The sequence below is a fragment of the Undibacterium sp. 5I2 genome, assembly GCF_035019605.1.
Lineage (GTDB): Bacteria > Pseudomonadota > Gammaproteobacteria > Burkholderiales > Burkholderiaceae_D > Undibacterium.
On record NZ_JASJVS010000006.1, the window covers coordinates 57,672 to 115,342 of the forward strand.

The 57,671-nt window shown below is 54.3% G+C and carries 47 protein-coding genes and 1 other RNA gene (2 of these 48 cut by a window edge); 17 read left to right on the plus strand and 31 right to left on the minus strand.

Annotated elements, in window-relative coordinates:
• The 11 genes from murG to QN359_RS04045 form a co-directional block, all read right to left on the minus strand.
• Window positions 1-1,057: the 5' portion of an undecaprenyldiphospho-muramoylpentapeptide beta-N-acetylglucosaminyltransferase gene (murG, locus tag QN359_RS03995; protein ID WP_322249692.1), read on the minus strand. It extends 20 nt beyond the left edge of the window; 1,057 of the gene's 1,077 nt are visible here — the first part of the coding sequence; it begins with the start codon at window positions 1,055-1,057; its stop codon lies off the left edge, out of view.
• On the minus strand, window positions 1,054-2,262 hold the full coding sequence (ftsW, locus tag QN359_RS04000; protein WP_322251029.1) for a putative lipid II flippase FtsW: 1,209 nt from the start codon (window positions 2,260-2,262) through the stop codon (window positions 1,054-1,056). Before ftsW ends, murG begins: the two co-directional genes overlap by 4 nt.
• A gap of 8 nt (window positions 2,263-2,270) precedes the next feature.
• Window positions 2,271-3,785 carry a UDP-N-acetylmuramoyl-L-alanine--D-glutamate ligase gene (gene murD / locus QN359_RS04005; RefSeq protein ID WP_322249693.1) on the minus strand — a complete coding sequence of 505 codons (1,515 nt, stop codon included), beginning with the start codon at window positions 3,783-3,785 and terminating at the stop codon, window positions 2,271-2,273.
• 48 nt (window positions 3,786-3,833) lie between these two features.
• Window positions 3,834-5,003 carry a phospho-N-acetylmuramoyl-pentapeptide-transferase gene (gene mraY / locus QN359_RS04010; protein WP_322249694.1) on the minus strand — a complete coding sequence of 390 codons (1,170 nt, stop codon included), beginning with the start codon at window positions 5,001-5,003 and terminating at the stop codon, window positions 3,834-3,836.
• Between the two features lies 1 nt (window position 5,004).
• The gene (locus QN359_RS04015) at window positions 5,005-6,399 is read right to left on the minus strand and encodes a UDP-N-acetylmuramoyl-tripeptide--D-alanyl-D-alanine ligase (RefSeq protein ID WP_322249695.1); all 1,395 of its coding nucleotides are present in this window, start codon (window positions 6,397-6,399) and stop codon (window positions 5,005-5,007) included.
• Entirely contained in the window at window positions 6,399-7,988 is a 1,590-nt protein-coding gene (locus QN359_RS04020) for a UDP-N-acetylmuramoyl-L-alanyl-D-glutamate--2,6-diaminopimelate ligase (protein WP_322249696.1), read from the minus strand. The genes QN359_RS04015 and QN359_RS04020 overlap by 1 nt, the downstream gene beginning before the upstream one ends.
• Window positions 7,988-9,751, minus strand: coding sequence for a penicillin-binding protein 2 (locus tag QN359_RS04025; protein ID WP_322249697.1), 1,764 nt, complete (start codon window positions 9,749-9,751; stop codon window positions 7,988-7,990). The genes QN359_RS04020 and QN359_RS04025 overlap by 1 nt, the downstream gene beginning before the upstream one ends.
• A complete protein-coding gene (ftsL, locus tag QN359_RS04030) occupies window positions 9,748-10,023 on the minus strand; it encodes a cell division protein FtsL (protein ID WP_322249699.1) in 276 nt (91 codons plus the stop codon). Before ftsL ends, QN359_RS04025 begins: the two co-directional genes overlap by 4 nt.
• A 1-nt stretch (window position 10,024) precedes the next feature.
• On the minus strand, window positions 10,025-10,978 hold the full coding sequence (rsmH, locus tag QN359_RS04035) for a 16S rRNA (cytosine(1402)-N(4))-methyltransferase RsmH (protein ID WP_322249700.1): 954 nt from the start codon (window positions 10,976-10,978) through the stop codon (window positions 10,025-10,027).
• A gap of 9 nt (window positions 10,979-10,987) precedes the next feature.
• Window positions 10,988-11,416 (minus strand): division/cell wall cluster transcriptional repressor MraZ, encoded by a 429-nt coding sequence (gene mraZ, locus QN359_RS04040; RefSeq protein WP_322251030.1) that lies wholly within the window; start codon window positions 11,414-11,416, stop codon window positions 10,988-10,990.
• A 426-nt stretch (window positions 11,417-11,842) separates the two neighbouring features.
• Window positions 11,843-15,025, minus strand: coding sequence for an EAL domain-containing protein (locus QN359_RS04045; protein WP_322249701.1), 3,183 nt, complete (start codon window positions 15,023-15,025; stop codon window positions 11,843-11,845).
• A gap of 833 nt (window positions 15,026-15,858) precedes the next feature.
• Between QN359_RS04045 and QN359_RS04050 the strand changes: the two genes are divergently transcribed.
• Window positions 15,859-17,340 (plus strand): M23 family metallopeptidase, encoded by a 1,482-nt coding sequence (locus tag QN359_RS04050; RefSeq protein WP_322249702.1) that lies wholly within the window; start codon window positions 15,859-15,861, stop codon window positions 17,338-17,340.
• Between the two features lie 207 nt (window positions 17,341-17,547).
• Here the strand turns inward: QN359_RS04050 and rnpB are convergent.
• An RNA gene (rnpB, locus tag QN359_RS04055) (RNase P RNA component class A) lies at window positions 17,548-17,899 on the minus strand.
• A gap of 111 nt (window positions 17,900-18,010) precedes the next feature.
• Between rnpB and QN359_RS04060 the strand changes: the two genes are divergently transcribed.
• From QN359_RS04060 to QN359_RS04070, 3 genes are all read left to right on the plus strand, one after another.
• Window positions 18,011-19,711, plus strand: a complete 1,701-nt coding sequence (locus tag QN359_RS04060; protein ID WP_322249703.1) for a thiamine pyrophosphate-binding protein — start codon at window positions 18,011-18,013, stop codon at window positions 19,709-19,711.
• A 284-nt stretch (window positions 19,712-19,995) separates the two neighbouring features.
• Window positions 19,996-20,718: a DNA/RNA non-specific endonuclease gene (locus tag QN359_RS04065; RefSeq protein WP_322249704.1), complete on the plus strand. Its 723-nt coding sequence runs from the start codon at window positions 19,996-19,998 to the stop codon at window positions 20,716-20,718.
• Between the two features lie 268 nt (window positions 20,719-20,986).
• Window positions 20,987-21,742: an Ig-like domain-containing protein gene (locus QN359_RS04070; protein WP_322249705.1), complete on the plus strand. Its 756-nt coding sequence runs from the start codon at window positions 20,987-20,989 to the stop codon at window positions 21,740-21,742.
• Window positions 21,743-21,747: 5 nt separating this feature from the next.
• On the opposite strand, the gene QN359_RS04075 is transcribed toward QN359_RS04070, so the two are convergent.
• From QN359_RS04075 to QN359_RS04105, 7 genes are all read right to left on the minus strand, one after another.
• Complete coding sequence (locus QN359_RS04075) at window positions 21,748-22,296, minus strand: glutaredoxin family protein (protein WP_323493224.1); 549 nt, start codon at window positions 22,294-22,296, stop codon at window positions 21,748-21,750.
• Window positions 22,297-22,489: 193 nt separating this feature from the next.
• Window positions 22,490-23,266: an enoyl-CoA hydratase gene (locus QN359_RS04080; protein ID WP_322249707.1), complete on the minus strand. Its 777-nt coding sequence runs from the start codon at window positions 23,264-23,266 to the stop codon at window positions 22,490-22,492.
• A 245-nt stretch (window positions 23,267-23,511) separates the two neighbouring features.
• Window positions 23,512-24,708, minus strand: a complete 1,197-nt coding sequence (locus tag QN359_RS04085) for an acetyl-CoA C-acyltransferase (RefSeq protein ID WP_322251031.1) — start codon at window positions 24,706-24,708, stop codon at window positions 23,512-23,514.
• Between the two features lie 76 nt (window positions 24,709-24,784).
• Window positions 24,785-27,184, minus strand: a complete 2,400-nt coding sequence (locus tag QN359_RS04090) for a 3-hydroxyacyl-CoA dehydrogenase/enoyl-CoA hydratase family protein (protein WP_322249708.1) — start codon at window positions 27,182-27,184, stop codon at window positions 24,785-24,787.
• Window positions 27,185-27,275: 91 nt separating this feature from the next.
• Window positions 27,276-29,066, minus strand: coding sequence for an acyl-CoA dehydrogenase C-terminal domain-containing protein (locus tag QN359_RS04095; RefSeq protein WP_322249710.1), 1,791 nt, complete (start codon window positions 29,064-29,066; stop codon window positions 27,276-27,278).
• 64 nt (window positions 29,067-29,130) lie between these two features.
• A complete protein-coding gene (locus tag QN359_RS04100; RefSeq protein ID WP_322251032.1) occupies window positions 29,131-29,733 on the minus strand; it encodes a TetR/AcrR family transcriptional regulator in 603 nt (200 codons plus the stop codon).
• A 221-nt stretch (window positions 29,734-29,954) separates the two neighbouring features.
• Entirely contained in the window at window positions 29,955-30,341 is a 387-nt protein-coding gene (locus tag QN359_RS04105; protein WP_322249711.1) for an RNA-binding S4 domain-containing protein, read from the minus strand.
• Window positions 30,342-30,569: 228 nt separating this feature from the next.
• Here QN359_RS04105 and QN359_RS04110 point away from each other — a divergent pair, with 228 nt between their 5' ends.
• On the plus strand, window positions 30,570-31,172 hold the full coding sequence (locus tag QN359_RS04110) for a TetR/AcrR family transcriptional regulator (protein ID WP_322249712.1): 603 nt from the start codon (window positions 30,570-30,572) through the stop codon (window positions 31,170-31,172).
• 5 nt (window positions 31,173-31,177) lie between these two features.
• Here QN359_RS04110 and QN359_RS04115 read toward each other — a convergent pair whose 3' ends face one another.
• The 8 genes from QN359_RS04115 to QN359_RS04150 form a co-directional block, all read right to left on the minus strand.
• On the minus strand, window positions 31,178-32,335 hold the full coding sequence (locus QN359_RS04115; RefSeq protein ID WP_322249713.1) for a phospholipase D-like domain-containing protein: 1,158 nt from the start codon (window positions 32,333-32,335) through the stop codon (window positions 31,178-31,180).
• Window positions 32,335-33,144, minus strand: a complete 810-nt coding sequence (locus QN359_RS04120; protein WP_322249714.1) for an endonuclease/exonuclease/phosphatase family protein — start codon at window positions 33,142-33,144, stop codon at window positions 32,335-32,337. The genes QN359_RS04115 and QN359_RS04120 overlap by 1 nt, the downstream gene beginning before the upstream one ends.
• Before the next feature lie 10 nt (window positions 33,145-33,154).
• Window positions 33,155-33,613, minus strand: a complete 459-nt coding sequence (gene nudB, locus QN359_RS04125) for a dihydroneopterin triphosphate diphosphatase (protein ID WP_322249715.1) — start codon at window positions 33,611-33,613, stop codon at window positions 33,155-33,157.
• Window positions 33,614-33,741: 128 nt separating this feature from the next.
• The gene (locus QN359_RS04130) at window positions 33,742-34,215 is read right to left on the minus strand and encodes a cache domain-containing protein (protein ID WP_322249716.1); all 474 of its coding nucleotides are present in this window, start codon (window positions 34,213-34,215) and stop codon (window positions 33,742-33,744) included.
• A gap of 330 nt (window positions 34,216-34,545) precedes the next feature.
• Window positions 34,546-36,351 carry an aspartate--tRNA ligase gene (aspS, locus tag QN359_RS04135; RefSeq protein ID WP_322249717.1) on the minus strand — a complete coding sequence of 602 codons (1,806 nt, stop codon included), beginning with the start codon at window positions 36,349-36,351 and terminating at the stop codon, window positions 34,546-34,548.
• 67 nt (window positions 36,352-36,418) lie between these two features.
• Window positions 36,419-37,024, minus strand: a complete 606-nt coding sequence (locus QN359_RS04140; protein WP_322249718.1) for a DUF502 domain-containing protein — start codon at window positions 37,022-37,024, stop codon at window positions 36,419-36,421.
• Between the two features lie 36 nt (window positions 37,025-37,060).
• The gene (locus QN359_RS04145) at window positions 37,061-37,354 is read right to left on the minus strand and encodes an FmdB family zinc ribbon protein (RefSeq protein WP_322249719.1); all 294 of its coding nucleotides are present in this window, start codon (window positions 37,352-37,354) and stop codon (window positions 37,061-37,063) included.
• A 93-nt stretch (window positions 37,355-37,447) separates the two neighbouring features.
• Window positions 37,448-38,872 carry a sodium:solute symporter family protein gene (locus QN359_RS04150; protein ID WP_322249720.1) on the minus strand — a complete coding sequence of 475 codons (1,425 nt, stop codon included), beginning with the start codon at window positions 38,870-38,872 and terminating at the stop codon, window positions 37,448-37,450.
• On the opposite strand from QN359_RS04150, the gene QN359_RS04155 reads away from it, so the two are divergent.
• A complete protein-coding gene (locus QN359_RS04155) occupies window positions 38,871-39,014 on the plus strand; it encodes a hypothetical protein (protein ID WP_322249721.1) in 144 nt (47 codons plus the stop codon). The two genes, QN359_RS04150 and QN359_RS04155, sit on opposite strands and share 2 nt — an antisense overlap.
• Before the next feature lie 83 nt (window positions 39,015-39,097).
• Here QN359_RS04155 and QN359_RS04160 read toward each other — a convergent pair whose 3' ends face one another.
• Entirely contained in the window at window positions 39,098-39,412 is a 315-nt protein-coding gene (locus QN359_RS04160) for a hypothetical protein (protein WP_322249722.1), read from the minus strand.
• A 143-nt stretch (window positions 39,413-39,555) separates the two neighbouring features.
• Window positions 39,556-39,909, minus strand: coding sequence for a FlxA-like family protein (locus QN359_RS04165; protein WP_322249723.1), 354 nt, complete (start codon window positions 39,907-39,909; stop codon window positions 39,556-39,558).
• Window positions 39,910-40,085: 176 nt separating this feature from the next.
• Between QN359_RS04165 and QN359_RS04170 the strand changes: the two genes are divergently transcribed.
• The 9 genes from QN359_RS04170 (at window position 40,086) to QN359_RS04210 (ending at window position 56,347) form a co-directional block, all read left to right on the plus strand.
• Entirely contained in the window at window positions 40,086-41,357 is a 1,272-nt protein-coding gene (locus QN359_RS04170; RefSeq protein WP_322249724.1) for an exonuclease SbcCD subunit D, read from the plus strand.
• On the plus strand, window positions 41,354-45,088 hold the full coding sequence (locus QN359_RS04175; protein WP_322249725.1) for an AAA family ATPase: 3,735 nt from the start codon (window positions 41,354-41,356) through the stop codon (window positions 45,086-45,088). Before QN359_RS04170 ends, QN359_RS04175 begins: the two co-directional genes overlap by 4 nt.
• A 195-nt stretch (window positions 45,089-45,283) precedes the next feature.
• The gene (locus tag QN359_RS04180) at window positions 45,284-46,663 is read left to right on the plus strand and encodes a CheR family methyltransferase (RefSeq protein ID WP_322249726.1); all 1,380 of its coding nucleotides are present in this window, start codon (window positions 45,284-45,286) and stop codon (window positions 46,661-46,663) included.
• Window positions 46,663-47,694, plus strand: coding sequence for a chemotaxis protein CheW (locus QN359_RS04185; protein ID WP_322249727.1), 1,032 nt, complete (start codon window positions 46,663-46,665; stop codon window positions 47,692-47,694). Before QN359_RS04180 ends, QN359_RS04185 begins: the two co-directional genes overlap by 1 nt.
• A gap of 45 nt (window positions 47,695-47,739) precedes the next feature.
• Window positions 47,740-49,209 carry a methyl-accepting chemotaxis protein gene (locus QN359_RS04190; RefSeq protein WP_322249728.1) on the plus strand — a complete coding sequence of 490 codons (1,470 nt, stop codon included), beginning with the start codon at window positions 47,740-47,742 and terminating at the stop codon, window positions 49,207-49,209.
• Between the two features lie 34 nt (window positions 49,210-49,243).
• A complete protein-coding gene (locus QN359_RS04195; RefSeq protein ID WP_322249729.1) occupies window positions 49,244-51,475 on the plus strand; it encodes a hybrid sensor histidine kinase/response regulator in 2,232 nt (743 codons plus the stop codon).
• 7 nt (window positions 51,476-51,482) lie between these two features.
• The gene (locus QN359_RS04200) at window positions 51,483-52,532 is read left to right on the plus strand and encodes a chemotaxis protein CheB (RefSeq protein WP_322249730.1); all 1,050 of its coding nucleotides are present in this window, start codon (window positions 51,483-51,485) and stop codon (window positions 52,530-52,532) included.
• Window positions 52,519-55,254 carry a response regulator gene (locus QN359_RS04205; RefSeq protein ID WP_322249731.1) on the plus strand — a complete coding sequence of 912 codons (2,736 nt, stop codon included), beginning with the start codon at window positions 52,519-52,521 and terminating at the stop codon, window positions 55,252-55,254. The genes QN359_RS04200 and QN359_RS04205 overlap by 14 nt, the downstream gene beginning before the upstream one ends.
• 28 nt (window positions 55,255-55,282) lie before the next feature.
• Window positions 55,283-56,347: an HD-GYP domain-containing protein gene (locus tag QN359_RS04210; protein ID WP_322249732.1), complete on the plus strand. Its 1,065-nt coding sequence runs from the start codon at window positions 55,283-55,285 to the stop codon at window positions 56,345-56,347.
• Window positions 56,348-56,479: 132 nt separating this feature from the next.
• On the opposite strand, the gene QN359_RS04215 is transcribed toward QN359_RS04210, so the two are convergent.
• Window positions 56,480-56,785: a PepSY domain-containing protein gene (locus tag QN359_RS04215; RefSeq protein WP_322249733.1), complete on the minus strand. Its 306-nt coding sequence runs from the start codon at window positions 56,783-56,785 to the stop codon at window positions 56,480-56,482.
• Between the two features lie 171 nt (window positions 56,786-56,956).
• Here QN359_RS04215 and QN359_RS04220 point away from each other — a divergent pair, with 171 nt between their 5' ends.
• On the plus strand, window positions 56,957-57,274 hold the full coding sequence (locus tag QN359_RS04220; RefSeq protein WP_322249734.1) for a single-stranded DNA-binding protein: 318 nt from the start codon (window positions 56,957-56,959) through the stop codon (window positions 57,272-57,274).
• Here the strand turns inward: QN359_RS04220 and QN359_RS04225 are convergent, their stop codons facing one another.
• The gene (locus QN359_RS04225) at window positions 57,275-57,403 is read right to left on the minus strand and encodes a DUF3149 domain-containing protein (RefSeq protein WP_322249735.1); all 129 of its coding nucleotides are present in this window, start codon (window positions 57,401-57,403) and stop codon (window positions 57,275-57,277) included.
• 115 nt (window positions 57,404-57,518) lie between these two features.
• Here QN359_RS04225 and QN359_RS04230 point away from each other — a divergent pair, with 115 nt between their 5' ends.
• A protein-coding gene (locus tag QN359_RS04230) for an ethanolamine ammonia-lyase subunit EutB (protein WP_322249736.1) crosses the window boundary here: on the plus strand, window positions 57,519-57,671 show its beginning. Its footprint extends 1,293 nt past the window's final position; the window shows 153 of its 1,446 coding nt (coding positions 1-153); it begins with the start codon at window positions 57,519-57,521; its stop codon lies off the right edge, out of view.

Sequence of the window (57,671 nt, forward strand, 5' to 3'; positions counted from 1 at the left end):
TTTTCGCAATGTTCTCACTCGCCGCCCGCTCACCGAGTGCATGCGCCGCTTGCGCCAACTGCAGACAGTCGGCGCGGCTGAGCGCAGTAAGGCGCGCGGCCAACACGGCCGGCGTGAGCTCGGACTGCGGCAGGCAGAGCGCGGCCTGATGCTGTGCCATCCAAGCAGCGTTTTGTTTTTGATGTGAGGTACTCGAGGCCATGAACGGCACCAAAATACTGGCTACCCCAGCGGCCGTCAACTCCGACACCGTGATCGCACCGGCGCGGCACACCACCAGATCGGCAGCGCCATAACACTGTGCCATATCATCGATGAAGTCGACCACATTGGCCGTCACACCGGCACGCGCATAATTGTCGCGCAAGGCGGCGATATGCTGCTTACCCGATTGATGCGTGACCTGCGGACGCTGTTCCGGTGCCAGCAACGCCAAGGCTTGCGGCAGCATATCGTTGAGTACTTTGGCACCCAAACTGCCACCGACCACCAAGATGCGCAAGGGCCCGCTACGCTCGGCGTAACGCTGCTGCGGTGGCGGCAATTGACAAATCTCGCTACGGATCGGATTCCCACTGACCAAGGCTTTGGCATCCTTGACGGCCGTTGGCAAACCAAACAGCAATTTGCTGGCAAACGGTCGCAAGGCCCGATTCGATAACAGTAACACCGCATCGGCATTCATCAGCACCAAGGGTTTGCCGCACAAACTGGCGACCAAGCCACCCGGCACCGTGACATAACCGCCCATGCCGAGTACCACATCCGGGCGGCGTTTCAGCATGATGCGCACACAAGTGAAGAAACTGCCGACCAGCTTGACGGCACCGCTCACTGTGTGCTGCCAACCCTTACCACGCAAACCGCTGAAGCTCAAACTATCGAGTACTATGCCGTGGGCTGGCACAATCTGCGCTTCCATGCCAGTGCGCGTGCCGAGCCAACTGACTTCCCAGCCGCGCGCGCGCATCAGATCGGCAATCGCCAAGCCGGGGAAAATATGGCCGCCGGTACCGGCTGCCATGATCAATAATTTTTTGTGTCGCAGCGGGCTCATGCTCGGCCTCCACGCATCAACACACGGTTTTCATAATCGACTCTGAGCAAAATCGCCAATCCTATACAATTAATCATCACACCCGAACCACCGTAACTCATCAACGGCAAGGTCAAACCTTTGGTCGGCAACAAACCGAGATTGACGCCCATATTAATGAAAGCCTGTACACCGATCCAGATGCCTATGCCTTTGGCAGTGAGGCCGGCAAAAGTTTGATCGAGCGCGATCGCTTGACGACCAATTTCAAAAGCACGTTTGAGTATCCAGTAAAATAATAAAATCACCACCATCACACCGACAAAGCCGAGCTCCTCACCGATCACGGCGAGTAGAAAATCGGTATGTGCTTCTGGCAGATAATGTAATTTTTCCACACTCGCACCGAGTCCGACGCCGAACAATTCACCGCGACCGAAGGCGATCAGCGAATGCGACAACTGGTAAGCCTTGCCGAGCGCATTATCTTCCTGCCAAGGGTTAAGGTAAGCGAAAATCCGTTCGCGCCGCCAGGGCGAAAGCACGATCACCATGGTAAAAATGCCGACCAAGGTGGCAGCGATACCGCCGAACCAAACGCCGTTAATCCCGCCTAAAAACAGAATACCCATGGCGATGCAAACGATCACGCCGAAGGCACCCAAATCCGGTTCCAACAGCAACAGCAAACCGACCACAGCGACGGCCGCCATCATGGGGAAAAAACCCTTGGTCAGTTTGTGCATGTATTCCTGTTTGCGCACCGTGTAATCGGCGGCGTACAAGACCATGAACAATTTCATGAATTCGGACGGTTGCAAATTAAATACCTTGAACGATAACCAACGTTTCGCCCCATTGACGCCCTTGCCCAGACCGGGAATCAGCACCGCCACCAGCAAGAGCAGGACAAACACAAACAAGTAAGGCGCCGCTTTTTGCCAAGTCGCGACCGGCACCCGAAACACCAAGGCGGCAGTGATCACCGAAACCAGCACGAACAGCGCTTGGCGCGTCAAAAAATGGGTGTTTTTGTAATTCGCATACTTGGGCGAATCGGGCAGTGAAATCGAGGCCGAATACACCATCACCACGCCCATCAACATCAGGATCATGGTGACCCAAATCAGGGGCTGGTCATAACTCATCATTTTCGAACGATGGACCAACTGCGTCTCCGGCCCGGGGGCAGAAAACGGTGACCATTTACGCAGCGGTAGCAGCATCTGACGCATCAGCAAATCTCCCCGCTGGCTAAAGCTTGTTCGCGTACCGCTTCGGCAAACACCTCGGCACGATGGGCGTAATTACGAAACATATCAAAACTGGCACAAGCTGGCGACAACAACACGGTGTCGCCACTCTGGGCTTGCGCCGCCGCCGCCGCTACCGCCTGTTCCAAACTGAGGCAATCGTGCAGCGGCACCGCTTGGGCGACGCCGCCGCTGAGCACAGCATGCAAGGCGGCGCGGTCTTGACCGATTAAGAACACTGCTTTGGCATAACGCGCCACGACATCGGCCAGCGGCGTGAAGTCCTGCCCCTTGCCGACACCACCGGCGATGAGGAGAATAGTTTTTTCGTTACTGCCCGAACTCTGACCCAAGCCACGCAGGGCAGCCACGGTGGCGCCGACATTAGTGCCTTTACTGTCGTCAATGTAGTCAACACCGATAATCGTATGGATCAGTTCTACCCGGTGCGGTTCGCCTTTGTATTCGCGCAAACCATGCAGCAAGGGTGCCAAGGGCAAACCGATGGCGCGACACAAAGCCAGTGCCGCCAAGGCGTTGGCGGCATTGTGCGCACCCCGAATTTGTAAGGCTTCGCTGGGCATGAGGCGATTGATCAGCACCGCTACCAAGTCGACCGGCGCGTCTTTCTTACGCCGGCGGCCGCTGGCCGGGGCATCTTCGGCCGCTACGGCACTGACCAGCCAAGCCATGCCGCTCTCATGTTGTAAACCAAGATCGTCGACCAGATCGGGCACATCGGTGCCGAATGTCACCACGCTGCCCGTGGGTTTGGCCATCGCCATCACCAGCGCTTCGTCACGATTGAGCACCTGTACCGTTTGTGGGCCGAAAATACGCGCTTTGTCGGCGCAATAGGCGGCCATACTGCCATGCCAGTCCAGATGATCCTGACTGATATTAAGCACCACCGCGGCATCGGCGGCCAAGCTGAAACAAGTATGTAATTGAAAACTCGACAATTCCAACACCCACACCTGCGGTAAATCTTCTTGCTCCAGACTCAAGCGTAAAACATCCAGCACGGCTGGACTGATATTACCAGCCACACGCGTCGACAAGCCGGCACGCTGGCACAGCAAACCAACCATACTGGTCACGGTGGTTTTACCGTTGGTACCGGTAATGGCAATCACTTTCGGTGCGTAGCCGCGCTGTTCGCGCAATTCGGCCAAGGCCAGCGCAAATAATTCCATCTCACCCCACACAGGAATGGCCAGCGCCGCTGCGGCCGGCACGATCAACGCCAATTCTTTTTGTGGTGCCAGGCCCGGGCTGACCAGCACGACATCGATATCCGTGAGCAGCTCAGCTTCGAATGCGCCGGCAATGAATTGTGCCGCTGGACAGTGTTCCTGCAAAGCGGCCAGAGACGGCGGTGCGCTGCGCGTATCGGCCACGCGCAGCACGGCACCGGCGCGCGCCAACCACTGCGCCATCGCCAAACCGGACTCACCGAGACCGAGCACCAAGACCTGTTTTCCAGACAAATTCATACGCACATTTTCCAACGACAGTGAAACCAACAGCAGTGTTAACGTAAATCAGCGTAACTTCAGCGAAGACAAACCGACCAAGACCAACAGCATGGTGATAATCCAGAAGCGCACCACTACCTGGGTTTCTTTCCATCCTTTTTTTTCAAAATGATGATGCAAGGGTGCCATCAGAAACAAACGCCGGCCGACGCCGAAGCGCTTTTTCGTCAGTTTGAAATACCCGACCTGCAAAATAATCGACACGGTTTCAGCCACGAAGATGCCACCCATGATGAACAATACGATTTCCTGACGCACGATCACTGCCACCGTACCGAGCGCCCCGCCCAAAGCCAGCGCCCCGACGTCGCCCATGAAAACTTGGGCCGGATGGGCATTGAACCAAAGGAAGGCCAGCCCGGCACCGACAATCGCACCGCAAAAAATCAGTAATTCGCCGGCCCCCGGTATATGCGGAATGAGTAAATACTTGGAATAGCCGACGTGACCGGATAAATAAGCAAACAGACCGAGCGCGGCACCGACCATGATGATGGGCATGATCGCCAAACCATCGAGACCGTCAGTAAAATTGACGGCATTACTGGTGCCGACGATGACGCAGTAAGTCAGGGCAATGAAACCCCACACGCCGAGCGGATAGCTGATAGTTTTGAAAAATGGTACGATCAAATCTGCTTTCGGTGGCAAATCCATGCTGAAGCCCGACTGTACCCAGGCAAACAGCAATTCCAAGATCTTGGAACTGCTCGGTGCCGACACCGAAAACGCCAGATAAAACGCAGCGGCCAAACCGATCAAGGATTGCCAAAAATATTTTTCGCGCGAACGCATGCCTTCCGGATCTTTATGCACTACCTTGCGGTAATCATCGGCCCAGCCGACGGCACCATAACCGAAGGTGACGATCATCACCACCCAGATGAAACGGTTGCTGAGGTCCGCCCACAGCAAAGTCGAGATGGCGATGGAAATCAAAACCAGCACGCCACCCATGGTCGGCGTACCCGATTTCACCAGATGCGTTTCCATTCCATAAGCGCGTACCGCCTGCCCGACTTTCAAACGAGTCAGCATGCGAATCACCGCCGGGCCGGCAAACAAGCCTATCGATAAGGCCGTCATGGTGGCAAACACTGCGCGGAACGTGATGAAACCAAAGACGCGCAAGAGTCCCAGATCCTGTTTGAAATATTCGGCTAACCAAAGCAACATGCTAGTGCATCCCTGTAATTTTTTGTTGTGAGTCTTTTACTGCCAGCAAATGCGCCACCACGCGTTCCATGCGCATGAAACGCGAGCCCTTGACCAATACCGTACTGTGCTCGGTGAGTCGCGCGTCGAGCGCGGCCAATAAGCTGCTCAAGTCGGAAAAATGCTGTGCGCCGGCACCGAATGAAGAGACGCTGTGGCTGACTAATTCACCGAATAAAAACAGCGTGCCGACACCGCGTGCGCGCGCATAATCACCGATTTCGGCATGGAATAATGCGCCTTGCTGGCCGACTTCACCCATATCACCCAGTACCAGTATCGTGTCGCCACCCAGCTGTGCCAGCACATCGATGGCGGCACGAACAGAATCGGGATTAGCGTTATACGTGTCGTCGATCACGGTGGCACCACCGGCGGCGCTATGGCGCTGCAAGCGTCCCTGTACCGGACGAAAATTTTCCAAACCGCTGACGATCAGCGCGGCAGCGATACCGATCGCCTGCGCGCAGGCGGCGGCGGCCAAGGCATTCAAAACATTGTGCTCGCCAGCGGCCTGTAATTGCACTTGCTGCGCGCTGCCGTCGATAAATAATTCCAGCGTGCTGCCAAAACCCTGCTCAACATAGGTAGCATGTACATCGGCACCAGGCGTAAGACCGAAACTGAGCACTCGGCGTTGCCCGCCTTCGTTGGCATAAGCACGCCACAGTGCACTGAATTCATCATCGTGCGGGAACACGGCGACGCCGTGCAAAGGCAAGGCGCGGATAGCGGCACCGTTTTCTTCAGCCACGGCGCGCACGCTTTGCATAAATTCCTGGTGTTCGCGCTGGGCATTATTGACCAGCACCACGGTCGGCTTGGCACAGTCGGCCAACACGGCGATTTCACCGGGATGATTCATACCCATCTCGATCACCGCTGCCTGATGCCGACTCTGCAAGTCCAGCAAAGTCATGGGCACGCCGATTTCATTATTGAGGTTGCCGCGCGTGGCCAAATAATGCTCAGACCCGCACGCTGCAGTGAGTATCGCAGCCAACATTTCTTTGACGGTGGTTTTACCATTGCTGCCGGTAACGCCTATCAACGGCAAATCGAAGCGACTGCGCCAATAGTGACCGATTTCCAGCAGCGCTTGCTTGGTATCGGGAACCAGTAAAGCCGGCAAGCCAAAGCCATCCGGCAGCGCCTCGGCCACCACCGCAGCGGCACCGGTGGCGGCAGCTTGCGGCAGAAAATCATGGGCATCGAAGTGTTCGCCTCGTAAAGCCACGAACAAATTGCCGGCCGCGATACGGCGACTGTCGGTGCTGACGCCGTGCAGCGGCGTGTCAGTACCGCGGAGTTCACCTTGGCTCAGCGCTGCGAGTAATGCTTGTAGCGTACATTCCATCAGTTGCCCCGCTTCATATTGCCATTGGTGGCGATGGTCGCCAGCGCCAACGCGGCATGTTCTTCATCCGAAAACGGCGACTTCTTGCCAGCGATTTCCTGATACGTTTCATGCCCTTTGCCGGCCAACAGCACCACATCATGGTCACCCGCATGTTTGATAGCATACAAAATCGCGTTCGCACGGTCTTCGACGATGTGCGCTTTCAGGTCCATGCCGGCGACGATCTCGGCGATGATGCTGCTCGGTGCTTCGCTGCGCGGATTATCATTGGTCAGCACCACCTGCGCTGCCAGTTGTGCCACCTTACCCATTTGCGGGCGCTTGCCGGGATCGCGGTCGCCACCACAGCCAAACACACACCACAATTGTCCACCACGTTCCTGCGCCACCGACTGCAAAGCCAGCAAAGTTTTTTCCAGCGCATCGGGGGTATGGGCGTAATCGATGACAACCATCACATGGCCAGCAGTGCCGAGCAATTGCATGCGCCCGGCGACGGGCGGTAATTTTTCTACGATCGCCAAGGCTTTGCTAAAGCTGACACCTTTGTCCAGCAAGACCGCCAACACGGCCAGAATATTGCTGACATTGAAGCGCCCGATCAACTGGGTTTTCACCAAGCCAGTGCCAAATGGAGAATCCAGATGAAAACTGGTACCGCCATGACTGGCCTTGAGGTGACTGGCGCGCAGCAAGCTGATGTGGCTTTCAGCCGGCAGCGTCGCCGCGCCTTCGATTCGATAACCAAGCAAGCGCAGTTGCGGATTACGCGCCTGCAGATACGGCACCAAGCCAGCGCCGAAGGGATCGTCGAGATTGAGCACGGCCGCTGCCAGCTCAGGTGCATCGAACAACTGTCGTTTGGCCGCGCCATACGCGACCATATCGCCGTGATAATCGAGATGATCGCGAGTCAGATTGGTGAAGACGGCGACATCGATATGTAAGCCGGCCAAGCGCGCTTCGGCCAAACCGATGGAAGAAGCCTCGATCGCCAGCGCTTCTGCACCTTGTGCGCGCAAACTGACCAAGCTGCGTTGCAAGCTGATCGCGTCCGGGGTGGTGTAACCGGTTTCAGTAAAACTGCCGGCCAAGCCGTTTTTATACAGCCCATGACCGAGCGTACCGATGACGGCGCTGTCGCATTTCGCCAGCGACAAGGCTTTCGCCAACCATTGCGTGCATGAGGTTTTACCATTGGTACCGGTCACCGCGACGCTGTACAGCGGCGCAGCGGGCGCAGCGTACCAAGTGCTGGCGATGGTGCCGGCTTGCGCCAGCAAACCCGACACCGCTAAATGCGGCAGCGTGAGGCGACCATCCCACTCGAAATCTTCGGCTTCATACACCACGGCAGCAGCACCAGCGATGATGGCCGCCTCAATGTAAGCGCGACCATCGCCGTGCGGCGTGCGCAGTGCGAAAAACACATCGCCGCGAGCGATCTGGCGAGAATTGGCGCTCAGTTGTGCGGCCGGAGCACGCTCCCTGAGCCAATTGATAATTGCATCCATGCTTGGTGTTCCTGCTGCCAGGGCGGCGCTTGCGCGCTCGGCGATATGGCGAATTGGGTTTGCTCGGTTCATCACATACTCTCCTGGACACTGTTGTCAGGAATGATGCTGGTGACGGAGGAATCGGGGGCGACGTTCATCGAACGCAGTACATTGGCGGTAATGGCGGCAAACACCGGGGCGGCGACGATACCGCCGTAATAACCACCGGCGCTAGGCTCATCAATCATCACCGCGACAATCACGCGTGGGTGAGAAACCGGGGCAAAGCCGACAAAGTCACCGATATATTTATTCACATAGCGGCCGCCTTCAATCTTGTGTGCGGTACCGGTTTTACCGGCGACACGATAGCCGGCCACCCGCGCTTGCGTGGCCGTGCCGCCTGGCTCCGTGACGGACTCCATCATGCTGCGCAATTGCAGTGCGGTTTTTTCGGAAATCACGCGCTGACCTTTCGGCGCTTCGTGGGCTTTGCGAAAAGTCAGCGGAATGATGTCACCGTTACGGGCAAAAATCATATACGCGCGGGCAATTTGCAACAGCGATACCGAAATACCGTGGCCATAACTCATGGTGGCTTGCTCGATGGGACGCCAGTTTTTATAATTTCGTAAACGCCCGGCGACAGCACCGGGGAAACCGAATTTCGGCTGCTGACCGAAGCCGACATTGGTAAACATTTCCCACATTTCTTGCGGCGGCATTTGCATGGCAATTTTCACGGTGCCGATGTTCGATGACTTCTGTATTACTTGGGCCACAGTCAATGCCGCCATCTTGTGCGCATCATGAATCACGGCCGGACCGATCGACATATACCCTGGCGCAGTTTGAAACACCGTCTCCGGCGTGACGCGCCCGGTTTCAAGTGCGAGTGCGACCGTAAACGGCTTCATCGTCGAGCCCGGCTCAAAGGTATCGGTCAGCACGCGGTTGCGTAATTGTGCGCCGGTCAGCACCGAGCGGTCATTCGGGTTATATGCCGGCAAGTTCACCAGCGCCAGCACTTCACCGGTCTGCACATCGAGCACCACGGCAGCACCGGCCTTGGCTTTGTGTTTTTCCACTGCATCTTTGAGGTGGGTAAACGCGATATATTGTATTTTGCTGTCGATCGACAGATCCAGATCATGGCCGTCATGCGGCTCTTTCACGGCCCGAATATCTTCGACGATGCGCCCGAGCCGGTCTTTGATCACGCGCCGACTGCCAGTTTTACCGGCCAAATCTTTTTCCGAAGCCAGCTCTATACCTTCTTGGCCGACATCTTCGACATTGGTAAATCCGACCACATGGGCCATGATTTCCCCTTCGGGATAAAAGCGCTTGTATTCCTTGCGCGTATCGATGCCGACGATGCCGAGCGCCTGAATTTTATCGGAAATTTCCGGCTCAACCTGGCGTTTCAAGTAAACGAATTGACGATCAGAATCCAATTTTTTGCGCAATTCGGCTTCAGTCATCGACAACAAAACGGCCAATTGTTGCAGCTTTTCTTTGGGCGCATCGAGCACATCGTCGGGAATCGCCCAGATCGCTTTCACCGGCACCGAGGAAGCCAACACCTCGCCATTGCGATCGGTAATTTTGCCGCGCGTAGCCGGCAATTCCAGTGTGCGCGCGTAGCGACTGGCACCCTGCTTTTGTAAGAATTCGGTGGTAATGCCCTGCAAATACAGTGCGCGTGCGATCAGCGCCAAAAAGGCACCGAATAATAAAAACAGTACCAAGCGCGAACGCCAGCTTGGCAATTTCACATCCAGCACCGGACTGCTGGAAAACGCCACACCACGTGAGGCAGCATTGCGGGAACCCTTGGTGGTGCGACTCATTTCAACTCCACCGCTTTAAGGTATTGAGTGCGGTCGGGACTGACCACCACCATATTCAAGTGTTTACTGGCAGTTTCTTCGATACGCGCATGCTTGCCGTAAGTCGATTGATCGAGCCGTAATTGCGTCCACTGCAATTCATATTGTTTGCTCAAACTTTGCTCGCGTTCGAGTTCGATAAACAGGCGACGTGCCTGATACTGTGCGTTTATCAAAGACAAAGCACAGGCAATCAAACATATCGCGAGAAAGATATTGATGCGGTTAGTCATGTCATCCCTCGGGCAGACGCTCGGCCACACGCAAAATCGCGGAACGAGCACGCGGATTGCCTGCCACTTCCTGCTCTGAGGGTTTGACCCGATTAATCAGACGCATCTCCGGCTGCGGCAAATCGGCATGACGGATAGGCAGACGTCGATCGGGCTGCTCAAGCTTCACCTTGGAAGCAAAAAACTGTTTGACGATACGGTCTTCGAGCGAATGAAAGCTGATCACCGACATGCGGCCATGCGCAGATAAGGCCGCATACGCTCCCGCCAGACCTACTTCGAGATCTTCCAACTCTTTATTGACGAAAATCCGTATAGCTTGAAAGGTACGCGTTGCCGGGTCCTTGCCCTTCTCGCGAGTTTTGACGGCGTGTGCGATGAGTTCTGCAAGCTGTCGGGTTCCAATGATGGCATCCGTCGCCCTGCGAGCAACAATCGCCTTTGCAATCTGAAAAGCAAACCGTTCTTCCCCATAATTCTTGATAACCTCCTTAATTTTTTCTTCCTCCTCGTGTGCCAACCATTCGGCTGCCGAGATGCCGCGCGTGGTGTCCATACGCATGTCGAGCGGACCATCGCCGCGAAAACTGAAACCGCGGGCGGCGTCATCGACTTGAGGCGAAGAAATACCTAAATCCATTAAAACCCCATCCACCTGAGTTACGCCGAGTTCTTCGAGCGCTGCCGTAATCGTGGCAAAACTATCATGCACGATATGAAACCGTGGATCGCTGATCTCACGGGCACTGGCGATGGCTTGGGTATCCTTGTCAAACGCAATCAAACGCCCCTTGGGGCCGAGTTGCTGCAAAATCAGGCGGCTATGGCCGCCGCGGCCGAACGTGCCATCGATATACACGCCATCGGCGCGCACACCGGCAATACCGAGCGCATCGACGGCTTCGTGCAAGAGCACGGTGGTGTGCGTATATTCTGTCGCTACTGGGTTAGTCATTACTCGCGATCAGAAAGAAAAATTGTTTAACACATCGGGGGCACCGGCGGCCTTGGCATTGGCTTCGTTCTCTGCCAAGCGGGCGATGTCCCAGATTTCGAAATGGCTGCCCATGCCTAAAAGCATAATGTCGCGCGCAATCCCGGCGGCGGCACGCAATTCTGGAGCAAGCAAAATGCGGCCCGCGCTGTCGAGCTCTACATCAAAGGCATTGCCTAGAAAAATACGTTTCCAGTCGCGCGCTTGAATCGGCCAAGCGGCGATCTGCTCACGATGGGATTCCCAAGTCGGGCGCGGAAACAGCAACAGGCAACCATCCGGATGTCTGGTGACAGTGAGCCGGCCCTGGAACTGTTCGCTCAGGGCATCACGATGACGGGCAGGAACAGACATCCTGCCTTTCGCATCGAGATTGAGTGCGGATGGACCCTGAAACACGCTTGTACCTTTAACTTGGATTGAATGGAAATGAAGACAGTGGTGACAATAAACTAAAATCAGCGTTTCATCCCACAAAATTACACTTTTTCACACTGTTTCCCACTTTAGAGGATCACTTGCGCATGGTCAAGTTAAATTACCAGCAAAAAAAGAATTTCTTTAATGAAGTCAATGACTTAGCGCAACTGTTCAAAATCGAAGCTTGTAAAATAGTCCAATAAATGAACGACTTACGAAACTCTGTGAATGTGGCTTATCAGATTAATGCATGTAAAGTGGGCATAGTGGGCGCAAAAAAAATATGCAACATCGTGCAACCGTGCTCATATCAGTAGCAAGATGTATTTAAGTGCGCGCAAGCTAGCGGAAGCAAGGCAACAGCCGAAGCTTTCCATAAGGAAGCATGGCAGGCGGCCGAAAGACTCACCCGACCGCGATGGTCTGAGCGATCAGCAATTGTTGAAATTCTTTGGCAGGAATGGCTTTGCTAAAATAAAAGCCTTGGTATTCATCGCAGTTAAATTTCTGCAAAGTTTCCAATTGAGCAATATCATCAACCCCTTCGGCAATGACTTTCAAGCCCAAGGTGTGGGCCATCGCCACAATCGCCAGCACGATGGCCGTGTCATTCGGGTCGTGCGGAATATCTTTGATGAACGAGCGATCCACTTTGACGCTGTCGACCGGAAAGCGTTTCAGATACGCCAAGGAAGAATACCCAGTGCCAAAATCATCGATGGATAAGGTGAAACCGGCCGCCTTGAAGCCATCCATGAGCACGATCGCCTGTTCGCGATTATGCATGACCATGCTTTCGGTAATTTCAAATTCTATGGCATTGGCCGGCACGCGCCAAAAATCGACCACGCCTTGAATTTCTTCGAGTAACTGTATGTCATTGAACTGCGAACCGGATAAGTTGATGGCAATCCGGCCGAAACGCTTATCAAGTTGCCGAAAACTCAAGACATCGCGACAGGCGATATCGAGCACCAGCATGCCCAAACGTGCAATCAGGCCGGCTTCTTCGGCCAGCATGATGAAATCATTCGGATACAAAATGCCACGCTCAGGGTGATTCCAACGCACCAGCGCTTCGGCTCCAACGATCAAACCGCTGGCCACATCCACCTTGGGTTGGTAATAAACAAGGAATTCGCGCCGCTCCAAGGCTTTACGCAGACGCGCCTCGAACGCCAAGCGCTCGACGGTATGCGTATTCATTTCCGAAGCATAGAACTGATAATTGTCCTTGCCCTTATTTTTCGCGCGGTACATCGCGATATCCGCATTCTTAAGCAAGGTCTGAGCATCGCGACCGTCATTCGGAAACGTGGCAATACCGATACTGGCACTGAGCTGGCACTCTTGCCCGTAAATTTCAAACGGTTGCGCCGCTTCGAACAGCAATTTATCGGCGATGTCGCCGAGATCACGCGGCTCATTGAATTGATCAATCAACAAGATGAATTCATCACCGCCAACCCGCGCGATGATGTCCGATTCGCGCAAAGTGCGGCGGAAGCGCTGTGCCACGCTGGCGAGCACCTTGTCGCCTTCATCATGACCAAAGGTATCGTTGATATTCTTAAAACGATCAAGATCAAGAAACAATACCGCCAGACGACTGCGCTTGCGCTCGGCCAAGGACAAGGCCTTGGCCAGATGTTGATGGTATAAAAACCGATTTGGCAAGCCAGTCAGTTCGTCATAATGTGCCAATTGCAGAATTTTCTTTTCCGAGCGCCGCCCCTCGATGGCAATGCTGGCAATCTCTATCATTATCCCGACCAAGCTCATATCCTCATCATTGAGCTCAGCGGTGTCGGGTTGCAAAACCGTGAAACTGCCCAAGACTTGGCCATGTTTATCCATCAAAGGCCAGGCCACACCGGCAGGGAAATGTGCCAACTGCTCCAAACCGTTAACAAACTGCATGCAAGGCGCTTGCTGCAACTGGTCGATTTTGACCGGACACGCAACCAATACCGCCTCGCTCCAAATCCCACTGCCATGCGTGACCGGCAAGCCGTTAAATTGTGCCAACAAAGAAGGCGGGAAGCGGTGACCCGTGCCTTGCACGAAGGTACGTTGATCATCAGCTAATAATTGTATCCCGACACACCAAGACGGCCGCAAGTCTTCGACAAAATCGCTCACGGCATTGAGGATGTAGATAGGATCTTCATTTCCACCAATCAACTGCAGCAAACGATTCTGCCCTTCCAGCAAGCGATCGGTGTATTTACGCGCATTGATATCGCGCTCGAGGCAAAACAACAATAAGTCGCCATTGAGTTCGACCGGGCTGAGCGAAATTTCTATGAAAAACGGCCGACCATCTTTTTCCAAGCGCCACTCAAAACATTGCGGCTCACCGGCGAAAGCCAGATCGATCAACTCTATGAGCATGTGGTTTCTATCCGAACTCACCAAGCCCGGCACCACTTGAATGTGCGATGAAAAACTGCCTACGCGCCGGCCGATGATGTCTGATTCTCTGCTCATCCCATACATCCGCACCGCCGCCAGATTACAGTCGACATAGTGATAATCACGGCCGATCAAAAAAATTGCGTCAAGTGCACCGGTAAACAAGAGGCGGTAACGGTCTTCGCTGGCATCAAATTTCGCCTTGGAAATTTGCAGTCGCTTGACTTGCCATGACAATATCCACGCCAGCGCCAGAATGAACAGCACGGTCAAGACGGTGATCCATCTTTTCTGCTGCGCGCGCTCTTGCCAATCACTTAATATAATAGGAATACTTTTGGCGTACACCAAGGTCAGCGGCGTACCACTGATTTTTCGGTAGGTATATTGAAAATTGCCACTGCCATCGAGCAGTGAGCCGCTTTCGAGCACACCTTCATTGGCCGTGCCGGTGATGGCAGCGAGTAAATCGAGCGTAACCAGCGGACGCGCAAGAAAGGCCGGATCAAACGGCGCACGCGCCAAAATATCGCCCTGTCTGTCGTGTAAAGAAACCGCCGCGGCACTGCCGCGCGCCACCATTTCATAAAATTCTTGAAAATAACTGAGTTTGACCTCCGCCTCCAAGATTCCCAGCCACTGTCCGCGCGCATCATAGACATTGCGTGCAATCGGCAATATCCATAGCTCAGATGCCGGCAACAGCCGCGCGGCTCCGGCAACGAGCTCGCGTGACGCCGTTTGGCTGCGCAAACTGGCGATAGGTGCCAGCGCTGGCTGAAAGTTTTCGGTAAAGGCGCGGCTCGAAGCGCGCTGCCGGCCTTCGGTATCAAAGTAATTGAGTGCGAATAGAAATTGTGATCGTGCCAACTCGGTGCGCAGCATGGCGTCGATACCGGAATGACTCATCGCTTCGGCAGCATGGCCGTGCTCAAGCTGCGCCGTCACCGCGTCCATAGTTTGCACAGCTTGCACAAAACCGCGACTGGCATGTTCTTCCAAAATGCGGACAGTGAAATAACTGTGCTGTTCAGCATCGGATCGGGTCAAATTGCGATCGACCCGAATCGACCACCAACATTGCGCCACAATCACCAGCACGATCAAGCCTATGCACAGCGCAAACGCCAGCATGGGTAGATCGCGCTGCTTTCTGATGCTTTGTGTCTCCATGCGTCGGTTTGCTTTAATTTAGTTTGGCATTAACGCAATAATAGACCATACAGTTGCGCTGTGGTCATTTGCCCAGAAGAATGGGATTATAACACCAGTATTTTGACAACAATTTAGTGCTTAAAAGAAAACCTTGGTTTTGCACCGAAGATGGCAGTCGCAAGCGCAATGAGGCGATGGTCGAGCCTGCGGCCGATACCAGTACGAAATTGCACATCCCCAACAAACACGGTCTTGTTGAGGAAAAATATTGCTACATCAGAGTACAGAATCTATCCCTCTGAAAAACCCGCCAGGCCACCCTTGCCTCAGGTACCGAGCAGCCCTCACACGCTGGCTACGCTAAATGAAAACGCACACGCCAGCGTTTTTTTGCCATGCAAAAAAGAAGCATGATTAGCCTGTACTCAATAGCAATGAGCACAATCACAGTTTAAGTTTAGCGCAACTTAATATCAAATAAATAACATTATTACTATTTTTCACAAAATATTTTTAGTATTAGTACCTGTTATTTACTAAGCAAAACTAGTACCAGTCTCATTGTTTCAAGTTATTTTTATCCTCAGAATAAGCGACAGGAAGAATCGTTGTCGCAAAGCCACCCAATTGCGCACGACTCCGCGCATGCCGTAATCGGCTATCCGCTGAGCTGGCATGGCTGAGGTGAACACCCTCTTCATTGCGCGACATCGATGACGCCATGCGCTCAATCAACAGAAACAATCCGACTGTTTGATTGCTGCGAAACCGTAGATGTATTCGAAAATTTTTTGTTTGTTTTATTTGTTTGCGTAACTCAATTTATACGCAGCACCTTAGAAAAGAATTCCATGAAATTATCAACACTGACCATCCTCATCGCCGCCTTATTTTCTGCGCCACATGCCTTTGCCGACTCGGCAGCAAGGCCTTCAGGGCCAAGCATGAACATGGACGTAGCCAAAACGACCACGCAGGAAGTCCAAGACGATGCCCTTAAACAGCTCGCCAGCAGTGAGTTTTTTGCCAAGCGCCCGGGCGCTTCAGCCAGAAGCGCCCAAGCCGTGGCAGACAGCAATACACTGGTGGAGGCGCTAAAAAGCAATGCAGAAAAAACCTGGATCTTGGGTTCAGTGACGCAAATGCTCAGTAACACGAGCCACGCCACGCCGGCGGCACAAATTTTCATCGCGCAAAAAGTAAATGGTCAATGGCAATTGGGGCTGTTCGGCAGTGCCAGCTTCCGTACTCTGCTGGAACAAATCCCCACCAACATCGTGAGCAAGGAAGAAAAAGAAAATTTTTCTTTTTCCATGTCGAATCAAAGATCGAACATGGGTAGCGGCGATACCGGATTATCGCTGCCATGGCAGGACAATGTCGGCTGGATGTGGTCGGGCATACACGGTAGCGGTGGCGAAACACGTCCCTATAATTCGCTCGATTTCTATACCTTGGACGGTCGGGGCCAAGTATTGGCACCGGGTGCAGGTCGCATTTACAAGAGTTGCGAACGCAACGGCAGCGGACTCGTCACACTGGTCCACGAGAATGGCTTTACCACCTCGTATTATCACATGGTTAATTTGACATCATTAACAAATGGCATGCCTATACAGAAAGGCACCTATCTAGGCCAAATCGGGAATGGCTTGCCTTGCGGAGGATCTACAACGGGCCCGCATGTGCACATGGAAATAATTAAAAATAACGCCCAGTACCCAGTCAACGGTCTCCTGCTAGGAGGTTGGCGGTTTTATGACGGTGCCAGCGCGTATCGTGGCACAGCGATCAACAATGGCAGAAGTGTTAGCGCTCCGGGATATCTGATCAATTACGGCGCATCGAATCAAAGTCCCCCAAATCCTGGTATTAATCCTGGTATTAATCCTGGTATCAACCAGGCTGCGCCCATTACGAATGCAGGAATTACAGCCCTCATCCGAGTACCGGTGAATGTGCGAATGAGTCCGAACGTCAATTCCCATTCGTTCGGTACGCTGCAAGCTGGCTATGCCGTGGGACTGCTCTGTTACGGTTACGGTGGCTATGTCAATGGCCAGAATCAAGTATCGAACCGTTGGTACAAAATAATGGGGACGAGTGAGAGCTGGATCAGCGAGATAGGATTGGGTGGGCAGGCTCCAGCGGTGGCTGCATGTGCGACCAATAACGACAACAACAATCACCCTTACAACAACAATAATCCTTACAACAACAACCCTTACAACAACCCTTACACCAATAACTCTTACTATGCCAGCGTGCCCGGCATGTCCCCGGGCACATCCCTAGGCCCTACCCCCGGTACTTACCTCCCAAGCACTTACTAGTGCTGACCACACAATTAATTACAATAATAGTTACTATAAATCGGTGATGCTCAAGGCAGGTAACAAGCCATGTCAGTGAGCGTAGCAGTGAAGTGATCGTCATCCCCGTAGAGCTTGAGAAAGCATGCTGCGCGCCTGGTCCGGGCGCAGCCGGGCTGACGGTCTGCTGAAGAGCCAGCAATCAGAATGATACGCGGCAGAAATATAAATTGAAGCAGGCCGATAGGCCGGATTTTGTTACGGCATCGTGCATTGCTGCCTTCTGCTATGACAATCATTCCTCTAGGCGACGGATTACTCCGCCGCTCAAGCTTTCTACCCGCACGCTCCGCGAGCCGCCTCAACGCGTGCCTATTTGAAATTGCTCCGGGTGGAGGTTACCGCGTTTCACCGTAACTAAATACGCTCGTCTCTGTGGCCCTATTCCTCGTCTTATACCTAGGCTTGCGCTTTGGCTTTCAACGTACGGCCGTTAGCCGTCACCCTGCTCTATGGAGTCCGGACCTTCCTCCCGTCACCGTGCCTGAACACGGCAACCAGCGATTGTCTGGCCTGCTTCGGCCGCTATTTTACCCTAATCACCACAAATTCGTCGATTATCTATACAAGCGCTGCAAATTCGGTCGGCTTTCTGATAGTTTAGTGTTTTTCCTTTTCAGCAATTTCTATTATGACAAAGCTACGTAGCGGTGGGCAATTGATTGTCGATGCACTCGAACTACATGGTGTCGACACCATTTTCGGCGTCCCCGGCGAAAGTTACCTGCCGGTGCTCGATGCCCTGCACGACAGCCCGATACGCTTCATCATCAATCGCCAAGAAGGCGGTGCCGCCTTCATGGCCGATGCCTATGGAAAAATGACGGGCCGCCCCGGCATCTGCTTCGTCACCCGTGGACCAGGCGCGACCAATGCCGCCATCGGCGTGCACACCGCCTACCAAGACTCAACCCCGCTGATACTCTTCATCGGCCAAGTCGGCAATGACTTCGTCGAACGCGAAGCGTTTCAAGAAATCGATTATCGTCGCATGTATGGCCCAATGGCCAAATGGGTGGCACAAATCGACCGGGCCGACCGTATCCCAGAATATCTGGCGCGCGCCTTTCAAGTCGCCACCAGCGGCCGCCCCGGCCCGGTTGTGCTGGCCCTGCCGGAAGACATGCTCGACCAACGTGCACAAGCCAGCACCATGCGCCGCTACCACCCAGTACAAGCCCACGCAGCACCACAGCAACTGGCGCAATTCCATAATATGCTGGCAGTCGCCCAGCGACCGCTGCTGTTGATCGGTGGCAGTGGCTGGGATGAAACTGCATGCCAGCAAATCCGCGACTTCGCCGCCGCCAATCACTTGCCCTTGGCCTGCGCCTTCCGCTTCCAAGATTTGATCGACAATGCCCATCCGAATTACATCGGCGATGTTGGCATAGGTATCAATCCGAAACTGGCGCAACGAATCAAAGATGCCGACCTGCTCATTGCCATCGGCCCACGCCTAGGCGAGATGACCACGGGTGGCTACACGCTGCTACAAGCACCGCAAGCGCAACAGAAGCTGATTCATATTCACAGCGATGCCCTCGAACTCGGGCGCGTTTATCAAGCCGATTTAATGATTAACAGCGGCATGCGTGAAATAGCCGCAGCCTTGGCCAACATGAATACGCTCGAGGCAGCGCAAAAATGGCAACATACGGTAGCGCAAGCCAAGGCTGAATTACTGGCTTGGCAAACCGAACCGGCCTTGTTCGCCCAAGAACAGGCACCGCTTAATCTGTGGCAAGTAGTGCAAGACCTGATGCGGGCAACGCCGGCCGATACCATCCTCACCAACGGTGCCGGCAATTACGCCACCTGGGCGCACCGTTACTTTAATTATGGTGGCTTCCGTACCCAGTTGGCACCGACCTCGGGCGCCATGGGTTACAGCGTGCCTTCGGCCGTGGCTGCGAAGATCATCGATCCGGCACGCACCGTGATCAGCTTTGCCGGCGATGGCGAATTCATGATGAATGGCCAGGAATTGGCCACGGCCGTGCAATACCGCGCCGGTATCGTGATCATCGTCTTCAATAACAATATGTTCGGCACCATACGCATGCATCAAGAACGCACTTTTCCAGCGCGCGTATCGGGCACCGAATTACACAATCCCGATTTTGCCGCACTCGCACGTGCCTATGGTGCCCATGGTGAAGTGGTCAACAGCACCGCCGAATTCGCGCCGGCTTTGGCGCGCGCGTTGGCACATACGCAGCAACAACAATTGCCGGCGCTGATAGAACTGCGCTACGACGGCAATCTCATCACGCCCGGTGCCAGTTTGGCTACTCTACGACGGCAAGCGCTGGAAGCCAGCCAGCACTGAATACGGTCACGCCTACTCTTCCGAGTCAGGTATTTTCTTAAGTGTACGCAACAATCGCTGCTTATCGAGCCGTCGCGCAGTGCGCGACGGGTGCGTTTGCCCTTGCACCCCATGTATCCCAGCATTACGCTGACGCGCCAACAAGGCTAAGCGATTGCGTGGTTTCGTTAAGGGAATTTTCAGTTTCATCAGATTTGCTCCCACACGACAAGGCCACATCTCGTTAAAATACAGCCGGCCGGAAATATTGCCGGCAGAATATTATTCTATCGAAATGCGCCTCCATGTTTAAAAAAATACTGCTCTTGCTGACCCTGTTGTCGGCACTTCAGGCTGCCGCGGCAGCCCAATTCTCTGACTGCAGACAATTTTTTGCTGCACAACAAATTCCCGTCATCGCCGACGAAGCCGCCCTGTCCACGCGCGCACTGTGCTTCTCCGCATTCGCCGTACTGCACTCAGGCAAAAGTCATACGCCCGTATACGTGGCAGAAAGATTAAGCCGCGCCTCGGTACTGGCGGCCAAGAACAATCAGCGTACCGATCACTTTTATGCCGACGCCCGCTTGCCGCAAGCCGAGCGCGCCGAACTGGCCGATTACCAAGGCTCGGGCTATGATCGTGGCCACATGGCACCAGCCGGTGATATGCCGGACGCGCAAGCGATGGCACAAAGTTTTTCCTTAGCCAATATGGTACCGCAAGCACCGCAAAACAATCGGCAAACCTGGGCGGCGATAGAAAAAGCCACACGCAAGTATGTGCTGCGTGCTCGCGGTGATGTGTATGTGCTCAGCGGCCCGGTCTTTGATCCACTCCCGCAACACATCGGTGCCGGCCAAGTCTGGGTGCCGCGCTACCTGTTTAAACTCGTGTACGACGCCGAACAACACAAAGCCTGGGCATATTGGGTAGAAAACCGCGACGGTGCCCAAGCCGGCGCACCGATCAGCTATCAAGAATTGGTCAAACGCAGCGGTACGCGCTTTTTACCTGGAGTGATGTAGGAAATCAGCGCACCTGAGCTACACCCCAAAAAAATACTTGGAAAGTTTAGTACTAATCCTAAATATCCAAGTAAATATTCGTACCAGTCCCATCGCGGGACGGCACTACGCTCAATACAATGATGCGTGTATTCAATCTCTGGTTTTGACCAGTGAAGCAATGCACTTTTGCAGCGTCAATTTGTATTTAGTGGAGCAATCTGTTTTGAAACCGAAACGCATAAGCAAGCCAAGCACATCTGAACACACTAGCCCTGCGGCAGCACCAATGCCGTCGCAGTTGATCAATTTGCCGGCGCTAAGCAGGCAAAAACGTTGCGCACTCACCAAACCGCCGGTGCCAGCCGCCCTTAGTGCGCGCGTGACGGTAGCAGCGGCGGCCGAGCAAAGCAACGCCCTCGCCGCGCCGAACTGCAAGTTGCTCAACGAGAAAGGCGATACCATCAGCGCCAACGGCTACATCAATACCACCCAACCACAATTGCGCGGAGCTGAGCCTGCCTTGGCAAGCCATCGCATCGATATTTATCTCGACGGCGAGTTGATCGGCACGAGCAAGGTCGATGAGCACGGTAACTGGTTCTACGCGCCGGACTTCGAACTCAGCGAAGGTCAGCATACGCTTATCCTCGGGGTCGATACCTGCTTGGCCAAGCTGCGCGTCTACAGCGCCCCATTCAAATTTACAGTGAAGACCACGGCACCGCAGCGACCGTGTTTCAGCATCCTCAACAAATCTGGCAAGCTCATCGGTGATGGCGATTACAGCGTCGAACGACGCCCGCGCTTTTCCGGTAAACGCTGCCAAGTCGGTGACCTCGTGACCATCTTTCACAACGAAAATGTATTTGCCTCATTCAAGGTGCAAGGCGATGGCAATTGGTTGTATACCGTGCAATCCGATCTGTCCGACGGTGACTATCACTTTGATATCAATGTCATCGATTTAGCTGGGAACGTCAGCGAATTCAGCGACATGCGCTCTTACACTGTCATCGCTCAAGCGGCATTAAAACCAGCCTGACTATCTCAGTCTATTTTCAGCCAAGGCCGCAATGCCGTGCGCAAGCCGTGCGCATCGAAACCGTTCAAGCTACGCTCGCCAATGCGGATCAGCGGCACGCTGCCGGCACCGGCATGGCGATAGGCGGTAAAGTGGTGCGCGCTGTTTTCGATATCGAGTTCGGTGTAGCGCAAGCCGTGCGCTGCAAAAAATTCGCGCGCCTGATGGCAGTACGCGCAGGCCGTCGGCGCATACATGACAATAGCTGGCTGCACGTTCACCGCGGCGAGCAAACCAGCGCGCTCGGCACGTTGTGCCGCTTGCTTCATATGCCCCAGCGACACCAAGGGAAACGCTACACACACCGCCAGCGCTAACGCACCGAGCCACTGCCAGTGCAGTTTTTGCCGATTGAAACGCGCCTGCAAGGTGACCGATCCCGCCCCCACCGTATAGTTATATCGAGGCCGGCAAGCCTTATGGTCGGAATTTCTGCGCTGGCAATGCAGGCAGTCCCGCGCCGCGCTGTTGTGCTTGGCTGAGTCAGAATGTGGGCAAGGAGTCGGTGTGTGCATGAGAATCAAGGTGCTGCGCGAAAAAGAACAGGCGCATTGTAAAGCGCACTATCGAGATGATCGATGTGAGGAATACTAAAAATTCTGTAGCCTTGTCGTACAGATACGAAATTAAAAAAGTAGCCTGGCATTTTCCCTTTGAAGACAAAGGGCACCTTCCGGTGCCCTCCTGGTTCCCTAGGGAGACGCGGATTTAATCAAACTTAGTAAAATCAGGCTTGCGTTTCTGGAAGAATGCCATGAAAGCTTCTTTCGCTTCCGGCGCATTGAGCATGGCGGCGAAATAGCGGTTTTCTTCATCCATCTTGGTGGCGATGGCAGCCGGTTGCGTACCCTTCATCAAGCGCTTGGTGGCGCGTACCGAGGCGGCTGGCAGTGCGACAAATTTTGCTGCCTGTTGCAAGGCATACGGCAGCAATTCCGCCAAGGGCAGAACTTTATTGACAAAGCCCATCTGGAATGCTTCTTCGGCGTTGAAGGCTTCACCGAGCATGAGTTTTTCAGCAGCGCGCTGATAGCCGACGATTTGTTGAAACACCAAACTGGACCCAAATTCAGGGCACAAACCAAGCTGTGTGAATGGCATGGAGAGGCGCGCATTATCAGCCAGATAAATCAAATCGCAATGCATGAGCAGTGTCGTACCGATACCGACGGCGGCACCGGAAACGGCGGCGATGACCGGTTTACCCGCATCATTCAAGGCTTGCATGAATTGGTACACCGGTGGCAAAGCATGGGGATCAGCCAACGTGCCGGCATTTTTCACAAAATCTTCGAGATCATTCCCAGCGGTAAAAATTTCCGGCTTACCGGTAATCAAAATCACCCGCACCGCCACATCCGTTTCCGCCGCACGCAAAGCATCGGCCATCGACTGATACATCGCCGCAGTAATCGCGTTTTTCTTTTCAGGACGATTGAAATTGATCGTCAGTATGCCGTTTTCTGTCTGTGTCAGAATATCCATCTTCGTCTCCGATAAGTTGTACCGACCGAGCGAGCGCAGCGCAGTAGCTCCATCTCGTCTCCTATAAGTTACGCCGACGGAGCGAGCGCAGCGACGCTCCGCCCCCATAAAAAACAAAAGTCCGTCAATGCTGAGGGAGCGTAGCGAGCCCCGCAAGGTTCAGTCGAGAAGCGCAGCCATACTCTCGTATGGCGAGCATCGCAGACTGAAGATTGCGGGGCGCAGTAGCTCCATCAGTATTGACATTACATGCGTTCAAAAATTCCTGCGGCCCCCATGCCGGTACCGACACACATGGTGACCATCCCATACTTGAGATTATTACGATGCAAAGCATGAATCGTAGTCGCCGAGCGTATCGCGCCAGTCGCACCGAGCGGATGACCGAGCGCGATCGCGCCGCCCATAGGGTTGACCTTGGCCGGATCGAGACCGAGATCCTGCACCACCGCCAGTGATTGCGCAGCAAACGCTTCATTCAATTCAAACCAGTCAATCTGATCCTGCGTGATGCCGGCGGCACGGCATGCTGCCGGGATCGCTTCTTTCGGACCGATGCCCATGATTTCCGGTGGCACGCCGCGCACCGCGAAGGCAGCGAAACGCGCCAGCGGTGTGAGATTGAATTGCTTGAGAATTTTTTCGCTGACCAGTATCAGTACGCCGGCACCATCCGAGGTTTGCGAGCTGTTACCCGCAGTGACGCTGCCCTTGGCCGCGAACACGGCTTTGAGTTTGGCCAAGCCTTCAAGCGACGTATCGGGACGCGCGCCTTCGTCGCGGCTGACGGTGCGCAATTTGAGTTCGATTTCACCGGTGAGCAAATTCGGCACACGGTCGATGATGTCGACCGAAGTCGTTTCCGCATCGAAGAACCCGGCATTTTGCGCGGCGATGGCACGCTGATGCGATTGCAAGGCAAACGCATCCTGCGCTTCGCGCGAAATTTTCCATTGCTGGGCAACTTTTTCTGCCGTCAATCCCATGCCGTAAGCCATGCCGACATTTTCATCGTTGAGGATGGCCATGTTCATCGACGGATTACTCCCCATCATCGGCACCATGGACATCGATTCGACGCCGCCGGCGATCATCACATCGGCTTGACCGACGCGAATACGGTCTGCCGCCATGGCCACAGCAGTAATGCCGGAAGCGCAGTAACGGTTGACGGTGACGCCACCTATGGTGTTGGGCAAACCGGCCAGCAGCACGCCCATACGCGCCAGATTCAAGCCTTGCGCGCCTTCGGGGAAGGAACAGCCGATGATGGCATCTTCGGCCAGTTTCGGATCGAGTCCCGGCACTTGTGCGAAGGCCGATTGCATCACACGTACCAGCAGGTCATCCGGACGGGTATTACGGAACATGCCGCGACCGGATTTACCGATAGGCGTGCGGGTAGCGGCGACGATGTAAGCGTCTTGAAGTTGTTTCATCAGATCTCTCCTTGCGCTTCCTTCAAGGAAGCGCAGATAAATGTAATCGCAGGTGCGTTCTGAGAACGCACGGTCAATATCAGTTACGTACTGGTTTACCGGTTTGCATCATCCCCATGATGCGTTCTTGGGTTTTCGGATGATTGAGCAATTCCATAAAGGCTTTGCGCTCCATATCGAGCAACCATTGTTCGCTGACCAGACTACCGTTATCAACATCACCGCCGCACACTACTTCGGCGATCATTTTACCGAGTTTGAAATCGTGCGCAGAGATAAAGCCGCCGTCACGCATATTGATCAATTGCGCAGCGATAGTAGCGATGCCATGACGACCGGTGACCGGTACCAATTTTTTCATTGGTGCACGATAGCCGGCGTCGAACATGGCACGCGCCTCTACTTTGGCAACGTACAGCAATTCGTAAGGATTGAAAACGATGACATCATTGGCCGACAAGTAGCCCATCTTCTGCGCTTCGAGTGCCGATTTCGACACCGCTGCGGTGGCCGCATTGGTGAAATAATTTTTCAAGAACTGCAGCAAATCAGTGCCTTTGGCATCGGCTGCAGCGCGAACTGCCGCTTCTTTCAAACCGCCACCACCCGGTACCAAACCGACGCCGACTTCCACCAAGCCGATATACGACTCTATCGATGCCACGCGTTTGGCCGCATGCATCATCAATTCGCAACCACCGCCGAGGGCCAGACCCGATACCGCTGCCACCACCGGAATGTTGGCATACTTCAGCGCTTGATGCGCATTTTGCAAACGCGCGATCGCCGGTTCGATGGCTTTCACACCGCCCGACATAAACAAGGGCAGCATGGCCTGCAAATCGGCACCGGCCGAGAAGGCCCCGCCATCGGCAGCATCGGCACTCCAGATGACCAAGCCTTTGAAATTTTTCTCCGCTTCGGCAATCGCTTTTTCCATACCTTCGATCACGCCGGGGCCAATCACGTGCATCTTGGTTTTCATCGATAAAATCAGCACATCATCGTTTTGATGCCAGATCCGCACCGACTCATCTTCGAAGAAAGTCACGCCGGCATTGGCACCGCTCGTTGCGCCGCTACCCAATACTGGCGCACGGAAAGCTTGACGATCATAGACGGCCAAGCGAGAACGCGGCACGAACCGGCTGTCAGCGGCCGACCAGGAACCGTCCGCGCTGTGCACGCCAGCGTTATCGGCCACGGCACCGGCAAACACCCAGGCTGGCAAAGCGGCATCGCACAAGGCTTTACCGGCGTCGATATCTTCTTTCACCCAGTTAGCCACTTGCAACCAACCCGACGCTTGCCAAGTTTCGAACGGGCCGACATTCCAACCGAAACCCCAACGCATGGCGAAATCGATGTCCCGCGCATTGTCGGCGATGCTGGCACTGTGCACGGCGATGTAATGGAAGGCATCGCGGAAAATCGCCCACAAAAACTGCGCTTGCACATTGCTCGATTCGCGCAAGCTCTTCATCTTCTTGACCGGATCTTTTTCTTTCAACAGGCGCGCGACCAAATCATCGGCCTTGCCGCCGCCGCTGACATATTGGGCGCTGGCGAAATCGAGTCGTTGAATATCCTTGCCGACTTTTTTGTAAAAACCGGCACCGCTCTTCTGGCCCAAAGCACCGGCAGCAACCAATTTGGCCAGCACTTCCGGGGTTTTGTAGACGGCAAAGAACGGATCATCGGCCAGATTATCCTGCATGGTCTTGATCACATGGCCCATGGTATCGAGGCCGACCACATCGGCGGTACGGAAAGTACCGGAGGAGGCGCGGCCGAGTTTTTTACCGGTCAAATCATCGACGACATCGACGCTCAAGCCGAATTTTTCGGCTTCATGGATGGTCGCCAGCATGCCGAAAATACCGACGCGGTTGGCGATGAAGTTAGGCGTATCTTTGGCGCGGACCACGCCTTTGCCCAAGCTGGTGGTCAGGAAGGCTTCGAGTTGGTCGATGATTTCCGGGCGCGTCGCCACGGTCGGGATCAATTCTACCAAATGCATGTAGCGCGGTGGATTGAAGAAATGTACGCCGCAAAAGCGCGCCTTGAGTTCGGCATCGAAGCCTTCGGCCAAGGCCGTGATCGACAGACCCGAAGTATTGGAAGCAAAAATCGCATTCGGAGCAATGTGCGCCGACACTTTTTTATACAGATCGTGTTTCCAATCCATGCGCTCGGCAATCGCTTCGATAATCAAATCGCAACCGGCCAGCAGATCGAGATTGTCTTCGTAATTGGCAACTTCGATCAGGGCGGCATCGTCTTTATTTCCGAACGGTGCAGGATTGAGTTTTTTCAGATTCTCAATGGCGCGCAGCACGATGCCATTTTTCGGGCCTTCTTTGGCCGGCAAATCGAACAACACGACCGCTACTTTGGCATTGATACAGTGTGCGGCGATTTGCGCGCCCATCACACCGGCACCGAGGACGGCGACTTTTTTAACGATAAAATTGCTCATGGATAACCTCATTGGAATTCGTGGAACAAGGACTGCATGCCTGGAAATGCACGCAACAAAGCCTCCCCCGTCAACGGGAGAGGCTTTGGCATCAGAACAGGTCGGCGTCGAGAGCCAACAGATTGGCACTGCCGGAACGCGCTTGACGGGTCAGCATCGCGGTTTCCGGATACAGGCGGGCAAAGTAGAAACGCGCCGTCGCCAGTTTGGCAATATAGAAGCTGTCGCCACCGGCTTGCTTGCTCAAGGCGATTTTCGCCATTTGCGCAAAGAAGTAGCTGTACACCAGATGACCGACCACGCGCAGGTAAGGCACGGCAGCAGCACCGACTTCATCCGGATTCTGGAAGGCTTTCATGCCGATTTCCATGGTCAGCTTGGTGACTTTGTCGCCCAGCTCAGCCAACGGTGTCACGAATTCAGACATCGCTTCATCACTGCCATTGGCTTCGACGAAGGCTTGTACCTTGGCGCCGAATTTACGCAGCTTGGCCCCGTTGTCCATGAGAATCTTGCGGCCCAACAGATCGAGCGATTGCACGGTGTTGGTGCCTTCGTAAATCATATTGATACGCGAATCACGCACATACTGCTCCATGCCCCATTCAGCGATGAAACCGTGCCCACCGTATACCTGCAAACATTCCGAAGTGGCAGCCCAAGCATTGTCGGTAATGAAGGCTTTGATAACGGGCGTGAGCAAAGCGACTTCATCGGCACAATCTTTGCGCACTTGTTCATCCGGGTGATTCAATTCTTTATCGAGCTGCAAAGCGACATACGAACAGAAGGCACGCGCGCCTTCGGCATAGGCTTTAGCGGTCAACAACATGCGCCGCACATCGGCATGCACGATGATAGGGTCAGCCGGTTTGTCCGGTGCTTTCGGTCCCGACAGGCTGCGCATCTGGATGCGATCTTTGGCATAGACCACGGCATTTTGATAGGCCACTTCGGTCAAACCCAAGCCTTGCATACCGACGCCGAGACGGGCCGCATTCATGAACACGAACATCGCGTTCAAACCTTTGTGCGGTCCGCCGATGAGCCAAGCGGTAGCACCATCGAGATTCATTTGGCAAGTCGAATTGCCATGGATGCCCATTTTTTCTTCGATCGCGCCGCAGAAAATCGGATTGCGCGCGCCGTTGGAGCCATCCGCATTCGGTAAAAATTTCGGTACGATGAAGAGCGAAATACCCTTCGAGCCTTCCGGTGCACCAGGCAAACGCGCCAGCACCAGATGAACGATGTTATCAGCCATATCGTGCTCACCGGCCGAGATGAAAATCTTGGCGCCGCTGATGCGGTACGAACCATCGTCTTGTGGTTCGGCTTTCGAACGCAGCATGCCCAAGTCAGTGCCGCAATGCGGTTCGGTCAGGCACATGGTGCCGGTCCATTCGCCGGAAATCAGTTTCGGCAAGTACAGATCTTTTTGTTCTTGCGTGCCGTGTTCGTGGATGCATTCGTAGGCACCATGCGAGAGACCCGGGTACATGGTCCAGGCTTGATTAGCCGAATTCATCATTTCATAGAAGGAATTATTGACTACCAAAGGCAAGCCTTGGCCGCCGAATTCCGGATCGCACGACAACGCCGGCCAGCCGGCTTGCACATATTGTTTGTAGGCTTCTTTAAAACCTTTCGGGGTAGTAACGGCATGCGTGCTTTTGTCGTGATGACAGCCTTCGCGGTCGCCCGAATGATTGATAGGAAACAGCACCTCAGAAGTGAATTTGCCGCCTTCTTCCAAAATCTGGTTGATGATATCGGTATCGACTTCAGCATGCTTAGGCAATTGCTTGAGTTCAGATTCCACATTCAATAATTCATGCAACACAAACTGCATATCACGCAATGGTGCGATATATTGACCCATGATTTTCTCCTGACGACAAAGTTAAACTAAATTTAGAAACACTTTTCAAGGCCGCTGCCAGTACTTATACAGTGCTGTGGCGCGGCGCATAACATTCAATCAATCTCTCAAACCCGGCTTGCGCCCTATCCACACTGCCCGGTTTGCGCAAAAACCGCGCATCATGGTGCAGCGCCAGGATGAGGCCATACATGTCATACACAATCTGATCGGCATCGACCTCGCTACTGAGATGACCGAGCGTGATCGCCTGACTGGCAGCGCGCTGTAAGGCCCCCTGCCAAGCCCGCACCATGCCGACTAATTCATCGCGGATCGGACCGGGACGGTCATCGTATTCGGCCGCACCACTGATGTAGATACAACCGGAAGCGATTTCAACCGTGACGCGCTTGATCCACAGTGCAAACATCGACTGCAGACGCGGCAAACCGCGCTCTTCTTTCATGCTCGGATAAAATACTTCCTGCTCGAAATGGTGGTGATACAACTTCAACACTTCGATTTGCAAATCTTCCCGCGAACCGAAATGGGCGAACACGCCAGACTTGCTCATGTTCATCTTGTCGGCCAACAAACCGATCGTCAGTCCTTCTATACCGTCCCGACTGGCAGCGTCGAGCGCTACGTCGAGAATGGCGGCGCGGGTCAATTCACCCTTGCGCATGAATTTCGATGTCATATTCATATTACATTGCTTATTTGAGATGCTTTTGCTTACATAATGCTATGCAAACAGAAAATTAATCGAACGCTCGTACTATTAGCCAGAGCGCAGTAAATGTCAAACCCGATTCGTAGAGGAGAGTATCTATTTGTTTTATCAGAGGGGTAGCGCAGCAAGGCTTGCGCGCCGCCGTCATTGACGCAACAAGAGCTGGCACAGGCTCAGTAATCATCACGCACTGCCGTCAATGCACGCCGCTCACGTTTGCTTGGTCGCCCGGGCAGCACGGCGGCCGGTTCGCGGGAATACTTGCGTTCCTCGCTGCGTTGCTGGCGTTGCTCCAGGCTGGCGGCAGTTTCTTCATACATGGTTTGCGCCACCACAGCGCTGCCGCGTAACGCCAACAAGCGCAGTACGCGTAATTCGGTACGCTGCTCGCCATGCTCGACCACGAGTACATCGCCGATGTGCAGCTCCTGTGCCGGCTTGACGCGCGCTTGATTGCGTTGCACGCGGCCGAGATCGACGGCGTGGGTGGCCAGACTGCGGGTTTTGAAAAAACGCGCGGCCCACAGCCATTTATCGATGCGCAAGGTGGAATTCGTCATGATGGACCGTTTACATAAATTTTGGTACGTGCATACTATTTTGATGCAATGTAGCGCAGCGCAAGACCAAACGCCAGCCATTTATCGAATCTGTTAAGAGCAAAGCAAATTTTCCCATGTTGCAGCGCGCATAGACAGCCAGCCACAGGCCCGTACAATCGAGTCGATAAACATTTCATGCAATAACGGCAAGGCCCATAAATAACCGGTCTGGGGAAGGCAAAACGGATGAACTCAGTCGATGAGTTGAGCGGTAAAAAGCGTTCGATTTTGATTGCTGCGGAAAAATGCTTTGCCGCGCAAAGCTATGAAGGCGTCTCGATCCGCGATATTGCGCATGAAGCGAATGTGCCGGTAGCACTGGTCGGTTACTACTTTGGCGCAAAAAATCAGTTGTACCACGCCATCTTCGAATACCACAGCGCCTACCTCAATGAGCGCTTACTGGCATTGCGCGCCACCCGTCACGGCCACACTGTCGAACTCGACGCAGTCTTGGCCGCTTTCGTGCGACCACTACTGCAACTGCGCGAACAGACAGAAAGCGCCGATTTCGCCCGTATGGTCATGCGTGGTGTAATCGACCGCCACGAAGCCAGCGAGCGCATCCGCGCCGACTTTTATGCGCCGATGGCCGATGAACTCATCGCCGCACTGCAAGACGCCCTGCCGCTGGCCACCCAGACCAGCCTGTGCCGCAGCTATCAATGGGCGCTTGGTGCCTTGCTACATCATGTGCTGGCGGCCGACCCGGGCGGCGACGAGGCCGCCGACGATGCGGCCTTGCTGCGCTTTCTCAGCCATGGCATCCGTGCCGCGAATGCCATCTAGCAGTCCTAACCATAATTGCCGAACGTCAAAATCCGCATCATGCCGCGATACACCAGATATGCAAAGCCATACCAAGCGCGGCGCTGCCATGGTTGATTGGCGTAATCTGCCAATAACACTTCCACCCCATCGGCCACGCCTTTTTCCAGTTCGCCGGCCAGACGATTGGTAAACGCCAGATCGCGGATGACAAGATTGGCTTCGTGATTCAAAAACAAGCTAAGCCCGTCGACATTGCTCGAACCGACCGTGGACCAATCATCATCGACCACGGCGACCTTGGCATGCAGCTGGGTTTTACGGTATTCGACGATACGTATGCCATTACGCAACAATTTCGGATAATACGAATGGGTAACGGCATCTTGCAGGGCAAACTGGCCTACCCCGATCAACAAGGTAACCGAGACTCCGCGCGCTGCCGCGCTGCTCAGAGCGCGCCGGAATTTACGCCCGGGAGCAAAATACGGCGTCACCAAAATCGCCCGTGTATGCGCTTTGCCGAGCGCATGCAAGTAAGCTTTTTGTATCGTCACGCGGTTACGCAAATTATCGCGCACCACCAGCGCCGCGCTGCTTTGCGCCGCGACCGTGGCATCTTTGCTCAAATCGCGCATGAGCTCAATGCGCGTCAGCCAGCCCAAGCGACCGGTGCGACGCCATTGCGACTCGACTTCAAAATGCACATGCGGCACCAAGGGGCCGACCAGCTTCACGGCAAAATCCCAGCGTGGAAACGGTAACAGTTGCTCGCGCCCGTCGTCGGAAATATGGTCGTCGATAATATTCAGACCGCCGACGAAGGCCAAACCCATATCGACCACACAGATTTTTCTGTGGGTGCGCGCCAGCCCGTGTCCGAACCAAGGATTAAAGCAACGGCAAGCAACCCCGCCGTCGTGCAAGACGCGCGCCAGCCGTTCGGCAGCGACACGACCGCTGCCCAGCCAATCAATCACCACGCGCACCATCACGCCACGCTGTACCGCCGCAATCAAGGCATTGCGTACGCGTGCAGCGGTTTCATCGTGGGCAAAGATATACGTTTCCAGATACACCTGACGATGCGCACCATCAATTGCTGCCAGCAAGGCTGTAAAATATTCACCGCCACAATGCAGCAATTGCACATCATTACCGTCGATGTAATGAAACTTGCTCATCAGCGCACGGTCGACAACAACTCGAGATGGGCGGTAATCGGTACGTGGTCGGACAAACTGTCCCACGGCGCACCTTTGAGCACTTGTGCATCGCGGACTTGAAAACCGCGCAGATACATCCGGTCCAAACACAGCCAAGGCAAACCGGCAGGGAAGGTGCGCGCATGGGGGGCACTGGCAGCGGAAAAAAATTGACTGATACTTTTGCGTGAAAACGGTGCCTGCGCCAGCTTACCACCAACATCGAAGGCTTCCACCACACCGAGCTGTTCATACAAGGCCGCGCTCAGACTCTGGCTCCAATCATTGAAATCACCGGCGATGATCAGCGGTGCATCGGCCGGGGTATCGCGCGCAATAGTGGCGATCAGCGCCTGCACTTGGCGGCGCCGACTGGCGGCAAACAGGCCCAGATGGACGACAAAGCAATGGACCTCGGCGGCACCGGCCTGCACCACCGCATGCAAGATACCACGCTGCTCATAGGCATGATCGGAAACGTCATGATTGACTTGTGAAGCAATAGGAAAACGACTGAGCAGCGCATTACCATGGTGGCCATGCTCATAAATGGCATTCATTCCATAGGCAAAATGGTGCGAATCGCCAGCCAGATACTCATGCTGCCCCGCTTGCGGCCACAAGGCATGACGCCGCGCATGGTGATCATGCTGGCCTTGCACTTCCTGTAAGAACACCAAATCGGCATCGAGCGCCATCACCGCCTCTTTGATATTGTGAATTCGCGTCTGTCGCCCGAATGCGCTGACGCCCTTATGAATATTATAGGTCGCGATTCGCAGTTGCATGCCGTCCTTGTCAAATTATCTTGTGCTCGTTTCGCTGTGGCAATTGTAAAATCGCTTCTGCATTCGATGCCGAAAAACACTTATCGGCCGCCTCTTTCCAACTCAGCCACTGATATTGCAAATGCTCGCGTGGGGCCAGTTGCACCGCAACTTGGGTCGGAACGCATAAGCCGAACACATGCTCGGTATTATGCGTGATCCCGCTGGCATAACGATGCCGCCAACGCGGATAGATCTCGTAGACATGAGAAAGCTGCCAATCGTTCAATTGGAATTGATCTGCATCAATACCCGTCTCTTCGCCAACTTCGCGTACCGCGGTCAGACGCAATGCTTCGTCTTCCATATCTTTGGAACCGGTGACCGATTGCCAGAAACCGGGATGATCTGCGCGTTCGAGCAGTAATACATCGTATTGTGGGGTATAAATGACAACGAGAACCGATTCGGGAATTTTGTGTTGCGGCATAGTTAACATGAGTGAATAAATGGCAAAACCCTATTCTAGTCTCTTTCTGGAAAGCACTGGTTCAGGCAAAAAAAAAGCCGGTACGCGCCGCAAGGGGCGCACACCGGCAGGCTCGACGGACGGGAAAATTATTTTTCGAAATAAGTTCCGACGCACAACATGGTGTCACCGGCACCGCGCTCACAGTAAGACTTTTTCAATTCATACGTCTGGGTGGCTGGATTATTGAATTTGTAGGGTCCGTACCACCCCTTGCCTGAGGCTTTGACCAAATCAATCATGCCCTTGACGAAGGCATTGCCATCGACATCTTTAATAGAAAGCAAATTCTTGCCGACCATTTTAGGGTTTGCCCCTTGCGCAATGCACTCGCCATTGAAATCATAAGCGAAGACATACAGATCTTTGTGTTTAAAGGCCCCATCAGGATGCTCAGTAAACGCCTTATAAGCCTTTTCTGGCCCAACTGACTTCACCAAGGCGACCGCCTTCTTCACCATCTCCTGTACTTCGGCTTCGCTGCCATGGTCGGCGGCTGACACAGCCGAACTGGCCAGGCACGCGATGGCGGCCAGCAGTGTAATGCGTGAGAACGATGTCATGTTACTTCCTTGCTGTAGGGTAAATACAAAAAAACCATGCTTGCTAATTGCTTATAGCATGCCCAGCAAACCAACAAGACCAAGGACACAAGAGTTGACATTGCTGCTTCGCAATGTATCAGTGCGCTATTTTTTTGCGTTTTGTTTCATGCTCAAAGCGCTTGATGCCTTATCGTCACACTTAAGGAAGGGCAGATTTGGTAAAGAACGCGCGACCATGGCAATTGCCCTATGCAATATTGGAAAAAGCTTGTTGAAGCTTTACTTCGTTGAACTTAGTCAAAAAAAAAGCGCCGCCAGGCGTCGCTTTTTTAGATCGAGCAAGCAAACTCAGCCTTTAATGACCGGCTCCGCAGCGCGCAAACGAATATGCAGTTCGCGCAATTGTTTTTCATCCACAGCCGATGGCGCTTGCGTGAGCAAGCACTGCGCGCGCTGGGTTTTCGGGAAAGCGATCACGTCGCGGATCGATTCGGCACCGGTCATCATGGTAACGATACGATCGAGACCGAAGGCCAGACCACCGTGCGGTGGCGCGCCGTATTGCAAGGCGTCAAGCAGGAAGCCGAATTTCAATTGCGCTTCGTCATCACTGATATTAAGCGCGCGGAACACTTTGCTCTGCACGTCGGCACGATGGATACGCACCGAACCGCCGCCGAGTTCCCAACCGTTCAAGACCATGTCGTAAGCCTTGGCGATGCACTTGCCCGGATCGGTTTCCATCAAATCTTCATGGCCATCTTTCGGTGCCGTGAACGGATGATGCGTGGCCGACCAGCGGTTATTGGCTTCGTCATGTTCAAACATCGGGAAGTCGACTACCCACAGCGGACGCCAAGCATCTTCGAACAAGCCATTGGCCTTGCCGAACACGCTGTGACCGATTTTGACGCGCAAGGCACCGATGGCATCGTTAACCACTTTGGCTTTGTCGGCACCGAAGAAAATCAGATCGCCATCTTGGGCACCGGTTTTTTCCAGTATCGCGGTCAAAGCAGCATCGTGCAAGTTTTTGACGATAGGTGATTGCAAGCCATCGCGCCCCAAGGCTTTTTCATTGACCTTGATGTAAGCCAGACCGCGCGCGCCGTAGATGGCAACGAATTGGGTGTAAGCGTCGATTTCGGAACGCGGCATGTTGGCACCACCCGGTACGCGCAAACCGACCACGCGGCCGTTGGGCAAGTTAGCGGCAGCAGAAAAGACTTTGAAGTCGACATCTTGCATCACTTCGGTCAATTCGGTGAATTGCAACTTGACGCGCATGTCCGGCTTGTCGGAACCATACAGGCCCATCGCTTCGGCGAATTCCATCACTGGAAATGGATCAGGCAAGTCGATGTCGAGGGTGTTTTTGAACACCAGGCGTATCATGCCTTCAAACATATCGCGAATTTCTTGTTCAGACATGAACGAAGTTTCGCAATCAATCTGGGTAAATTCAGGTTGACGATCGGCGCGCAAATCTTCATCGCGGAAGCATTTGGTGATTTGGTAATAGCGGTCGAAGTTGGCCACCATCAGCAATTGTTTAAACAATTGCGGCGACTGTGGCAGAGCAAAAAATTCACCGGCATTCACGCGTGACGGTACCAGATAATCGCGCGCACCTTCTGGGGTCGATTTGGTCAACATCGGTGTTTCGATATCGATGAAGCCATTGGCGTCGAGGAATTTGCGAACTTCCATGGCGACCTTGTAACGCAGGCGCAGGTTGTTTTGCATTTGCGGACGGCGCAGATCGAGCACGCGGTGCGTTAAGCGAGTGGTTTCCGACAAATTGTCGTCGTCGAGCTGGAACGGCGGCGTCACGGAAGGATTGAGGATTTCCACATTGTGCGCCAGCACTTCGATCTTGCCTGATTTCAGGTTGGCATTGGTAGTGCCATCCGGACGTGCGCGCACGATGCCGGTAATGCGCAGACAGAATTCATTGCGTACCGATTCCGCAGCGGCAAACACGTCGGCACGGTCGGGGTCGCAGACCACTTGTACCAAACCTTCGCGATCGCGCAGATCGATGAAGATCACGCCGCCGTGATCGCGGCGACGATGCACCCAGCCGCACAGGCTGACGGTTTGGCCGAGTAAGTCCTCAGTAGTGAGGCCGCAGTAATGGGTACGCATGGACATATTCTTACCTGTATTGAAAATTAATAATGTTTTTTTGGGGATGCCGGTGTGCTGCACCGGCACACACTTATTTGCTTGGTGGTGCAAGATCGGGCGCCACCACACCCATGGACACGATGTATTTCAGGGCGGCATCAACACTCATGTCGAGTTCGATAGCCTCGGCTTTCGGCAACATCAGGAAAAAACCTGAGGTTGGGTTAGGCGTGGTTGGAACATACACGCTGACATAGTCGCCCTGCAAATAATTGGCCACATCGCCACCCGGCACGCCGGTCAAGAAGGCGATAGTCCAGCAACCGGCACGCGGGTATTCGATCAAGACCGCTTTACGAAACGCGTTGCCAGACGAAGAAAACAAGGTGTCCGAGACTTGCTTGACGCTGGAATAAATTGAATTGACGATGGGTATGCGATTGAGCAAGGCTTCCCAGCCTTTGACCACATAATTACCGATGAAGTTCTGCGCCAACAAGCCGGTAACGAAAATGATCAGTAAGGTCAGGATAGAGCCGATGCCGAGCACTTGGAAGCCAACCAGTTTCTCAGGGCGCCATTCTGGTGGCAGCAGCAACAAGGATTGGTCCATCGTGCTGATGATGGCATGCAGTACCCACAGCGTGATAGCCAAGGGAACAAGAATCAGCAAGCCGGTGATGAAGTATTTACGCATAGGTTCAATGGATGGATCAGAAAAAGCGCGCCGGGCTCAGCTCGGCTCGCTGCTCTTGGTAACAGCCGGCGTGGCGACAGCCGCGGCGGGCGCAGCAGCGGCATCGCCGGCAGTTGCCGGTGCGGAGGTAGCGCCAGCACCGCCGGTGCCACCGCGAAAATCGGTGACATACCAGCCCGAACCTTTGAGCTGGAAGCCGGCGGCAGTAACTTGTTTCTGAAATGTGGCTTTGCCACAAGTTGGACATTCAGTGAGTGGGTCGTCAGATATTTTTTGCAATACATCTTTGGCAAAACCACACTCGGTGCAACGATAAGCGTAAATCGGCATACTCTCGCCTTAAAAAATCGGATGAAAACCCTTGATTATAAAGGTTTTTGGGCAGAATTTGCGCATCGCATCATGCGGGCCGATTGCAACTGCTCAGATCAGCGCCGCTTTGCGCGAAAATTGTGGCAATAAAGAACCCACCAGCATACCGGCCATGCTCATGACTACACCGACTAACTGCGGTGGCCAAAAGCCTTCGGGATAGAGCATCTCCAGCGCCACCCAAGAAACGAGACCACAGACGATGGAAGCCAAGCCGCCTTGCGCGGTTGCCGGCTTCCAGTACAGACCGAAGGCCAGCGGCACGAAAGCAGCCACTAAAGTGACCTTATAAGCATTTTCTACCATTTTATAGATGCTCGACTCGGTATGCATAGCAAAGATGGTCACGATCACCGTAAAAAGCAATACCACGATGCGCATCATGCGCAAAAATTGGCGGTCGCTTTGCTCGGGGAAGAACGGTTTGAGGATGTTTTCGGTGAAGGTGACGGATGGTGCCAACAATGTTGCGCTTGCACAACTTTTAATCGCTGACAGCAAGGCCCCGAAGAACATCACCTGTGCCAGCATTGGTACTTTGTTCATGATTAAGGTAGGCAAAATCAGTTGGCTGTCTTTGTCGATCAGGCGATTGACCATCTCAGGGTCGATCAAGGTGGCCGAGTAGGCGAGAAACATGGGAATAAAGGCGAAGCAGAAATACAAGACACCGCCCAAGATCGAGGCATGGCCGGCGATGGTTTCGTTTTTCGATGAGGCAACACGCTGGAATACGTCTTGCTGCGGAATTGAACCGAGCATCATGGTAATCCAGGCGGCAAAAAACCACAGCATGTCACGCGCATTCGGGGCTGGCCAGAATTCAAATTTACCGGCATTGGCGGCATGCGCAATCACCGTACCGGCACCGCCGACCATCCCGGACACTTCCCAACCTATGTAAATCATACCCACGACAATGATGATCATTTGCAAAAAATCAGTGATCGCCACCGACCACATGCCGCCCTTCAAGGTGTAAATGAGCACACTGGCCGCGCCGATCACCATGCCGACGTTCATTTCTATATAACCATCCGACACCACGTTAAAGACCAAGCCCAGCGCCTTGATCTGTGCCGCAACCCAACCCAAATACGAAACGACGATGCACAGGGTGACCAATACTTCCACCGAGCGGCCGAATTTATTGCGGTAGTAATCGCCTATCGTCAACAGATTCATGCGGTATAGCGGCTTGGCAAAAAACAAACCGACCAACACCAGACACAGGGACGAGCCGAAGGGGTCAGCCACCACGCCGCGCAAACCTTCCTTCAGAAAGGTCGAGGAAATACCGAGCACGGCTTCGGAACCAAACCAAGTGGCAAACACCGTCGCGGTAACAACATACATCGGCAAGGAGCGGCCGGCCACGGCGTAATCTTTGCTATTCTTCACGAAACGAGCGGCATACAGACCTATGCCTACCGAAATGACCCAATACAGAATGACGAAGCCAATGAGAGTATTCATGGAAATGATTAGCAATGGTGTCAATAAAAAACCCGCATCAAAACTGCTGCGGGCATGCCAAACGCAAGGCTGGTGGGTCGGGAACGGTGCGACAAGCGCCGCCTTGATGACCAAGCACCCTGCAATAATTGCAGGAGTTTGAAGGAGAAATCGAGCTGTTGCAAGAAAATTTAAGGGCAATTCGCGCGCCAGTCGCGTGCCGACGACAAGCTGTTAATCTGTTAATCAGGCACCATGGACATAGTTTTCACACATCCGTAACAGCGGTGAAAATACCGTCGCGTCCGGCCGCTTCAGCAGTATTTCAATGACTTGTGCAATCTGCATGCGGCTTGGAATCAATTCCATGACGCTGTTGCACATCCAGCCGGTCAGCATGGGGGCTAATTGTTCAAATTTTAAGGTAGCAACTTCTTTACGCGTAGGTACATAGCTGTACCACATTTGCTTTTGTCGTTTGGCAGCTTGTTGCGCAGTTTTTTTTGCGGCTAACAAATGCGTTTGTGCAAAACCAAATCGGTCTTGATCGAATGACTTCATGAAACTCCCATCCTCCAATGAAAAAATAGGATGCGCGGCGTGCAATCTCTGCATGCGACACTATTTCATTTTAGCCTTGAAGTAGAGATTTTTGTTAAATACTGTTACTTTGATACAAAATATTACAGTTTGATGACATGCCCTCAGGAATATAAATCGATATGCACGCCGACCGTCAAGTTAGCCGCCAGCGGCGGCTTGACGGCGGCAGCGGTTTGCGTGTTGGCCACGACATGAGCCGGATTGACTGACTGCGCTGCACTGCTTGCCGCGCTCTCAAGACTGCGCTTGACAGCGGCAATCTTGGCGGAAATTTCAGCAATCTGTGCCTTACCCTCGGTAGTACTGGCCGAATCGCAATTGACACAATCGGACAGTTGATGTTGATATTGAGACAACTGTGCGCGTAAACTGGCCCCGCCGCCCGCTGCGGCAGTCGCACTCTTACTGGTATCAGCGGCGGCACTGGCCGAGGTATTGGTGATCGCATCGACCATGATTTTCTCCGGAAAAATGAGGCAGCGCATACCGCTGTCAGTCTTGGTCGTGATGGTCGGCGAAAGCTTACACTTATCAACAACGCACTTGTGCGTTATATTCAGCGAGCTTTTTGAGGAAGGCGCGGATTTCAGCTGCGCAGCCTTCGCTCTCCGTTTGACTCCAAGGATACTCTGTGCGCTTCATTCATACCTCTGACTGGCATATCGGTCAAACCCTGCATCAATTCGAACGTGCCGCCGAACACCAGGCGTTTCTGGACTGGCTGGTGCTAACGCTGGTGCGCGAGCGCGTCGACGCCTTACTGATCGCCGGTGATATTTTTGATACCGCCAACCCTTCAGCTTCGGCGCAAAAGCAATTTTATCGTTTCTTACAGCAAGCCAAGGCGGCCCTGCCGCAGCTCGATATCGTCATCATCGCCGGCAATCACGACTCGCCGGGGCGACTGGAAGCGCCGCTGCCCCTGCTCGAAGGCATGCAGATCCATGTGATCGGTGCAGTGCCGCGCGATGCCGCTGGCGCAATCGAGCTCGCACGCTTGGTCGTGCCACTGCATGAGGCAGATGGCAGTATTGCTGCCTGGTGCATTGCCATGCCGTTTCTGCGTCCCGGCGATGTACCGCGTCTGCCCGCGCCAACAGCTGAGGCTGAGGCGCAGGCTGCCGCAGCGCCTGACCCTTACTTGGCCGGCATCGCCTTGCTTTACCAACAGGCAACGGCCCATGCGCGCGGCCTGCGCAGCGCTGCGCAGCCTTTGATCGCGATGGGTCACTGCCACATGGTGGGCGGGGAAATTTCTGCTGAATCGGAACGCAGTATTGTCATCGGCGGCAGCGAGGCCTTATCGGCAGCCTTGTTCGACAGCGATATCGCCTATGCCGCGCTCGGCCACCTGCATCTGTCGCAACAAGTCGCGCGGCAAGCGCATCTGCGCTATTGCGGCAGTCCGCTACCCTTATCATTTGCCGAAATCGATTATCCACACCAAGTACTACGGGTCGATTTGGCCAGTGACGGCACGAGCGTGGTGACGCCCTTGCCGGTGCCGCGCGCGGTCGCCTTGTTGCGCGTACCGCGGCAACCGGCCCCGCTGGCACAGGTATTGGTGGCCTTGACCGCGCTCGATGTGCCGTCAGACATAGCGCTCGAATTACAGCCGTATTTAGAAGTGCGGGTCAAGTTGACAGCACCGGAACCGGGCTTACGCAGTGCGATAGAAACTGCACTCGAAGGCAAAGCAGTGCGGCTGGCCAAAATCGATATCAGCTTTGTACAACAACAGGCTGACGGCGCGCCAGCGGTGCTGCTGGAAGATCTGGCGCAATTGCAACCTGAACATATTTTTGAACGTTTGTATCAGCAACACTATGCAGCGGAAACGCCAGCAGCATTGCACGCAGCGTTTGCCGAATTATTGCTCACCACCGAACGGAGCACGCTATGAAAATTCTGGCACTACGCGGAAAAAATCTGGCCTCGCTGGCCGGTGAGTTTGCCGTCGATTTCGAGCAAGAGCCCTTGCGTTCGGCCGGATTGTTCGCCATCAGCGGCCCTACCGGTGCCGGCAAGAGCACCCTGCTCGATGCCTTGTGCATGGCCTTGTATGAAAATACCCCACGGCTGTTCAAAGCGGGCAATAGCAAGCTACCCGATGGCAAAGAATTAGTCACCCAGCAAGATACCGGTAACCTGTTACGGCGCGGCTGTGGTGATGGCTATGCCGAGGTCGATTTCGTTGGTAACGACAGCCTGCATTACCGTGCCCGTTGGAGTGTGCGTCGCTCACGCAACAAGGCCAGCGGCAGTCTGCAACCGACGACCATGCAATTGCATCAGTTACCGCAGATGCAAGCCATAGGTGGCACCAAGACCGAAATCAAGGCAGCCATAGAGAAACGCATCGGCCTCAGTTTCACCCAGTTCACACGCGCCGTATTACTGGCGCAAAATGAATTTTCCAGTTTTTTGAAAGCTGACGAGGATGAGCGTGGCTTGCTGCTGGAAACCTTAACCGGTACCGCCCTCTATGCCAGCTTGTCAATCAATGCCTTTGCCCGTGCCAAAGAAGAGCGCGCGGCACTGGAACGTTTCCATACTCGTCTGGCCGATAATGCCCCCTTGCCGCCGACCGAGCGCGCCAGCATCGACGCGGCGCGCGAAACGGCACAACAAGAATTGCAGCAGCTCGATTTACAGAGGCAAAGCTTGCTGTCACAACAAAGCTGGCATCATGATGGTGTGCGCTTGGCCAGCCACGAGCATAGTGCCGCTCTGACTTTGCAGCAGTGCGAGCAAGCATGTAGCGATGCAGCACCACGACAGCAGCAACTCGACGCCATTGATGCGGTGGAAAGTGCCCGCCCGGTGTTGACAGAGTGCGAACGCTTGCGACAAGAATTGCTGCGCGACCAGCAAACAATCAGCCTTGGCCACGCTCTCTTATTGCAAGCAGAAGCAGAGGAAGCGGTGCACACCAGGGCAAGCGATGCGTCACAGCAAGCGCTACAAGCGGCAGAACAACAACAGCATGCCGCCGCCGGTGCACTTGATGAAGCCAAAGCATTGGATGCCCGCATTGCCACTTTGCTACCGGTCCATGCAACGCTTGAGCAAGCAGAAGCCATATCGACCGAGGCACACAAAAAAGTACGCCAAGACTTACAAGGCCACGAACAGGAATCAGCCTTACTCGCCAAGCGTTTGCTCGCCGTCAGCGCGTGGCGCGAACAGCATGCCAACCTGGCGATTCTGGCCCGCCAATGGCCGGTTGCCGACAGCGAGCTCAAGCAAGCTGCCAGCCTTTCTCGTGAATTACAACAACAGCTTGCCAGCCTCAGCGGTGCGCGCATACAAGCTGCGGCGCAACACAGTGCCTTACAGCAAACACAACAACAAGTGGCGCTGGCCAGCGCCGCAGTGCGTACCGCCACCGAGCAACGCACGGCGCAGGCCCACGCTTTACAGGCGTATGATTTCGCGGCATTGCAAGCGCAACGCGCCGACGATGAACAACAGCGCGAACAATTGCACAGCGCCATCCAGTTGGTGCAAGGAATCAATCACCTCGGTGTGCAAGTCGGCGCGCTGCAGCGCCGTCTGACTGAGAGTGAGCAAGCGGCGCAAGCGGCCAGCTTGGCTGCGACAACAGCACAAGCACGTCTGCCCGACTTGCAGGCGGCGGTGGAACAAGCCGAACGCGCACTGCGCAGCGCCGAAACGGCAGCAGCGGCTGATGTACGGCAACTGCGTGCCGACTTGTGCGACGATGCCCCCTGCCCGGTCTGCGGCGCAACGGCGCATCCATATCGCGACAGTGCCCCGGCCTTGGATGAATTGCTCCTGCTCTTGCGTGAGCAATTAAAATCATGTCGGCAGCAACAGCAAAGTGCCCATACTGCGCAAGGACAAAATCAAAGCGCGTATCAGCAACAAACTGAATTGGCCAGCAACTTGCGTCAAGAGTTACTCGGTCTACATACGAGCTTGCAAGCACAACAGCAAACTTGGCTCAGGCATCCAGGCTTTTGCAGCCTCGATGCAGCAGCGGCAATTCCAGCCTTGCAGCAACAAAACCAAGCACTCTCTGAAAAGCAGCAAAACCACCGGCAAATCGAAGCCGCCTACCACCAAACTTCGCAAGCGCATTTAGCCGCACAAGGGCAAGAACAACAAGCCTTGCAACAGCAACTCGATGCCGCTGCGGCCCAGCATGCTGCCACCACAGAGTTGCAAAAAACCCAGAGTTTGATCGAACACCTCGAGCAGCAACAGCATGCGCAACACGCGCGCGTGGAATACTTGCTCAGCAATTTGGCAACGCTTTTCGAGCACGAGGGCTTAGGTCCGGACGATGGCGATTGGCGTGCGCTGTGGCAAGCCGAGCCGCAGGCATTTCATGCACGTTGCCTGGAACAGGTTTCCAATTGGCAAAGACAACTGCAATTGGAACAAGAATTGCGAGCACAAATCGACAGCTTGCGCCATGCCTTGGCCCAGCTTGTCGTGCAGCAGGAAAATACTGCCGACGCGGAACAAAGCGCCCGCGCCGCCGTACTAAGCAGCGCGACATCGTTACAAGCCTTACGTGGGCAACGCACGACCTTGTTTGATGGCGTGTCGATAGCGACCGTCAGCGCAGGCTTGCAGCAAGCGGTACAACATGCCGCCGCCGGATTGGCGAGCGCCGTCGCCACTCGCGATACCAGCCGCTTGCAATTGAGCCGTCAGCGCGAAGCACAGGCGCAACAGACGGCTTTATTGCTTGCGCATCAAATGCAAGCCGAGCAGGCAGCGAGCGCGCTCACCGACTGGCTCGCGGCACAGCCAAGCCCAATTGATGAAACACAGTTACGCAACTTACTGAGCCAAGACAAAGCCGAACTGGCGCAACAACGCGCGGCTTTACAAGCGATCAAACAAGCGCGCCTGCAAGCTCATACCATCTGGCAAGAACGTCGCAATCTCTGGCTTACGCAGCAGGCGGCACGCCCCTTGAATGCCGACGGTGGCACGAGTGAAGTGGCCGAAGTGGAAGCCGCGCTGCTTACTTTGGCACAAGAACGTGAGTTGGTTTGGCAGCAGTTGAATCGCCATCAACTGGCGGCGGCACAAGATGATGCGCGACGCTTGCAGGCGGCAGACTTACTCGAAGCCATGCAATTGCAACAGGACCGTTGCCATGTGTGGAATCAGCTCAATGAACTCATCGGTTCCGGCGATGGGAAAAAATTCCGAAATTACGCCCAGCAAATCACGCTCGATATTTTGCTCGCCTATGCAAATTCTCACTTGCAGCAACTGGCACGCCGTTACCGCTTGCAACGCATTGTGCATAGCTTGTCCTTGATGGTGATCGATCAGGATATGGGCGATGAAGTGCGTTCCGTACATTCGCTGTCGGGCGGTGAATCATTTTTAGTTTCGCTGGCACTGGCGCTGGCGCTGGCATCGTTGTCGAGTAATCGTGTCAAAGTCGAGTCGCTGTTCATCGATGAAGGCTTTGGCAGTCTCGATGCCGCTACCTTGCGGGTAGCCATGGATGCGCTCGATAGTTTGCAAGCTTTGGGGCGCAAAGTCGGTGTTATTTCGCACGTGCAAGAAATGACGGAACGGATCAGCACACGCATCAATGTACAGAAAACAGCCGGAGGAAAAAGCAGTGTTGCCGTGATTTAAAAACACCAGCGACAGCGAATGTGACGCGCAGTATACAAACAAACTTTTGCAAAAAATATATCAACAAAATCAGTTGTTTTATTTATACAAACTCTACCCTGAGCCAGATTTTTTTGAGTTAGATCAATCTATAATTATTTCGATGGCAGTGCTGTTTTCAAAATAAAATTGATCAACCATTGAGGTGTGTCTGTGATGAAAGATTGGCTCAGCGATCTGATGGATTTGGTTACAGCACGCACAGGATTGCTGTTTCGCGAACATGATAGCAGCGCCTTGGCGGCGCGCATTGCCCAATTGCGTCCACCCTACTGCAGCGCACAAAATTGGCATAGGCAATTAGCCGAGGCAGCGGTTTCCTCGGCCATCTGGAAGCCCTTGCTCGACCTGCTCACGACCGGGGAATCCTATTTTTTTCGCGACCATAGCCAGATCGCGCTGCTCAAAGAACACTTGTTGCCAGCACTGATAGAACGGCGTCGCTCAGAGCGCCGTTTGCGCATCTGGAGCGCGGCCTGCGCCAGCGGTGAAGAGGCTTACTCGATTGCCATTTTGCTGCAACAATTGTTAGGTTTATTATGTCCGGGACCGGCTTGGGATATTCACATTCTCGCCACCGACATCAATCAAACTTTGTTGGCCAAAGCGCGCAGCGGTATCTATAGTCAATGGTCATTTCGTCGGGTCGATCCTTTACTGCAAGCAAGCTACTTTACCCCGCATCCGGAAGGCTGGGAAATCGCTGCCGACCTGCGCAATATGGTGCAATTTACTTACGGCAATTTGGTCGAAGATCAGTTCCCTGACTCGGCGGTGGATTTGTGTGATTTTGATCTGATCGTCTGCCGCAATGCCTTCATTTATTTTCATCCGGAAACGGTAGGGAAAGTCGCACAAAAACTGGCCGGCTGTTTATCTGAGCACGGTTACCTGATGACCGGCCATACCGAACTCGGATTCCTCAATCAAGCCGGTTTGCGCAGTGAATGGCTCAATGATTTGATCGTGTATCGGCGCGAGCCAGCAACAACGGCCATGCAAACGATACAAGCGCAAAATCCGCTGCCCTTACCCAAGCCTATCCCCAAGCCGACGCAGATGGCACGCATCGCCCACCACGCTGCCTTAGCACCGCCGCAAGCTGCTAGTAAAACCAGTAACAGCACGGCGCTAACGGCCTTATTGGCGCAAGCAAAACACGCAGCCAATCTGGGCTTGTATCGTCAAGCCAGCAGTTTTTGCGAAACCGCAATTACCCTCGATGCTGCAGCAGCAGCGCCGTATTTCGTTCTCGCACAGATCGCCGTCATTGAGGGCCGGCGCGAAGATAGTAAAAAATTTCTGGATAAAAGCCTCTACCTCGATCCGCATTTCTTGGCAGCACATATCGAGCTATTTCATCTACATCGCCAAGAGGGTAACCATGCTGCGGCAGAGAAACTGTTGCAATTGATCGGACAATTTCTGCGGGTCTTGCCCGACGATGCCATCGTGCCATTTTACGAAGAGTTGAAAGTAGCGGATCTATTGCATACCCTGAACAAATTCAACGGCGACATGACGCGAGGCAAATAATGCATGCATCCGGCAATCTTTATTTTCTCTTCAGTTTGCGCCAGCAATTGTACGCAATCGAAGCGCTGCGCGTGTCCATGACATTCAGCTTACCAGCCATGGAAAGCTTGCTCAATGCCCCCCCTTACGTTGCCGGCGTGATCAATCTGCGCGGCACGATTCTTCCGCTGTTCGATCTGCAATTATTACTCGGTGGCCATGCCCAGGCGCGCAGTCTCAATGATGCCGTGGTGGTACTGGAACATGCCAGCGGTAGCATCGGCATCATCGTCAATGAAGTCTCCGATGTGATCCTCATCGATAGTGCCGATATCGATGAGCCGCCGCAATGGGAAGCCGCGCGTCAGTCTCACCCTGGTTTGGTCGCTGGCATGGCGCGTGTGGGTCTGCGCATCATCAGCCTGCTCGATGCGGATTTATTACTGCAATTACGCGCTGGAGCAACTGCATGGATGCCCACTCACGATACGCCCATCACACAGGCCGAGATCAGCCCCGCTGCGACGGATTTCGACGCCGTCGGCTTACGCTTGCTACAACAACGGGCGGCAGAACTGATTGCTGGCGAGAACACGGATTCGAGCCTGCCGCGACGCCAGTTCGCCGCCGTGTTTCTCGGTCGCGAATATTTCGGACTCGAGATTGCTTACATCACCGAATTTACCCGAAGTAAAAATTTGGTACCGCTGCCGAATTGCCCGCCGCATGTGCTGGGCAATATGAATTTACGCGGCAATATTCTGACGGTGATTGATATCCGCAGCAGCCTGTGCATGCCGACCGCACAGTTTGAACGCAATGCCAAAATCGTCGTCTGCGTGGTCGATGCGATCACCGTCGGCATCGCGGTCGATGAGGTGGACGATATCGTTGCGATCAATAACGAGGACGTCGTCGATGCACCGGCTTCGGCGCATCCGGAAGCACTCGCTTATTTCATCGGCACGATCGAGTATCGCAACAAGGCTATGAGCCTGCTCAACTTGCCGGCTTTATTGAGTAGTAACACGCTGGTGGTCGATCAGACCTGAAGGCGGACGGTTTTCAGTATTGCTGCACCTCTCTGGGAGTCTGTGATGAATTTTAATACCATGAAAATGTCGACCCGCATCACCTTGGGTTTTGCGATCATGTTGTTGATGACTGCCGCCATCGGTGCCGTCAGTTTGATCAGTCTCAATGATCTCAAGGGCAGCTTGGTCAACATCAGTGAAGATCAAGTACCGCGTATCGTCTTTGCCGCAGAATTGGAAACGAGTGTCTTGCAAAGCGCGCGTCATACGCGCAATATGCTCATCCTCAGCGACAGCGATGCCATCAACGAAGAGTTGAAATCGCTCGACACGCAGATACAACGACGCAGCGAAATGCTCAAAAGTTTAGACGTGGAATTGGAAGCAAACAGCCCCGACCGCGTCTTATTCAAGAGCATCGTCGATGCCAGTAATGCCTATCTGGAACCGGAAGCGACATATGCAAAGCAGATACGTGCCAAAGATTTTGTCAAAGCAAAAAAAACCTTGCTCGATGACACGCGGCCACGGCAATTGGTTTACATCAAGAGCATAGAAAAGTTTTTTCAATTCGAAAAAGAAGCGATCTCGCAAGCCGTCAAAGCCTCGGTCGACACCCATACCGCGGTACATCACTTGATCATCATCGTCAGCGTCAGCGCCGCCCTTATCGGTTTGCTCACCGCCTTCGTCTTGATACGCAGCGTGGCGCGCAGCATGGGCATCGGGATTGCGGCGGCAGCCACGAGTTCCTCACAGATTGCTGCCACCATCATCGAGCATGAGCGTACTGCCAGCCAACAAGCGGCGATGACGAATGAAATCACCACCACACTTGAGCAACTGGCGGTCTCGTCGCGCCAATCGACCGAGCAATCGGGCAGCGCCGCCGAAATGGCAAAAAATGCCAGCACCATGACCAAGGATGGCAATGATGCGGTACGTCAAGTAGTGGAAGCGATGAATGGCCTCAAACTTAAAGTCAGCGCCATCGCCGAACAAATTTTATCGCTGTCGGAACAGACCGGACAAATCGGCAGCATCACCGAATTGCTCAAGGATTTATCGAATCAGATCAATATGTTAGCGCTCAATGCTGCCGTCGAAGCGGCGCGTGCCGGCGAACACGGCAAAGGCTTTTCCGTCGTCGCCACCGAAGTGCGCAAGCTCTCGGTGGAGAGTAAAAAATCGGCCGAGCAAGCCAAGGCCATCGTCGCCGGCATACAAAAAGCCTCGGACACCACCATCATGCGCACTGAGGAAGGCTCGCGCAATATTGAAGCGGTGATGAGCATCGTCATGCAAGTCAATGACTTGTTCGAATCGATTTCCAACATCAGCAACCTGGTATTCCAAAGCTCACAGCAAAGTGCGCTCAATGCCCGCCAACAAACAGTGGCGATTGCCGAAGTAGTCAGCGCCGCCAATACCATGAACGCCGGGGCGCGCGAAACTGCACTGGGTTTGAGTCAGACCAAGATGGCGATCGAGAATTTGGAAGCTACCAATCAACAATTGAAAAAAATTATTTGACTGCGCATAGCAAAGCGTAGCGATGGGAGTAGTCATGATAGCTGATGGCGAGATGCGCGATCTGTTTCGCATCGAGAGCGGGGAACATTTACAGGCGATCGAAAGCGGTTTGCTGCGCATGGAAAAAAATCCTGCCGATAGTGCACTGCTGGAAGAATTGTTTCGGGAAGCGCATAGCCTCAAAGGAGCGGCACGCATGCTTGACCTGCTCGACATCGAGCGGATTTTCCATCGCTTCGAAGATATTCTCGGCCATGCGCGCAGCGGTACGCAAGACTTGAGCAGCATGCTGATCGACCGTATGTATCAGTCGCTCGAGGCGATACGGCGCTTGGTCGATGAGGCCGTCGGCGGCGTCGCGGCCGAAGTCGATGTCAACGCGATTGTCGAGTCGCTCAAGCCGCTTGCCAGCAGCGCGACTGCGGCCAGCGCGCCCGGCAGCACGCCCTCACACAGCACGGTCACCCAGGCCGAGGCCAGCGTCGAAGTGGCACCGACCCAGATCGATGAGTTGTTCAACGTCAGCAGCGCCATCCTCAATGAAAAGGCCAGCGCCGGGCAGTTCGTGATCGAGACTATCCGCGTAGAAACCCGCAAACTCGATACCTTGATGACGCATGCCGGCGAACTGACGGTAGCTAAAGTGCGCATCGCACAACGCCATCGCGAACTCGAAGAATTGCAAACCCTATGGGAACAGCTGGGCTTGCAAATGCGCAGAATGGCCTTCGATAATCCAGCCTTGGCGCTGTTATCGATGCAATTTACCGCATCAGTCGAGCATCTCGTCAATGCCGCGGCGGAAGACAGTACGCGCCTTAACTTCGTCGCCGGCGAGCTAGAAGATGGCATTCGGGCAGCGCGCTTGCTGCCCTTGTCGACGATATTTTCGCTGTTTCAAACCATGCTCAGGAAGCTGGCACGGGAATGCAAAAAGGAAGTCACCCTCAGCATCGAGGGGGGGGAAATCGCGGCGGACAAGCGCATCCTCGAAGAGATCAAAGACCCGCTCATGCATATTCTGAGAAACGCGGTCGATCATGGCATCGAATCGCCCGAGCAGCGCAGTGCTGCTGGCAAACCGCCGTGCGGGCGAATACAGTTACGGGCGCAACAATTGTCATCCACCATACGCATCGATATCGAAGACGATGGCGGCGGTCTTGATCTGGCAGCGATTCGTCGTTCAGCCTTGAAAAAAAATCTGATGCCGGCGTCGGAAATCGCCGCCCTCGCGGATGAGCAAGTGATGAATTTAATTTTCATGCCGGGTTTTTCTACCAGTAATTTTATTTCTGATGTATCCGGCCGCGGCGTCGGCATGGATGTGGTGCGCGCCAACGTCGTGCGCCTCAAAGGCACGGTGACGGTGGCCTCGGTGCCTGGCGTATCGTGTCGCATCAGCATAGACTTGCCCTTGACGCTGGCCACTTCGCGCGTGCTGATCATCGTCGATCAAGCGGTCAAGTATGCGATTCCGGTCGAGTATGTCGAAAAATCCTGTCATATCGGACCCGAGCAATTGTTTACCATCGATGGACAACAAGTGCTGATGTTTGATGACGTCGCCATCGCCGCGGCACGTTTGAAAAATTTACTGCAATTTCATCGCGCCGATTTCCTGCCGCCAGCCGCCAACCAGCCGGCGCGCTTGGCGGATGCCCATGCACCCTGCATTATTTTGCAGGTCGATGGCGAGCGCATCGGCCTGATCGTCGACGAATTATTGGATGAACAGGAAATTGTCCTGAAATCGCAAAGCATGTTACTGCGAAAAATTAATGATTTATCCGGCGTCACCATACTCGGCAGCGGTGAGGTGTGCATGGTCTTGCATCCGCCTGATTTTCTGGCGCAATTACAGCAATTCTCTTCGCAAGACAGTAATGCCGCTGTCGCTGCACCGTCCCTGATCTTACTGGCCGAAGATAGCCTCAGTACGCGCGCACAACTCAAGCGCATACTCGAAGCCGGTGGCTATCAGGTGGTGCTGGCGATCGATGGACTTGACGCTTACGGTAAGCTGGAAAATCAAGCCTTCCGAGCGGTGGTCAGCGATATCAATATGCCCAATATGGATGGACTGATGTTGACGCAAAAAATTCGTGCCGACAAACGCTTTGCCGAGTTGCCTGTCATTTTAGTCACCATGCAAGCCAGCGCAGCCGATCAAAAGCGCGGCATGGATGCCGGTGCCAATGCCTATATTTCCAAGGCGACGTTTGAACAAAGTCTGCTGCTCGATACCTTACACCGACTGATTTGAGATAAGTGTGAAAAAAATTCGCGTGTTACTGGCCGATGATACGCCCCTGGCATTGAACAATTTTCAGTGCCTGATGAGCGATGTCAGCGATATCGAATTCCTCGCCTGCGCCTGCGACAGCGCACAGGCGCTTGAGCTCATTGCGCGCCACGAACCCGATGTGCTGTGCGCTGATTATCTGCTCGCCAGCCGCGATGGCCAAGGGTTGCTGCGAAAAATTATGTTGCGCCACCCATTGCCGATACTGGTAGCGCGCAGCAGTGCGCAGCTCGACGGCGAACAGATGCGCGCATTGTTGGCCGCCGGCGCGCTCGATTGTGTCGGCAAACCTCAGTGGCAATTCACCGACGAGCAACAGCATGCCAAGCAGGAATTCATCAGTAAAATCCGCATCATCGCCGGCGTCCATGTATTTCGTAAGAGTCCGCGCTCGATTGCTGCTGCGCCGGCAGCACTGCCAGTCAGCAGTGGCCTGGCCTACCGCCTGCTGGTGATCGGTGCCTCCACTGGCGGACCGGAAGCGCTGGCCGCCGTACTCAAGCAATTACCGGCCGATTTTCCCCTGCCCATCGTCTGCGTGCAGCATATCAGCGATGGTTTTTTACATAGCTTCATGGTCTGGTTGAGTGAAAAATCGGGCTTCCGCTGCAGCGCTGCGCAAGACGGTGCGCGGCCGACCAATAAACAAGTTTATTTTCCGCAAGAAAAACGACAACTCGAATTCGACGCCGCCGGTCGCTTCCTCATTGGCAGCGGCCATGCCCGCGATGGCCACTGCCCATCTGTCAGCAGCAGCATGCAATCGGCGGCTGAGCGCTATGGTGCCAGCGTCATCGCCGTCCTGCTGACTGGTATGGGCAACGACGGTGCCGCTGGCATGCTGGCCGTACGCCAAGCTGGCGGCATGACGATTGCCCAAGATGCCGCCAGCAGCGTGGTATTCGGCATGCCGGCGCAGGCGATTGAACTTGGGGCGGCAAAAATGATTCTGCCACTCAGGGACATCGCTGCCCAACTGATAAGCTTATGCAGGAGTCCTGTCCATGACCTCACTTGAATCCGGCACTGCGGGTGCCACGGTATTAATCGTCGAAGACAGTAATATTCAGGCGATCATGCTCAAACGCGTACTGCTCGCGGCCGGCTACCAAGTGCTGTTGGCAAAAGACGGCAGCGAAGGCTTGGCCATGGCGCAGCGGGAAAACCCAGCCATCGTCATCAGCGATATCAATATGCCGGGTATGAACGGCTTTGAATTGTGCAGCGCCCTTAAAAGCGCACCGCAGTTACAAGATATTCCGGTGATCTTACTGACCTCGCTGACCGAAAACAGTGACGTCATCAAAGGCCTGGCCTGTCGGGCCGATAATTTCCTCACCAAACCGTATGACACCGAAGATTTACTGTCACGTATCAAATACATGCTCTTGAGTCGGCACTTGGCCACGCCCGCGCAAAGTGCCGAGGGGGTGCCGGTATTTTTTTGTGGCGAACCGCATTTCATTCGTTGCGAGCCACAAGCCATGCTCAGTCTGCTGCTCTCGGTCTACGAGACAGCGGTAGGAAATAATCGAAAATTATTAGCCATGCAAGAAACGATACGGCTGGCCAATGAAGGTCTGGAACAGCGCATCGCCGTGCGTACCAGCGAATTATCGGCGGAAGTGGCCAAGCATAAAGAGACCGAATTGAAAATCGTCACGCTCAACCGTGAGCTAGAAATGCGCGTGGCCGAACGCACCGCGCAGCTGCAATTGAGTTATGCAGATCTGGAACAGGCACGCGATGCGGCGGAACAGGCGACCCTGGCCAAAAGCGACTTTCTCGCTTCCATGAGCCACGAAATTCGCACGCCGATGAACGCCATCATCGGCCTCTCCCACCTGGCACAGAAAACCGAGTTAAGCCCGAAGCAAAAGGATTATCTCAATAAAATTCAAGGTGCGGGCAAACACTTACTCGGCATCATCAACGACATTCTCGACTTTTCCAAAATTGAAGCCGGCAAGCTCGATATCGAAAAGATCGATTTCATGCTCGAAAAAGTACTCGACAATGTCGCCAACCTGATCAATGAAAAAGCCGCCACCAAAGGTTTGGAATTGGTATTTGATATCGACCAAGCGGTACCACAGCATTTGCTGGGCGACCCGACCAGGTTGGCGCAAGCGCTGATTAATTATGCCAACAATGCCGTCAAGTTCACCGATGCCGGCGTCATCAAGGTCATTATTCGCGTGCGCGAACACAGCGCCGAACAAGTACTGCTGCATTTTGCCGTGCAAGATACCGGGATTGGTTTGAGCCCACAGCAAATCAGTAAATTATTCAATTCTTTCCAACAAGCCGATAGCGGCACCACGCGCAAATACGGCGGTACCGGCTTGGGCTTGGTGATTGTTAAAAAACTGGCGCAACTGATGGATGGCGATGCCGGTGTCGAAAGCACGCAGGGGGTCGGCAGCACCTTTTGGTTTTCGGCGCGCCTGGGGATTGCCGCGCACGCTGATACGCACTTCAAGCCACAGCCGATTTTACAGGGGCGACGCATGTTGATCGTCGATGATGTCGAAAGCGCGCGCGAGGTGATGCAAGATTTACTCGAAACCATGTCATTCCAGACCGAGGCGGTGCATTCGGGCGCGGCGGCGCTGCACTCATTGCGCCAGCAACAGGCGCAAGGAAAAGTGCCGGATGTGATTTTCATCGATTGGAAAATGCCGGAAATGGATGGTTTGATGGCAGCCCAACAGATCCTCGCCATGGGCCTGCTGCCGCCACCGAAAATCATTATGGTGACGGCCTATGACGGCAGCGAACTGCAAGCCGAAGCACAAAGCATAGGCATCGAGCAGATCCTCATCAAACCGGTGCAAGCATCGCAACTGTTTAATGTCGTGCTCAAAGTGCTCAGCGATCAGACTGGCAGTGCGCCAGCGCAGACCGGCGTACAGAGTGAAGAAATGACCACGCTGCGCGGTAAACGCATTCTGCTGGTGGAGGACAATGAACTCAACCAGCAAATCGCATGTGAAATGCTGGAGTCTGAAGGTCTGCACGTGGCCGTGGCAGAAAACGGCGCGGTCGGCGTGCGCATGGCATTAGCAGGTGAGTACGATCTGATACTAATGGATATGCAAATGCCGGTGATGGATGGGGTCAGCGCCGCGCGCGCGATTCGTCAGCAAGAAACGCGGCCACGCACACCGATTCTGGCCATGACCGCGAATGCCATGCAAAGCGATCGCGATGCCTGCCAGGCAGCCGGCATGGATGATTTCATCAGCAAGCCGATCGATCCCGATTTACTCTGGCGCAGTTTGCTGCAATGGTTACCGACGTACGCGCCAAGCGCTGTCAGCGTTGCAGCCAGCACCACTCCGCGGCACGACAGCGCCGGACTGCCGCTGCATATCAGCGGGCTCAATATTGAAAAAGGCTTACGTCTGTGCATGGGCAAGCCGGTATTTTATCGCTCCATCCTGCGCAAATATTTCGAGTCACAAAAAACTACCGCCGCCGACATCATGAGCGCCTGGCAAGATAAAAACATCGACACCGCTGTACGGCTTGCGCATACCCTCAACAGCACCTCCAGTTACGCCGGTGCCGAAGCGGTACAGCCGCTGGCCGCCGCGCTTGAACTGGCGTTCAAAAGCGCGGCTAGCGAAGATCAAATCACGCCCTTGCTAGCGCAATTGACCGCGCAACTGACGCCACTGATGGCCCAGCTCGAACAAGAATTTCAAGCGGAGCTCACACCCCGGCCAGTTTCCTGACCGACCCATTTCACCGAGAGAGGCAGCTATGCTGAACCAACAAACAGTATTGGTCGTTGACGACACCGAGATCAATCTCGTCATGATGGAAATGGTGTTGTGCGACAATTACCGCGTGACGCTGGCCAACAGCGGTGAAGCGGCACTGGCGGCGGCCAAAGCGGATCCGCCCGATATCATTCTGCTCGACATCGTGATGCCGGGCATGGATGGCTATACGGTATGCGAAGAACTCAAGAAAGATTTACGGTTAGCGAAGATTCCAGTGATTTTTGTTACCACCATGAGCGAGGTGGAAGATGAAACCAAGGGCTTCGATGCCGGCGGCGTCGATTACATCACCAAACCTATCAGTCCGGCACTGGTACTGGCGCGCCTCAAGACCCATCTGACCATGTATGACCAACAGCGCGAACTCGAAGTACAGGTGGGGCAGCGCACGATAGAACTCGAAGCGACTAAAAAACTGATCGTGCGCCGCTTGGCACGCGCGTCCGAATTCAAAGACGATTACACCGGCAACCATATCATTCGCATGAGCCATTACTCACGCTGCATAGCTCTGGAATACGGGCTCGATGCCGCCACTGCCGAATTGCTGATGGATGCCGCGCCGATGCATGATGTCGGCAAGATCGGCATTCCCGATGCCATCATGCACAAACCGGGCAAGCTCGACGAAGAAGAGTGGAAAGTCATGCGCCGCCATCCTGAAATGGGTGCGGAAATTCTCGGTGAAGCGATTAACCCGCTGCTATCGGCGGCACGCAGCGTAGCCCTGACCCACCACGAAAAATGGGATGGCAGCGGCTATCCGCGGCAACTCAAGGGTGAGGCCATTCCGCTGTTCGGCCGCATCGTCGCCATGGCCGATGTGTTCGATGCCTTAACCAGCAAACGCCCGTACAAGGAAGGCTGGAGCGTGGAAATGGCGCTGGAAGAAATCAAAAAGGGGGCTGGCAGCCATTTCGATCCGCAACTGATCGCGCCGCTAGAACGCGCGCTGCCAGCCATGCTCAAGATTCGCGACATGTATGCCGATGACAAGGGGCATTTGCTTGATAGTGATATCAGCAAACCGCTGGGAGCCTGAGCGGCATGGACCACTCAGGTGATTTTGCAGCCGACTCCGTTCTGCCGCTCAGGTTCCTAGCCTGAGCACGATTGCCGCCAGTGGCATGGCGGGAACATACGGAAATAGCCACGACCAAATCACTACGATGCCTTACTTGGCATCGTGCTTAGGCCGTTCCACCGTCGAGGTCAGCACTTGGGCACTCTGCGCATCGACAACGACATCATATTCTTTGTTGCCATCCCACACCTCGACTTGGTACACATCGCCATGGACGCGGTGTTCGAATTCAGCTTCCAAGGCTTTGCCGTTGACATGCTTTTCTGCTATTGAGACCGCCTCGCTCAGGTTGATTTTGGCATTCGCCAAAGCTTCAATATCGCGCCGATCAGCCGCCTGTGCCAAGCTGCACAGCAGTGTCGCGCTCAAAAGGCCGAGTTTGATTCCGATTTGCATGATGTGTTTTCCTATTGAAAATTTTGCCTTGATTGGCAACAGCAGCTTATCGCTTCGTTCATACAAAATCCTGATCCAATAGTGATAGGAGTATCACCGCACACCAGCAAACATGCGCGGCCGCAAGGGAAGCGCGGTATACTTGGTTTTGACCCTACCGAGGAAATTACAATGATTGATGCACTGATTGCCGGACGCCTGTACGGCAACGCCGAAGAACGCAGCGGACAAGCCGGTTCGGCCTACGTGACTTGCAAAGTAAGAGCGGCGACGGACGATGGCGACTTGATTTTTTGCAATGTCATCGCCTTTCACGACAGTGTGCGTCGCACCTTGCTCGCGCTCGAAGACGGCGACAGCGTGGCCTTATCGGGCGCGCTCACGCCCAAGGTATGGACCGACAAACAAGGCAAAGTCAGACCGGCGCTCGACCTGATCGCGCATAAAGTGCTGGTGAGCGGCAATGACGGCGAGCGCGCGGTAGACTGATTACGCGTCTTCGGCAATTTTACGCAAAAACATGCGCACGAAAAACACGCCCATGCCGAGCATGAAGACGATGCCGGCCAAACTCATGCGACCGTAATCGGTCGATACCAAGTCACTGATTATTTTCATATTATTCCCCTTCGTAAGCGCCAGATTGTAAAATTACAATCTGGCCTCGCGCTTGAGTATGTGAGCGAGCCGCTGTCGTGTATTTGATCTTGCTCAATAATTAATGAAGGAAAGCATGTCCGCTACCTCCTCTGCTGCTCCGCATTCACATCCCAGCCGCGCCACGACCCCCTTGGTCCACCGCATAGGCATACGCAGCTATCGCTTCGCCGACCTCAAAGACTTGCTCGCCAAAGCCAGCCCGGAACGCTCGGGCGACCATTTGGCC

What these genes read in the sequence shown, in the direction of transcription:
- QN359_RS04115 (WP_322249713.1), bottom strand. Translation starts at nt 32,335, where the DNA reads ATGAGCAAGTTTCATTACATCGACGGTAATGATGTGCAATTGCTGCAT.
- QN359_RS04165 (WP_322249723.1), bottom strand. Translation starts at nt 39,909, where the DNA reads ATGGTCGATGCGATCACCAATACCTCGGCCAGTGCCGCCGCTGATACC.
- QN359_RS04190 (WP_322249728.1), top strand. Translation starts at nt 47,740, where the DNA reads ATGAATTTTAATACCATGAAAATGTCGACCCGCATCACCTTGGGTTTT.
- QN359_RS04155 (WP_322249721.1), top strand. Translation starts at nt 38,871, where the DNA reads ATGGAAATGATTAGCAATGGTGTCAATAAAAAACCCGCATCAAAACTG.
- QN359_RS04050 (WP_322249702.1), top strand. Translation starts at nt 15,859, where the DNA reads ATGAAATTATCAACACTGACCATCCTCATCGCCGCCTTATTTTCTGCG.
- QN359_RS04220 (WP_322249734.1), top strand. Translation starts at nt 56,957, where the DNA reads ATGATTGATGCACTGATTGCCGGACGCCTGTACGGCAACGCCGAAGAA.
- QN359_RS04075 (WP_323493224.1), bottom strand. Translation starts at nt 22,296, where the DNA reads ATGCACACACCGACTCCTTGCCCACATTCTGACTCAGCCAAGCACAAC.
- QN359_RS04045 (WP_322249701.1), bottom strand. Translation starts at nt 15,025, where the DNA reads ATGGAGACACAAAGCATCAGAAAGCAGCGCGATCTACCCATGCTGGCG.
- nudB (WP_322249715.1), bottom strand. Translation starts at nt 33,613, where the DNA reads ATGCCGCAACACAAAATTCCCGAATCGGTTCTCGTTGTCATTTATACC.
- QN359_RS04185 (WP_322249727.1), top strand. Translation starts at nt 46,663, where the DNA reads ATGCATGCATCCGGCAATCTTTATTTTCTCTTCAGTTTGCGCCAGCAA.
- QN359_RS04065 (WP_322249704.1), top strand. Translation starts at nt 19,996, where the DNA reads ATGTTTAAAAAAATACTGCTCTTGCTGACCCTGTTGTCGGCACTTCAG.
- QN359_RS04150 (WP_322249720.1), bottom strand. Translation starts at nt 38,872, where the DNA reads ATGAATACTCTCATTGGCTTCGTCATTCTGTATTGGGTCATTTCGGTA.
- QN359_RS04100 (WP_322251032.1), bottom strand. Translation starts at nt 29,733, where the DNA reads ATGCGCAAGGGTGAATTGACCCGCGCCGCCATTCTCGACGTAGCGCTC.
- QN359_RS04120 (WP_322249714.1), bottom strand. Translation starts at nt 33,144, where the DNA reads ATGCAACTGCGAATCGCGACCTATAATATTCATAAGGGCGTCAGCGCA.
- QN359_RS04160 (WP_322249722.1), bottom strand. Translation starts at nt 39,412, where the DNA reads ATGAAGTCATTCGATCAAGACCGATTTGGTTTTGCACAAACGCATTTG.
- QN359_RS04140 (WP_322249718.1), bottom strand. Translation starts at nt 37,024, where the DNA reads ATGCGTAAATACTTCATCACCGGCTTGCTGATTCTTGTTCCCTTGGCT.
- mraY (WP_322249694.1), bottom strand. Translation starts at nt 5,003, where the DNA reads ATGTTGCTTTGGTTAGCCGAATATTTCAAACAGGATCTGGGACTCTTG.
- QN359_RS04025 (WP_322249697.1), bottom strand. Translation starts at nt 9,751, where the DNA reads ATGAGTCGCACCACCAAGGGTTCCCGCAATGCTGCCTCACGTGGTGTG.
- QN359_RS04180 (WP_322249726.1), top strand. Translation starts at nt 45,284, where the DNA reads ATGAAAGATTGGCTCAGCGATCTGATGGATTTGGTTACAGCACGCACA.
- QN359_RS04215 (WP_322249733.1), bottom strand. Translation starts at nt 56,785, where the DNA reads ATGCAAATCGGAATCAAACTCGGCCTTTTGAGCGCGACACTGCTGTGC.
- murD (WP_322249693.1), bottom strand. Translation starts at nt 3,785, where the DNA reads ATGAATTTGTCTGGAAAACAGGTCTTGGTGCTCGGTCTCGGTGAGTCC.
- QN359_RS04060 (WP_322249703.1), top strand. Translation starts at nt 18,011, where the DNA reads ATGACAAAGCTACGTAGCGGTGGGCAATTGATTGTCGATGCACTCGAA.
- QN359_RS04145 (WP_322249719.1), bottom strand. Translation starts at nt 37,354, where the DNA reads ATGCCGATTTACGCTTATCGTTGCACCGAGTGTGGTTTTGCCAAAGAT.
- QN359_RS04015 (WP_322249695.1), bottom strand. Translation starts at nt 6,399, where the DNA reads ATGGAATGTACGCTACAAGCATTACTCGCAGCGCTGAGCCAAGGTGAA.
- QN359_RS04020 (WP_322249696.1), bottom strand. Translation starts at nt 7,988, where the DNA reads ATGAACCGAGCAAACCCAATTCGCCATATCGCCGAGCGCGCAAGCGCC.
- QN359_RS04080 (WP_322249707.1), bottom strand. Translation starts at nt 23,266, where the DNA reads ATGGATATTCTGACACAGACAGAAAACGGCATACTGACGATCAATTTC.
- rsmH (WP_322249700.1), bottom strand. Translation starts at nt 10,978, where the DNA reads ATGACTAACCCAGTAGCGACAGAATATACGCACACCACCGTGCTCTTG.
- ftsW (WP_322251029.1), bottom strand. Translation starts at nt 2,262, where the DNA reads ATGCTGCTACCGCTGCGTAAATGGTCACCGTTTTCTGCCCCCGGGCCG.
- ftsL (WP_322249699.1), bottom strand. Translation starts at nt 10,023, where the DNA reads ATGACTAACCGCATCAATATCTTTCTCGCGATATGTTTGATTGCCTGT.
- QN359_RS04205 (WP_322249731.1), top strand. Translation starts at nt 52,519, where the DNA reads ATGACCTCACTTGAATCCGGCACTGCGGGTGCCACGGTATTAATCGTC.
- aspS (WP_322249717.1), bottom strand. Translation starts at nt 36,351, where the DNA reads ATGTCCATGCGTACCCATTACTGCGGCCTCACTACTGAGGACTTACTC.
- QN359_RS04090 (WP_322249708.1), bottom strand. Translation starts at nt 27,184, where the DNA reads ATGAGCAATTTTATCGTTAAAAAAGTCGCCGTCCTCGGTGCCGGTGTG.
- QN359_RS04225 (WP_322249735.1), bottom strand. Translation starts at nt 57,403, where the DNA reads ATGAAAATAATCAGTGACTTGGTATCGACCGATTACGGTCGCATGAGT.
- QN359_RS04110 (WP_322249712.1), top strand. Translation starts at nt 30,570, where the DNA reads ATGAACTCAGTCGATGAGTTGAGCGGTAAAAAGCGTTCGATTTTGATT.
- QN359_RS04175 (WP_322249725.1), top strand. Translation starts at nt 41,354, where the DNA reads ATGAAAATTCTGGCACTACGCGGAAAAAATCTGGCCTCGCTGGCCGGT.
- QN359_RS04210 (WP_322249732.1), top strand. Translation starts at nt 55,283, where the DNA reads ATGCTGAACCAACAAACAGTATTGGTCGTTGACGACACCGAGATCAAT.
- QN359_RS04195 (WP_322249729.1), top strand. Translation starts at nt 49,244, where the DNA reads ATGATAGCTGATGGCGAGATGCGCGATCTGTTTCGCATCGAGAGCGGG.
- QN359_RS04105 (WP_322249711.1), bottom strand. Translation starts at nt 30,341, where the DNA reads ATGACGAATTCCACCTTGCGCATCGATAAATGGCTGTGGGCCGCGCGT.
- QN359_RS04070 (WP_322249705.1), top strand. Translation starts at nt 20,987, where the DNA reads ATGCCGTCGCAGTTGATCAATTTGCCGGCGCTAAGCAGGCAAAAACGT.
- QN359_RS04095 (WP_322249710.1), bottom strand. Translation starts at nt 29,066, where the DNA reads ATGGGTCAATATATCGCACCATTGCGTGATATGCAGTTTGTGTTGCAT.
- QN359_RS04130 (WP_322249716.1), bottom strand. Translation starts at nt 34,215, where the DNA reads ATGACATCGTTCTCACGCATTACACTGCTGGCCGCCATCGCGTGCCTG.